Genomic DNA, 57,671 nt, shown 5'->3' with positions numbered 1-57,671 from the left:
CTATTATCGAACAGTCTTCCGCTTGCCCGATGATGCGACATTAAAAGAGTTGCAGGAGTTGGGTACGGGCTTGGGCATGCTGCAAGGACTTGGAACCGGACTCGCTGTTGGACTGGTAATTGTTCTGATTGTGACCTGGTACGAAATCCGCAAACTTTCATCTGAGCACAAGTTTTCTGATCCGCAGTAGCTTCACTGCGTTGAATCATCAGTCATCCGCGACGTTGCAGTTCTGCTTCCAAGCTCTCGAACGCTCATCCCGTCGCGGCAATGTCAGCTCAAGCACGCGGAGGAATTTCGTGGAAAATTGACATTTGTTTTCGCATTGAGGTATACTGATCGATAGAGGGAAGCGACGGAACTGCTTTCCTTCCCACCTGATTATGCAACGAACTACGTCGTTGTGATTTCTGTCTCTGCGTCATTTCAGCTTCGCTTATGCAGAGTCCGGAAGTCGAAACAATCAACATTCCCACCTCAACCTGGAACCAGAACGATGCTGACCCTCCTCGGTAACCGCACTCCCATGTGCGATGCTCTCTCGAGACGTTCTTTTCTCCGGATCGGAAGTTTAGCCTTGGGCGGGCTGACGCTTCCGCAGATTCTCCAGGCAGAACAAGCCAGCCGCAATCCAGCTTCCAGCAAGGGGATCATCATGATCTTCCTACCGGGAGGACCGCCACATCAGGACATGTGGGACATCAAGGTGGACGCACCAGCAGAAGTGCGAGGTGAGTTCGTCCCGATTCAGACAAAAGTTCCCGGCGTCGACATTTGCGAAATGTTCCCGAAGCTTGCCTCCAACGCCGACAAGCTCACATTCATTCGCTCCATCGTGGGAGCCTCCGGGCACCATTACGCATTTCAGTGTTTGACCGGTCATCACAATGCCAATCAGCCTCCCGGTGGATGGCCAGCGTTCGGCTCGGTTCTGTCCAAAGTTTATGGTCCCAAAGATCCCGCAGTTCCGGCGTACGTCGGACTTTCTCCCAAAACAGGCCACGTCCCTTGGGGTGATAACGGACAGCCAGGATTCCTCGGTGTGGCGCACGCGCCATTCTCTCCGCATGGGGATGGGGCAGCTGACCTCGTTCTGAACGGAATCTCGAACGACCGCCTCGCGAGTCGACAGCAGGTTCTCAAATCGTTTGATCGCTTCCGAAGGCAAGTTGATCAGAACGGAATGATGGAAGGTCTCGACGCGTTCAACCAACAGGCTTTCGGGATCTTGACATCAAGCAAGCTCGCAGACGCTCTCGATCTGGAGCAAGAACCGGAGTCAGTCCGGGAGCGCTATGGATACGGAGAAGACAAACTTCAGTTTGACGGAAGCACTCGATTGCTGACGAACTTCTTGAAAGCCAGACGACTGATCGAAGCAGGAGTTCGCTGTGTTTCGCTGTCATTCAGTCGCTGGGACTGGCACGGCGGTAACTTCACCCGAGCAAGACAAGACATGCCCATGCTTGATCAGGCGGTCAGCGCTCTGATCGAAGATCTCGACGGACGCGGAATGCTGGACGACATTTCCGTTGTCGTCTGGGGGGAATTCGGACGAACACCGAAGATCAACCCGCAGGGTGGCCGCGACCACTGGCCGCGTGTCTCTTGTGCAATGCTGGCCGGCGGAGGCATGAAACATGGGCAGGTGATTGGAGAAACGAATCGTCTCGGCGAAGAGCCTTCAGAACGACCAGTCCACTTCCAGGAAGTCTTCGCGACACTCTACAGATCACTTGGAATCGACGTCGACCAACTGACACTCGACGACTTCCAGGGACGTCCGAGGTTTCTGATCGACCAGAACAACTATCGCCCGATGCCTGAGTTGATCAGCTAAAATCTCAGTCTCTGTTTCGAGCTGTTATCGAACTCGTCCGTTTTCTCGGGCGAACGATGAGAGAGCATGCTGCCGAAAATCGTGCAGCCCAATTTTCGTGAGAATTCAGCTTAGGGAACGGTGTCGATCAGATCGTCGATCAGCCGGAGCAACAATTCCGTCGTGACTTGGATAGAGACCTGATCACGTCCCGGTTGACCTTTGACTGATTTGAATCTCTTGAGAGTGAACGTTCCCGCTCCGACCGTCGACAACATGATCTCGAAGAATTCGGTTCCCGTCGGGAGTTGAGAAGGGGGAGTTGATCGGATTAAGACTTGTCCCGCTGCTGGATCGAACTCGAGCGGTCCGATGTTCTCCATCAGGTAAGTAATTCTACTGCTGAGGTCGCTGGCCCATTGCTTCAAGACATCGAAGGCGGCCGACTGAAGTTGAGGGACGAACAAGGTCAACTCGGAGAATTCGACACTCATCGAATCGATGGCTGAAACGTCGACGGTGAGAACGAGCCCCGTGGAATCCGTCGCACGGACCTGCTTCGGAAGGGTTGCGCCAGCTTGTCGAAGATTGTTCAACTCTCTCTCGACATCATCACGTACTGCCATCGTGAATTGATCCCTTTTCTTTTGATCTCTGCAAGCAAGCGATTCGCAGTCACTCACTTACATGGTCTTCGTTGTCTCCACGAGAGCAAATTGCTCTTTCCTGTGGACTCGCTTGCGTTTTCTCACTCATTCGAAAGCTGAATTTGCTCCTGTGAGTCGGTGCAAACCAAAACTAAAAACGTTCCAGTGCAAACTTCGGATGCAGGATAACTTCACCGTCCCTCGCGGACAGCGTCTTGATCAATATGCTACCAAAGCCCGTCGAGGAATCACTCCGGCAAGAGCGAAACATTCAGAATTCACAGTCAGTGCTGTCAGTTTGCCTTGGATGACTTGCTTGAGTTCACGGCACAGGAAGTGCTTCTACACGATGAAACCGCTGAAATCAGCGTTCAACTTGCTTCACAGCTTTGGCGTTGGTCGATCAGCGAACAATTCATTCAACCAGAAAGCAACGATGGAGAATTCAAGATGAAACTCGATTCCCTGATGAAGCTATATGTTCATGAACTCAAAGATCTCTTCAGTGCTGAAAATCAGCTTGTCGATGCTCTGCCGAAGATGGTCAAGGCAGCGAATGATGAAGATCTGAAAACAGCGTTCAAGGAACATCTCACCGAGACGGAAAAGCAAATTCAGCGGTTAGAGAAAATCTTCGCACAACTCGAATTTGAACCGGGTGGACATAAGTGTGCAGGGATGGAAGGCCTGATCACCGAAGGGGAACATCTCATGAAGAGTGAGATCTCTCCGAATGTTCTTGATGCAGCCCTCATCGCTGCTGCTCAACGGGTCGAACATTACGAAATGGCAGGCTACGGCACCGCACGCACGTACGCAGAAAAGCTCGGCCGCCACGAAGATGCTGACCTGTTGCAGGAGACCTTGAACGAAGAGGGGCATGCCGACCAGCTTCTGAGTCGGCTCGCCGAGCGAAGGATCAATTTCCTCGCGATGAACAAATGATCCTGAGACGCAATTCACTGCAGTCTGAGTCAAACTCCTGTGGATTGTTCTCACGTTCTACATGTCCGAATGAGCAAGCGGAAGAATTAGCAGGAACAAAAAAACGCTCCCGACATCAGTCGGGAGCGTTTGCATTGATTGGGAACTTTGATGATTAGCTGCGTTTTTCTTTGAGAGTCTGCAGGTAATCAACCAGGTCCACAAGTTCTTCGACAGTCATCAGCTTCTGAAGGTCTCCAGGCATTAGAGAAATGTCCTGCTTCTTCTTCGCTTCAATCGAGATGACAGGGATCGACCGAATGATTCCCTTTTCGTCTTTCAACTTCAGTTCTGTATCGGATTCACTGACCAGCAACCCGGAATAAACCTGGCCTTCAAGCGTGAGGACCATCCAGTTCTCATAGTTGTGGCTGATGCCGGCTGAGGGATACAAGATGGACTCGAACATCGCCGGGCGGCTGAGTTTCTTGCCGATTTCCGAGAGGTCCGGGCCGACTTCCTGTCCGATGCCGTTTACTTGATGACACTTGTTACAAGTGCCGGTGGTGTGGAACACGACACGTCCGTTGGCGAGATCTCCACTCATCTCGACGAGTTCGCTCATCGATGGCAGCGGGGTTGTGTCTTTGCCTGGAGGAGGTGGAAACACATCCGCTGCCGGTTCGCGGATCGATCGCCACTGTGCGGAGTTCAAAGTCGCTGCCAGAACGTCTTTGATCTGAGGCGAGAACTCTCCGCTTTTCGCGATCTCGAGAAGTTCCTTAGCACCGGGAAGCGATGCACCGAGTGCTTTGACTGCGCCACGGCGAGCAAACAACGGTTTTGAGTCGTCGCGAAGAATCGCGAGCAGCGGCCCATTGCTTCGGCCGTCGGCAGTTGTTTCCAAAGCAGAGAGCGTCTTGTCAACGACCTCACGGTCATCACTCGTCAATGCCTGCGAAATCAGTTTGAACTGCTTGTGATTGTAGAGTGCCTGAATCGCTTCGACTGCCAATTGGCTCACCGGTTCGTTTTGAGCCAACATGAGCAGGTCCGCGAATCGATCTTCCACCCCGAACTTGTCGACGAGTTTCACGAACTGAGTTGTGCCGTGATTGGCATCGAGTGACTGGCGAAGTGCTTCGGCGTATTTCGGGTTTGAACCGATATCAAAACCTTGCATCCGGTTCAGTGCCTCCGCCCGAATCAAGGCAGACTGGGATGGATCAAGTCCGTCCAACTCATCGAAAGCCAGTGAGAGAAGCACAGGTTTTCGGGAGTCGGTATCCTGAAAATCCATCGCCCGGAAATAACGAGTGATGTTGGCGGTTGAAGATTCCGAATCACGAATGAGCTTCGCCAATAGTTCGGGAGTATGCGTTCCACGCGACCGCCAGATGATTTCGCGACCGGCTGCGGAACTGAGATCACCTCCCTGTTCGACGAATGCGTCAAGACATTCATCCCACTGCCCGTCAGCGGCAATTCCGAGGGCTTCGAGATACCAACGATCTTTGCCGTCGTAACGTTTGGCGAGGCGTCCCCACAACTCGACTTCGTGTGGAACGTCGATTTCTCGGATCGTGATCAACAGTTCGCGAGCGAGAGCCTCGTCCATGTTGTCGAGTGAAACCTTCCCTGCGTACTTCTCTTGCGGGATCACGTCGAGAATTTGACGGGCGAGTCGGATCGCAGTGATTTGGAGGTCGACATCTTCGTTGTGCATTCCAGCGAGAACGTATTCCAACCGTTGATCAGCAGGGATTTCTAATTTGCCGATCGCCCACAAAGCTCGTGCGCGCAGGTATGGCTTGTCTGAGTTCCAGAGTTTTCGAAGCTCAGGAAGTGCATCCTCTCCCATACCCATCAATGCTGTGAAGCCGAGGTATCGACGAGACATGTTCGGGCTGCTGAGGGCAGCGACTGCTCCTGCTGGAGTTGAAACGTCGAGCGAACTGACGGTGTATTTGTCTTCGAGTCCTTCGCCTTTCGGAACGACACGAAACAATCGGCCTCGCTCGATATCCTGCATGCGATGGCCTCCAACGCCCGGATCGTACCAGTCGGCGACAATCAGTGATCCATCCGGAGCAACGCAGACATCGGACGGACGAAACCATTTGTTGGCCGTTCCGTCGAGGATGTCGACGACTTCAGCGGTGTAACCGGCGCCTGATCTCTTTGCGATATATGCCCGACAGATATTCGGTCCCGCATCGCAGTGGATTGGCTGACCATGGAACGCTTCCGGCAGCAGGTCTCCCTCATACAGGCAGATGCCGGTCGGAGCACCCTGACCGGTTTGCAGCAAGTTGGGAATGACGCCGGGGTCGTTGAGGTGCCAGTGCCGTAGCGGAATTTCGTCGCTCCAGCCGGTTCGGTACTCCCTCCAACCTGCTCCGGTCATTTCATCTTTGTAGCCATAGTTTCCGTACGGCATCACGTAGTTGATTCGCACTCCACGATTTCCGTCATCGTCGTTGTCCGACTGCCACATCGTTCCGAACGAGTCGACACAGACTTCCCAGTTGTTGCGAAAGTTCCAACCGAGTGTCTCCATCTCAGATCCATCAAGGTTGCAGCGGAAGACCATTCCTTCCTGATACGGATTCCGAGAGTTGTTGATGACGTTGCCAGCTTGATCGACGATCGGTTCTCCGTTTTTGTCGTGAATCTGTTTGCCTTCGTTTCCGAAGTTGAAGTAAAGCTTCCCGTCAGGACCGAAATGAAAAGCATGGATTCCGTGATCGTGCTGCGCCCCGCCGATCCGACTGAAGAGAACTTCCTTGCGATCTGCTTTGAGATCTCCGTCTTCGTCAATCAGGAAGAATACGGAGTCGTTGGCTGAGACGAGTGCTCTCAATCCGACACCATCGGGTGTCGGGAGGATGAGGATTCCGTGAGCGGAATCAACGTCGTGCCCTTCGAAGAAAACGCTGTACTGATCCGCTTTCCCGTCAGAGTTAGTGTCTTCAAGGACGAGGATTCGGTCTCCCTGTTTCCGATCTCCGATCACATCGGCATTTCGAAAAGCACGATAGTTGACCGCTTCGCACACCCAGACACGTCCGAGGTGATCGACATCGATGGAAGCCGGATTGGTCATCATCGGTTCCGAGGCGAAGAGGGTCGCCGCGAGGTCATCATGGACTTTTAGTTGTTCAACAGCCTGATCGGATTCGTGACTCTCAGTGAGAGCAGCTCCTTCACTGGAGGTCACCTTGGCCAGAAATTCCTGCGACGGTCGAGCGTCTGTAAAGACGAAGAACTGCACACTGGTCGCGTTTCCGTCCCCTTGTTCGGTTCCGCCGTTGTCGAGTCCAGCCCGGACAGTGAACTTCTTGAACGAGTGACCTTCAGGAAGGTCATACTCGATGATCGAGTTGGCGTGAGTCCCAATTCCGTCGGTCACTCGCTTGCCGTTGATTTTCAGTTCTCCGCCACCAGCGTTTTGGCCGACGCGAACCTGACCCCAGTCAGATGTCGCAGACTTCCATTTGATGTCCGTGAGTTTCTTGGATGTGCCATCTCCGACGAGTTTTGGCTCAGCCCAGTCTGCCCAATCGCACGAGAAATTGTTCCCCCCATCAGTCACGACGAGGAAAAGTTTCGAAGCACCAGAAATGTCTGCTTCCAGAGATTCAGCATGGCCGGGAGTTTGCGATGTCAAGATCTTTGAAGCTGCAGCGGGTTGATCGCTAACTTTCGCTGAAGGTTCTTTTTGATTCGCAGCGACCGGTTGACGGTTCTTGCGTGGCTTGGCTTTTGTGTTTCTGTCATCAGGCTTGGGGTAATCCTGGTTGGCTTCGAGTTCTTCTTGGGTTGGCGTGGGGGAGTTGATGCCTTCGGCAGGGACCTCGGCATTGGCTGTCCAAAGGATGGCGTTCAAGACAATCTTGCGGAAATTGTCATCCTGCCAGTTCTTGTGGAAGTGTCCACCGGTAAAGCCAAAGCCTCGTCCCTTGCCATCTTCCCGCTCGTAAGCCCATGCGACGTGTTGAGGTTCTTTGCGTTCCAGAACTGCTTCACGAACGTATGGGTTGCCGGAGTGATGTCCGTCAGGTCGATTCAGTGATTCACGTGGCGGCAAGTCTGAAAGGATTGGTGTGACGCCCGCCATGTCAGGCTGAAATCGCATGTGGTAGTACCACTCGTCGTTGATTTCGAACGGTTCAACACCATTGGCAATGGGATGGTCGGGGAACTCGTCGAATTTGCCGTCCCAATGCGGATTGACGGACCAGTCGACCTCAAAGTATCCACCAATCCAGTCGAGAAAGTGCTCACCCGGATCTCCTGTGACTGTTTCGACAGCGTAGTGCAAGCAGACGAGACCGACTCCGCGTTCTTGGACGAGACGGTCGAAGTCTTCGAGTCGATCGTTCAGGTAATGACGTCCGCCGCCATCGCAATAGGAGACAACAGTATCAGCGTTGTCGAAGGCAGTTGGATCTTTCGGCCATCCGTTCGTGTAGACGGCAGAGACAACATTCGCATTCGACTCGGTCAGCTTCTTCGCGAGCAGTTTGCAACCAGCGTTGTGCTCGTGCGAGAAGTAACCATGGCTCGGAGTCCCAGCGACGAAGACAACTTTCTTGAACCCAACCTGAAGCGGCAATCGCTTCAGTTGGATGTCTTTGAATTCAATCTTCATCGGTGGTCCACTGTGCAGCTGCAAAGCCAGCACTCCGGATCGATCGAGGCCATTGGGGTCGTTGTCTGTGACGTCAGCTGTGACATGACCATTGATCTTGAGGATCAATCGATTTCCTTGAGCAGTGATCGAGTACTCATTCCAATCTTCGAGATCAATCTTTTCGAAAAGCTCAGCCGGGTCAGCGACTTGTTCCGTAACGACTTTCCCTTCTTCGGTGATTGTCGATTTGTGTCCCCGTTTAGCGAGGGGGCCGCGTTTGGTCGCTTCGTCATAGAGAGAGCCGATCCACTCACCAGCCCGGTCGATGTCGGCCTGATATCCAACGACATGACCGTCATCCCGAAGCGATCCTCGGAATTGAATTCCGCTGTTCGCCTTTTCAGTGCCGGAAATTCGAAACTTCAAGCGAAGTTCGAAGTCATCAACTTCGCCCTGATCCCAGACGAGAAAAGTGTTGTGATTGAGCGGCTTATCGGAGGTTGATTCGCCGACGATGGCCCCGTCGACGACCTTCCACCAGCCATCCTCACCTTTCCAACCGTCCAACGTCTTTCCATCGAAGATCGGACGAAAACCGTCATCTGCACTACTTGCTCTGTCCGTCCAACAGAATGCAAACGAACACACCAGCAGACTTAACGTCATCAACTGCTTCATCGACAACCTCACACTGTCATTTCTTTGATCGAACTCACGGCGCAGTCACCGCTTCGAAATATGTTCAAGAATTGATTCGTTTCGAGATTGTAGAGAACGACATTGGTTGGCGCCTACCAGACAGAAGATTGAGTTTCTGCCGGCAACCAAACACTCTCAGTGGACTTGAAGAATTGCGTCGCTGCCACTGTTCGAAGAATTCGCAGCGTTTCGAAGTGCCATCGCTGCTGCGTAGAACACATTTCGATTCTCGCCAGAAAATGGAAGAAGCCGCGCGAAACAACTCCATCTCGCGCGACTTCCAGTACAGAGCACCATCTCTGTGTTTCGTTTCTCACCTTGTCGTCGTGGTGGCTGAACAGACGACGAAACGGTGAGTGGTGAAAAGAGATCCGTGCTTAGCTCTTTTTCAGTGCGTCACGAATTGCGGAGACAACTTCCGCGTCGTCTGGCTGAGTTGACGTTCCGAATCGGGCAATCACTACGCCATCTCGATTGATCAGGAATTTTTCGAAGTTCCAACCAATTGGACCGGCGCCTTTCGGTTTTGTGTCCGACTTCACAAGTTTTTTGTAGATCGGAGAAGCTGATTCCCCATTGACCTCGATCTTCTCCATCAATGGAAAAGTCACGCTGTATTTTGAGGTACAAAACTCGCGAATCTGGGCAGCGCTTCCCGGCTCCTGACTGCCGAACTGGTTGCAGGGAAATCCGATCACGACCAACCCGTCATCTTTGAATGTCTCATACAGATCCTGCAGTGCTTCGTATTGTGGAGTCGCACCGCACTTGCTGGCCACGTTGACGACCATGACCACTTTGCCGTCGTATGTCGACAGGTCGACAGTTTCACCGTCCAGTGATTTCATTTTCCCTTGAAGCACATTTGCCTCCTCAGCGACACCCGGAGTTGCCAGCACAAAAACGAACGTAGAAAGAACCGCAGCAGTGAGTAGCTGTTTCATATCGATCTCGCTTATCTCGATTCCGAAGAAGATTGAAGCTGCTCGCGAGGGCAGCTTGTTTCTGAGTCAATTCTAGACGTCTCTGTTCGGTGTCAACAACCATCTCGGAAAGCATCATCGCTGCCGGTTGTTCAAGATCGACGGGCTCTGAATGCAATCTGAGCCATCGACTCACATGGTCTTCATACTTCGTCGTCCTCGAATAGCGGTGAACGACGGAATTGATGCTGACACGAATAGCCGGCTTTAGGGAGCGTCACGGGTTTGAAGAAAGAGCGCTTTCTTTTCGCCGGGGAGTGTGAAGTCGAAGCCGCAGTTCAGGAAGAACTGATCGGTGGAGGTAATCGCCATGACCTCAAAGACGTTGCGTTCTCTCGCGAGATCGATGCATGCGTTGATGAGTCTCTTCCCGATTCCTTGACCCTGCATGATCGGCCGAACACACAATGACCGGACTTCTGCGAGCTTCTTTGAGTAGATCTCCAGGGTAACAAACCCCACGATCTGGTCATTCACTTCGGCGACGAACCCAGTCGGGATCAGCTGTTCCATTTCGTCGATGGTTCTCGGCAGAATGCGCTCAGCCGCTACGAAATCGGCGAGAAAGAGATCGATCCGTTCAATGTCTTCAGGTTGGGCGCGACGAACGACCAGGTTGTGTTCACATGCAGTCTGCTGGGAGTTCGTGTCGTCAGATGTCACTGAATTGAACTTCTACTCGCTGAAGAAAAAGAAATCGGTCGACCACTGGTATGAGTCGGTTTTTAAGCCGGAAAGGATACTGCAATCGCCCAGATGGTTCGCGCAAATTCTAAAGAAACGAAAGTGCGACTTCTACGCTGTCAGCGTTTGGCCCACAGAATGTTCTCCGTAATTCTGGATCGATGGCCATTCTCGGGCTGTTCTAAAACTTGTCTGTGCAAATGCCCGACGCTCATTTGCAAATTGAACGCCGGGCATGCACGTGTGAGTTGATCAGTCTAAAGCGACGAATCTCTACAATTCTTCGTTGTCGTCCAGTTCCGAGAGATCGCTGATGTCGTCATCGAGTTCGTTCTCGAAATCAGCTTCTTCGATCGGACGATTTGATTGACGTCGAAAGACTGCGACAACGTCGTCAATCGGAACCACAAACAGCACGTTGTTCGGTTCCAGATCGACGGGAATGGCATTCTTCGGATGGAACAGAACCTTGTCGTATTTCGCAACCGGAAAGTCTTCGTCGTTCTCGACTTCCGTGCTGATTTCGACAACACGTCCGGTGATTGTGGGAATCTCAGCCTGATCGGGCAGAACAATTCCGCCCCGCGTCTGGTGGCGGCTTTCGTCTTTTCGAATCAGAATTCTGGGACCAAGCGGTTCGACAAATTCATCCATTTTCATTCCCCATCACGAAGGGGCAACAAGTAAACAACCTTTCAGATAGCTAAGTATACGCAGTTGTTCCCGCGTTGACGACTCCGAACTTTCGCCGATCAGTCAAACGAAAACGGGACTCAAGAATTCTCGCGCAATGCGAAGACAGACTTCGTCAGAGTGAGCTTTTCCGAGGATGGCTGAGAATTTACAGAATCGGTTCAGAAACGAGGTTGAAAGTCGCCCGGCTTCGAATTCACTGGGGTCAATTCCGGTAAGGACGAATTCAGCGGCGACGGAGCTCTGCCTCGGGCTGGTTCATAAGAGGGGACAGGGGTTGGAATCGGCATCAGGCCGTCGTTCGGGCTCGCAGCAGGCAGATCTCCGATCTGAACTCGATGAGCAGTGAAGTCAACAGTCAATTCGGTGGCTTGCATTTTCGAGTCTTGACTCTGGATGTTGGCATTCCGAAAGACGAATTTCCCATCCTTTAACGACGCAGAATCTGCGTGAATGGTGAACGTCGAATTTTTGAAGATGAGCTCGCCATCGATTTCAAGTTCGACGACTTGTTCGCCATCGTCATTCGACCGAACATCCGAACGGAAACTCTCGCAACGGATCATCGCAGCCCCATCTACAATCTTTTCGACGGGTTTCTGCACCATTTCGATCACGTGTCGTTTGACGGTCCGAGCAACTCCTCCCTCCATATACGTCTCTTCCACCGAGCGTTTGCGAGGAGAGGAGACCATTTCGGACTTTACAGTTTCGCGGGGAGAGAGTCCGGCAGGAGCATTGAGAATGATACAGATCGGCAGCTGAGATTGTTCGGTTGAGTCTTCACTTGGACTCGGTTCGGGAGTCGTTGTGGCTGGAAGTGAGTCGTCCGCTGGTTTGTTCTGCGGCAGCGGGTCGAATTGCAACGATGGGGCATCGAAGTTTGGTTCTGGGACAGCCTGAGAGAATTCGGAAGCATCTTCGGAATTCGGTTCAAACAGGTCCCCAGAGAAGACCTGCCCGATCAGCCGTTCCTGCGGTGGCTCGACATCGCTCAATTGTCTGAATACGGCATCTTGATCACTCTCGGAGTCGGCAGTCTCCGGAATCGGTTGAACTTCAGAATGGTTGTCCATCCGTGCCACAGCGAAAGAGGCACATCCGAGGAGCAGCAAAACCAGTGTCGTTCGAAGCATCGTGAACCCCCGTGAGAATAATCCTGACTTCTCATCCAACGTGATTCTGCATCTGCCCGATGAGACCGTCAAGGTCAGTCCCGATTCGATCGCGCAGCGACCTGGAGTTACGAGAGCGAAATGTCGAGTTGTTAGGTCACTTTGCCAGTCGGAGCGTCGCCAAGACCGGGAGATGATCGCTGCTGATGTTGTTGCAATTTGAGAAGCTTGTCACGGAGAATTCCGGGCTAACCAGAATGTGATCGATCGGCAGCCGGACGAATGGATTCCCCGCGGGCCAGGTCCCGGAGATCTCAAAGCCGATTCGTGAATCTCGCAATTTTCCGGTGCGACAGACGTCTCGAAAGTATGGCGACCAGGGAGTGCAATTCATGTCGCCGAGAACGATCATCGGATGGGGCGATTCTTCCGCAATTTGAGCGATCGCAACGAGGTCTTCGTTCCGCGACATTGCTCCTTCCGTACGGGTTGGAGGCAACACATGAAAGCCAAGAATTTCGATACGCTCACTATCCAGTTGTACTTGTCCGCGAAACATCGGCAGTGATGCTCGGCCAATCTGTTGAAAGCCAGACTCGATGAACGGAATGCGACTGAAAACTGCCATTCCGAAGTTGTCTTCACGTGGCGAATGCAACGAATGCGGGTAGTCGGCGTTTAGTTGCTGAAGAGCTCGGCTCCATCGGTCGTTGACCTCGAGAATGAGCACGATGTCAGGCTGGTGCTTGCGAATAACTTCGATCAATCGGTCGTGATTTCGGTTACGAGTAAAGACATTGACACTCATGACTCTCAGTTTATTGGACGTGAGATCAGACTCATCGACTTGGACAGAAGTCTCGTCAACCTGACGGTGAGGAATGAGATACTCACCGAACCATGTCACGTTCCAGATCAACGCAACAACTGGAATGATCGCAATTTTGAAGCGACCGATCAGGAGCAGGATTGCGGCGACGGCCAATTGGATCGCTGCAATCTGAATTCGAAAATGAGTCAACAAATCCAGCGGCCAAAACCACCGGGCCATCAGTGACAAGACCGTGGGGATGACAACTGCAACAGCGACCAATGCCGAGATTACGGTCAGCCAATTGACAGTCTTCAATTTCTCCACGGTCAACCATGCAGAAATAGTCCGCGCGGATTGCTGCTGAGGATCACGTTCGGGCATGTTCAATCTCAAGGAACGAACGGCGTTTGGTTCACCGTTCCTCCGGGGAAGTTAAAGGTCGACACACCTGTGATCGTGGAAAACTGCACGCCGACACCGATTCGAACATACCTCCGATCTGCAGAAATGACGGCTCCGGTCTGTAAAGCTGCGCCATCGAGATAGGTTTGAACAACAGGTGCAAATCCGATCGCTCCGGCCCGTCGAACAGATGGATCTCTCGCGACATTGAAGTCTTCGACAGCGTTCATGCGTGCATCTGTCATGGGCAGCCGTCTCGGTCGACCAACCTGTCGGGGAATATTCCGTTGAGGCATTTGTCCGGTTCGAGAATCCAGGAGCAAGGAGAGTTTTCGAGGTTGTTTTCGACGTCCAGCATCGAGATCGATATCGAGACTCGCGACATCGCCATCGAGGTTCAACGTCTTTCGCTCGACTGATTGCTGAGGCGAATTCGCATGTCGGGTGATCGTGACAACTGCCCGATTTCCCACGACACGACCGAGTGTGTTCTTCACCTGAATCCGGTATCGACCAGCGACTCCAATCGGACAGATGTACTCTTCGAAGGAGCGGTCCGGACCAATCCCGTCGTTCAAATGAATTCCTCCTGCATAGGTCAGGGGCGTCTCGAAAGAACAGATCGAACCGGGTGGCTCTTCGACAATCAAGTCGAGATCAGCGTCCCCGCTCCAGTCGAGCCGGATTTGAAGATCCTGAACTTTGGCTTGTTGCAGGGCTTCGGTGAGGCGGGCGAGGGTTTCCGAATCTCCGCTGCGTCGAAGGTTGCGCATTCGATTCAAGATGGCATCTTCAGCAAGCTGATGTTTTTCCTGAAAGTTGCTGGACCAGTAGTGCGTCAGGATACCTGTCGCTGCCCATTCAACGTCTTCGTCTGTTCCAACTTCCTCTGCCAGACTGAGTCCCAGCACATACGGTTCATGACGCTCGGGAGCTATTCTGGATGATTGACGATAGAGCTTCAGAGCTGCCTGCTTCCGATCGAACTTGTTCAAGTAGGCTGCTGAGTACATCAAGTTCTCAAAGTTGACCGCCCCGAAATCTGAGAGCGACATCACCACGCGCTCCACGTCTTCTTTCGGATAGTTCTTGATCTCCATGGAGAGAGCAAGAACCTCGTACATCCACGGTTGCGATTGCCCATTGATCAAGGCTGCCTTCAGGCACGCAATGACTTGATCATGCTGTTTTTGACGATGCATGCGCATGACCCATTGCCGCACTCGCAATGGCTGCGGTCGGTATTCCGAGAAGAATTTCACCCAGCTCTTGAGTGCATCGGACTCACTGAACTTGGGCATTTCCACATCGTCATATTTGAAGACTGACGATGAGTCCTTTGCTCCTGTAGGGGGAACAAGAAAAAGCGGAGCAGCTTCGGCCGTGTTAGGGGCCGCAGGCTGCTCCGCTGGAGCTTCAACTGGTTGAAATAGGGGGGCTGGGTCCCCGGAGACTACTTCAGAATCGGTTTTTTTTTCCCTGGAACAGGTTCCGCTGGCAGACTGAAGAATCCACCACCGCCACCACCGAGGCCACCGCCACCGCCACCGAATCCGCCACCACCGCCGCCGAGGCCACCGCCACCGCCGAGTCCGCCGCCGCCTCCACCGAGACCACCGCCGAGTCCGCCACCGCCACCTGTCAGAGGCAGAGGAATTGGCATGACGAGGTCACCGACCGAGTACACGCGAGTCTGCTGGGTTTCGTCTGCTTTGAAGGCAGTCGTGATCTTCATGACTTCATCTTCGATGACGTAAGTCAGTTCGAGTTTTTCGAGCAGAAGCTTCAGTGCTGATCGCAGAGTAATCCCTGAGATCACGAGTGACACTTCGTCTTCCGTTGAAATTCCCTCGTTGCTCAACTCGACTTCGTCGAAGATGATCGGAATTCCGTGCTGAAGTCGGATGTAGTCGATCACGTCGCTCAGCGGGTTACCTGGGAATTCAAAGCTTGTGACAGCTTCGAGGGCGTCGTAGATCTTCTGTTCGTTCGGGCTGTTGTGACGTAGGTCAACAGACTTCCACTTGTCTCGCATTTCTGTGAGTGCCCACCAAACTTCTGCTGGTGGATAACGAATTGGTGGTTCGTCTGGGAACGGAACACTCGACTTTTCAACTTCGTAAAGTGTTGCGAGGAATCGGTCCGAGCGAAGAGCACGCAAGCGAGCAACTTTGTCGAGCTGACCAGCAGCTTCTGAGACGAACACGACAGCCACGCCGAGTGAGCTGCCTGGGTAAGCACTCAGGACTTCACGTCCGACTGCTTCAGCTTGTTCGAATGCGTCCGGATCTCCGTGGTATCCTTCGAGAATCAAAGCACGCACACGGTCAACCATCTGTTCCAGCTGGCGATCACGTTCTGCGGCGAACTCGATCAGTCGTCGCTGTGCTTCCAGTTCGGACTCACGACGATTTCGTTCTGAGATCTCGAGGATGATGCGTTCACGCTGAGCGATTGTGTTCTGAAGTTCGTCAGCAACAAGGCGAAGAAGTTGGTTGCGAACTTCAGCGTCCACGTTCAGTTCTGATTTAATCGCTCCACGAGCCTGATTGAGAATGCTTTCTGCAACGTCAGGATCTTCGTTGAGGATGGAACGAGCTTGTTCAACCTGCAATTCCACTTCCCGGCGAAGTCGCTGAGTTGCAGCATCTCGCAGTTGCTCGAACTGAGTGATCGAGTCTTCGCTGCGTGGTTGTGTTCGATCGTCGAGTGGATCAGATGATTCGGTGGCTGGAGCTGTTCCCAGTGTTGGGGCTGCACCAGAATCGTCGACTTGAACGGTCAGAGTGTTTTGCAGTTCGCCAGCACGTTGAATCAGTTCTCGAGCTGTCACGTTTCCAGGATCGACGTTCTGAATGTCGAAACCGATCTTCTCGGCAGCTTCGTAGTTTTGACCGTTGAGAGCTGCGATGCCTTCGGCTTCCATGCGAGCGATCTGGTTCTCGAATGACTCGTGAGCCAGGTTCACCATCCAGTCGCCAGCGAGGCCGAGTGTCAGGCCGTCGTCGTTCTGTCCGACTCGCCACAGTTCGCTGATGAAGGTGTTACCGTCGGTGCGATCAGTTGCGAGCGTCCATGACTCGTTTCCGAGTTGGAAGGACGTTGAAGCATTCAGGTCACCGTGCAGGAGATAAACTGTTTCGCGGTCTGATCGAACTGGAAGTGGACGAGATGGGATGAATTCAACATCCGATCCGGTCACTGTTGCGATCTGAGGGTATTCCACAACTTGTGTGGCAGCGTTGGCGAGCAACTGTCCGGCTTTTTCACCGGTCATTGATTTTGCATTGCCTTCATCTCGCATGATGAAGCCACCGGTCTCTTGACCGAGAATTCCGAGCAACTGCAAGTCGGTGTTCGATCCGACAGCGAACGCGTGAACCGGAATCTGTTGCGAAACGAGCTGCGATGTCAGAGCTTGAACTTCGCGGGGTTGCAGCAAGTGTGCGGCGCTCATGCCGTCCCCGATGAAGACAATCGATCCGGACTTGCTGTCATCAAGTGCCTCGATTGCTGCTTCGATCCCGGCTTCGAGGTTGGTCGCTCCAGCTGGGAAGCGAGATTCCAGAGCAGTCAAAGCTGCGCTGGCGACGGATGCTGGTTCGCCGAAGCCATTCACAACCGGTTGAGCGGTCACGTCGACAGCAATGACGGTGGCGCGATGGCCTTCGGGAAGATTGGTCAGGAAGTTCTCAAGAACTTCGAATCCCATCTCCCGATGTTCACCGACCTGGCTCGCTGATGTATCAATCAGGACGACATGGTCGACGTTCTTCCGGAGCGCGGCATCCGATGAACCTCGAACCGAAACGGTGGCATAATCCTCGCCATACGGCGAGTCATACGTTCTGACGATCGCTTCGTCCGCCGAGCAGATGCTCGCGGCGAAGAAGCTCGCCAATAGTGCTGAAGATTTCCAAGCGTTCATCATACTTTCGTTCTCCGGGAATGCGCCGCAACCGAATGGTGTTGGTTGAGAACCGTTGACATGCTGCACCAACTCCATAAACGGAGAGGAACTAAATTGTATAAGGAGTCTCGGAATGTTTTGAAAGAAATTCCCAACATTCTCCCCGAATCGCTTCCAAGTTTTCGTCTTACGGTGAAATCGATGGAATGATCGGAATAGCCGGATCCAAAACTTCAGAATGACGTTTCCGTCAATTTGATGCGATTCGCTCGAACGCGTTGCAAGCGAGACTTGGAATACATTCGAACGACTTCATCGTTGTAAGTGACACGTCCCTGATCATCGACACCAAGCAGCGCCTGAATTTCCGGCACAGCCTGGCCAGAATAGAGGCCTGCGAAGGTTTCTGGATCGACGCCGAGGCCTGATTCCAGATCTTCACGGGCGTTACCGCCGCCGGAGAGAATCAGATATGCGTTCGGGCCTTCCGTGATTGACTCATACAATCCGTCCGACCGGAGAGAGTCCATCGCCTCGATCAGGCTTCGGTTCGCTTCTCGAATTTTGTTTGCTGTGTCGTCAGGAACGCCAACTTGTCCCTCTTGAGCGGTGAGGCTTTTGACATCGAGATGAGCCTGTCCGCAACAATATCCGACAGCCAACAATGCGGCCGCCATCGAAACCCTTCGCAGCGTGGTCATTTTTGATTCCTTCTGAATCAATTGAGTCTTAGAGAGTAATCAACACGATGACAGCTTAACGCCCCAGATTCCCATAAGACAACATCCGCCATGTCTTTGCGAGGAATTTATGATTCGACGGGAAGTGGTCAATCCGGCTGAGCGGACCATCTTCGATCGTCGATTCAGAGGAATCGCACGGGGAACGAGGAGGAAGTCGATGCAAGGCTGAGCAGCTTCCTGAAGGAGGCGTCAGGCCGCACGACGTCGCTGAGGTTGTTGTTCCTTGTTCACCACTTCCAGCTTCTTCGAAGCGGAGAGGCTCTTTGCCTGTTGTCGATTTTGTGGATTCGAGTGGAAGCTGATCATGAGCGTTAGAGTCGCTCCCATGATCGCTCCCACACATCCAACGACAGCTGTCTGGTCGTCTGTAAGCTGTTGAATGAATTCCAGCACGGTCGCGTCTCCGTTGTCCAATGAACTGAATGGAACAACGTTCGGACCAAGTCGAAATCTAACTGGAAACGTTATCCCGTCTGTTCACTTTCGGGCGGTTGTGCCAGACGACTCGATGAAGAGTCGGCGAAACGCATTCCCCGCGAACAACAGACGTGGGCGAATCCACTCACGAAATCGATGACGACTGTGACGGTTGTGCGGTTCCTGCCGGATAGGGCATTTTTCGTCACAGACTTCGCGAATCCACGAGCGCAATCAGAACTCGAACTGCTTCAGACAGTCAAGCTGACAACAAAGAAGCTATTGAGCTGGCTAGTTGCATTCCGCTTCAAGTGGGCCAGCCAGTTCTGTGAGATAGAAGAGTCGACCGGGCTGAGTTGGCATATAGGTCGATGGAATCCACGGCGTGGGCTCATGGCGAAGCGTCATCCAAAGGCTTAATCCCTGCCATTGCATTCCACGCGCCAGTGTTCCGTCTGCTCCTCCAATAATATGGTCAGCATTCAGGAACAGTCCTGGACCGATGGTGTTGGCGAAAGCGGGAACCTTCGTTGTGCGGCTTTTGAAGCTTGTGATCGCATTCTGTTCGATCGTCAATGGATGCAGCTTGGCTCCAATTCGATGAGTCGCTGCCTTCCAATCGTCTTCAGAATCATACTCGCCTGCGAATTGCGGTTCCCAGAACGCGATGTGGCAGACTCTTCCGATTCCGAACACGACGGCGAGATCTCCGCCACCTGAGCGAATCTTTTCTATCTTCTCCGCATAAGTCGGCAGGTTCTCAGTCGTTGCAAAGTTCCGCTGGTTTTTCGGAACGGTTAAATCTCCGAGCGGTCCGTAGAACGCCTGTTCCATCGCGTATTGAAACGCTCCTGTTGAGGAACTGTCTAGCGTGTTGCCTTCAGCGTCGCTCCACTCATCCATGTTGAAGCCATGTACGTGATCGCAGTTCACTCCCCATTCTTTCAGGAAGAAGACAGCCCAGCGATACATTCCCATCGGCCCGACGGGAAGGATCATCGCGAGTTGTTTGCCAGCTTCCCTCGCTCGACGAATGGTCATCGCGATTTCGTGTCCCATGAAGGTGTCGAAATCGCTCAATGTTTCGCACGGAATCAATTCAAACTTTTCGTTCCACCACTCCTGACGATTGGAAATTGTGTTTGGATCATCATCAACGCAGCCGTCAATCCTCGCAAGATCCCAGCCAGCGGGGAAGAATCCTTGCATCATCGAACCATCAAGCGTTGTCAACAGGTCCATCGCAGTCCTCAATTCGTTTCGTCGTGATTGGCGGATGGGGCGAAGTCAAGCATCTCTTCGCATCGAACGTTGGGCGCGCGTCAAAAAGCACCATCCATTGTCATGTCTGTCTGACGTTAGCCCGTCGACAATTTTGCTTCAACTCAACTCGAAATCATTCTCCAAGTTGGTTCATCGTTGTCGTCGACGAACTCTGTCAGGATCTCCGAAGGGGGGAATCGATTCTTGTAGGCCATCGATGGGCATTCTTCGATCCAATAGCCCAGGTAGACGTATTCAACCCCAATATGCTTCGCCAAAGCGATTTCACAAAGCAGCGAAAACGTTCCTGGCGCAAGCGGCCGCCATTCGGGATCGTGGTAGAAATACGCGCTCGATAGCGAATTCGGAAGGACATCAATCAACCCGACTCCGACAAGTTGAGAACCGTCGAAGTACCGGAGCTCATGCAAGCAGTCAAAATGTCCAGAGAGAAACCCGGACGCGTATTCTTCAGCAGTCGAATTAGATTCCGCCCAGCCGCGACGATCCGTCATGTCTTCGTGCCAGCGATGGTAGAGGTCGAGGTGTTCTCGACTCACAGTTGGTGAAGCTCTTGCAACGGTGATATGCGAGTTCTTCCGCTTGACTCGACGTTGACTCTTGCTGGGTTGAAAGTCGGCGACCTTGATCCGAATCGGAACGCACTTCGTACAGTTTGAGCATGTGGGACGAAAGAAATTGATCCCGAAGCGTCGCCAACCTCTACTCAAAAGGAACTCGACCTGACTCCCACGAAGTTGCCGAAACAGTCTGTATTCAAGGCAGGCTGTTTCATTGCTTAAGTAAGAACAGGTTCTCGGCGTTTCCCGTGTTCGCAGCAATTCTTCTGGAAGCGGTGAAGTCATCATCCACTCTCGGTCTCAGCCCAACCCGTGCGTCTGCAATGACAAGATGAGAAGCTGTATTCAACCATTTCGAAATGTACGGCAACAGAGTCAAACAGTCGATCACTCACGACCGACTCAGTGACTCATCGATCCACGCAGTGTATGCGTCCCATTGATGATGACAAAGCATGCGCGAAACAAACTTCGATGATGCATTGCCGTTGGCTTCTGCCTGAGAGGAAGGAAGTTGTGACAAATCTTTCTGAATCAGATCGTGGGAGTTGTGCAATCAACATTTCTCTCCGACAATTCTGACCGTGACTTCACGGACATCAACATTGATGGGCAACCGGATGACCTACAAACTTAAAGAGTCGACTCCTGATCCGAAACGTCCCGATAAGACTGTGCGACCGCAAGGGAAAGCGGTTGCCGAAAAAACCTCGACAGAAGCCGCCGGTCGCTCGCTTGCTCGACTGACTTCACTGGATGCGTTTCGCGGTTTCATCATGATCATGCTGGCTGCCAATGGCTTCGGCATTTACGCACTCTCGCGAACCGAAGAACCGAGTCAGTTGTGGACGATCATCGATCACGAAACGCTCGAGAAGATTGCTTTTCATTTTGAGCATCCCCCGTGGCAGAGCAATTTCGTTCCGGGATCGATGGACGCAGGCGAAGGGAATGCCTGGGCGAAATGGAAAGTTTCATTCTGGGATCTGATTCAGCCCGCGTTCATGTTTATGGTCGGCATGGCGATGCCGTTCTCGTATTCTCGTCGATCTCGAGAGGGACAATCTCGCTGGAAGATGATTCTGCACGCGTTGATTCGAGCGATCGTGCTCGTGCTGCTGGGCGTGTTTCTGTATTCCCGAAATGAATCATCGACACATTGGATCTTTACGAACGTTCTGGCGCAGATTGGCCTCGGGTATTTCGTCTTGTTTCTCATCTTCCAGTTGTCGCGTCGTTGGCAATGGGCGTCATTGGCAGCCATTCTCATCGTGACGACATGCGTCATGCAGTTCGCTCCTCCAACCGGTCAGTACGTTCCGGAAATGGTCAACGCGAGCTATGAGCGGGGCGAAATCCTTGCTGCTCCGTACGAACGGTATTCGAAAAACTGGAACGCGTTCTCTGACTTTGATGTCTGGTTTCTGAATCAGTTTCCGCGACCCGAACAAGATGATCCCGATGAGGTTCCCTTCCGATTCAATAGCGGCGGATACACGACTCTGAACTTCTTACCATCGATCGTCACAATGTTGTTGGGCGCGATGATCGGCCAGTTTGTCATGACTGCCCCACGCAGCGCGAAAACATTCTGGATGCTCGTTGGGGCCGCGTTGCTTTGTACGTTCCTCGGTGTTATCGCCGGAGCGACCTGCTGTCCCATCATCAAGCGAATCTGGACTCCTGCCTGGGCACTGTTCAGCGGCGGCTACGTCATTGGGATGCTGGCGATTTTCTATCTCGTCTTTGACGTCTGGTCACTCAAACGGCTGGCATTTCCCCTCGTCGTGATTGGAATGAACTCGATTGCCGTTTACATGATCGGTCAGATGTTGAAGGGCTGGATCTACCGCGAAATTGTGACCCGTCATTTCGGATGGTTGATCGATTCAGGATTGGACCAGGTTGCTCGAATGACTGATTCCAGATTCACTGGCGCTGAACTGTTCAACATGTTCGAGCCCGTGATTCAGGCGACTTCCGTGGCGCTCGTGATTTGGCTGATTTGTTACTGGATGTTCCGTCAAAGAATTTTCATCCGAATTTGATTCGGTGAAACAACTTCTTTTTCGGAGCACCGCAGAACACTTCACTGAAATCAAACACCTGTGATGATACCACTCGATTTTTCAAAGAGACCCAGTTGCCCACCATGAAGAACCACAAGCAAATTGAAGTACGATTTCTGCACGTAAAGGAAGCTTTTCTGGCCTTGGCTGTGATCGTCTGTTTGACGGTCTCAAGCTCATTCGTTGCTGCTGAAGAAGTGATTCGGGTGGGGATCATTGGCCTCGACACATCACATGCTCCGGCGTTCACAAAAGTCATGAACGATGCGGACAACCCAGCTCATGTCCCGGGTTGTCGCGTTGTTGCTGCTTATCCCAAAGGCAGCCCGGATATCGAATCGAGCACGAAACGCGTTCCCCAATACACCCAACAGCTTCAGGAAATGGGAGTTGAGATCGTCGACTCAATCGATGAGTTGCTAACACGTGTTGATGCTGTGTTGTTGGAAACTAACGACGGTCGTCCGCATCTCGAACAGATTCGTCCCGTCCTCGCTGCGGGAAAACCGGTTTTCATCGACAAGCCAATCGCTGGTTCACTCTCGGATGCTGTCTCCATTTTCAAGGAAGCTCAGCAAGCAGGTGTCCCAATCTTCTCGTCTTCTTCTCTCCGGTATCTCAAGAACGGCCAGGAAGTCAGAAACGGATCGATCGGCGAAGTGACAGGTGCCGACACTTACAGCCCAGCGTCGCTGGAAGCAACGCATCCTGATCTATTCTGGTACGGGATTCACGGTGTCGAAGCTCTCTTCACCGTTATGGGAACCGGATGTGAAGAAGTCGTGCGAATGAAGTCGGACGATTTTGACGTTGTCGTCGGACAGTGGGACGATGGAAGAATTGGGACCTTTCGCGGAATTCGACGAGGCGAACGCGGGTACGGCGGGACAGCCTTCGGTACTAAAGGCACGCAGGTTCTGGGACCGTATCAGGGATATGGGCCCCTCGTTGTCGAGATTGTCGAGTTCTTCGAAACAGGCGTTCCGCCAGTCAGTGCTCGTGAAACCATCGAAATCTACGCATTCATGGAAGCTGCCGACGAAAGCATCCGCCAGAACGGCAAACCGGTTCGAATTGATGATGTGTTGCAGCTCGCGGGATGGAAGGACGAAGACTTTCCTGAAGAGTCCGCCGGAACCGGCGATTCCTCACTCGACAAGTGATGGTGTTTCCGTAAGAATCGGGACGTTGGCGGATTTACATCAATCCTCGTGTATTTGGAACGTCCCGGATTCTCGACATGTCTGAACAGGTTACTTCTGAACAGGTCACTCACACATCGGAAGATGTGGAATCTCCTTTTGGTCCAGAAGAGATTCGGCAGTTCGACGCAGACGACGCGGAAGCGGGTCGTGCGATCGGGAAAATGCTGACCCTGTTCTTCTTCTACACCGTTGTCGTGATGATCGTTTCTGCTGTGACAACATGGGTTTGGGTTTCGACGACAACTCCAGCGTTGAACTAATTCGTTCCGCTGTGTGTTCTTGCGGAATCGCAAATTCCGTTGAAGTCTGAGAATCGATGGTTCAACGAGTGTGGCACATCAGCCCACTTGTTTGACTATGTTCGCATCTTACCCGAGACTCTTCGTCGGTTGTCTTAACAGCATTCCTCGTTCCTATCTCTGCGCGATCGCGATTGGTCTGCGCTGACTCTTTTCCTGCCGTAGCGATCTGGGCGACTCGCCAATCAGTCTCTCAGTTTGCTGTTCCGACGCAGTGAAAACTATCGCCGCGTCGTGGTTGCTTCGATCCTGCGCCTTGAATTCTTGCTGCAATCGAATGCTGAACACAGCTTCAGTCGCTGAGCCACTGCTGGGCTTCAAGATGTGAGTTTAGGAGAGATAGGAGACTGAATCGTGTGGTTCTGATTGCGCCTTCCGTTTCCGGAATTGCGCGTTCCAGCGATTCGTTCGGTTTGACCTGTTCGCGGAATGGTGTCGATACAACCGAAGACTCCTTCCCCACTCGAAGGGGGCGGAGCGATCGGCGATCGAGGAATCAACGTGTTCCTCGCGAAGGACCGATTCGGCCGATACGGACAAGTTGTCGGGCAACAGGAGCGACATCGGATGTCGACACGATTCCAGGAAAAACCTCTTTCGAAGAGCGTGCAGGAACCGTTCAAAGTACGCGGGTTGACATTCGTGGCGGTCATGGCGTGCGCCTGCGGAGCGCTTTGTAATCTGTCGGCGTATGCGCAATCGCCTCACAGCGGAAAGCACATCGATTCCTCACAGATTCGCCAAGTGCAGGCAACCTACGATGCCCGCCGTGCACTCGATCCACGAATCCAGTCAATGCCCCGATCGGAACGCCGACTGGAAGTCATCGAAGGCCGAAGCCAGTTGGTTATTACTGAGCGGAGAATTCGACGCATCGCGTGGTCTGATCCACGCATCATCGACGTCGTCCAGTTCAGCGAGAATGAAATCTCGATCCTCGGATTGGAACTCGGCACGACCGATCTCTGGTTCTGGTTCGAAGAAGCTGATGGCGAAACCAGTTCGCAACCGCTCATGTATACAGTAACCACAATTCGTGATCCGAGTCTCGATGAGAATCGCCGCATTGAATTCGGACGAATCGAAAGAAAGCTGGCACTGCTTTATCCCAACAGCAAGGTCTATCTGATTCCCATGTCTCAGAAGATCATCGTCCGTGGTCAGGCCCGTGACTCGGGTGAAGCAGCGAAGATTCTGAACATCATTCGCGATGAAGTGATTCTTCAGGACGACGGATTTCTGGGTGTCCTCGGTCAGGCAAACGTCGGCACCGTGACAAACAACGGTCTGAATTCAGACGACCTCAACGATTATCTCTCTTCAGTCATTATTGACGAGCTCGAAGTCCCCGGAGACTTTCAGGTTTCCATTCGAGTTCGAATCGCGGAGCTGAGCCGATCGCAATTAAGGCGATTGGGAATCGACTGGCGAGTCATCTTCGACAACGGAGCCCAGCGCATCACGCAAACTCTGTCGAATGGGATTCCCACTCTGACTGGGATTTTCGAAGCGGGGGATATCTCCGTCATCGTTGATGCTCTGGCTTCCAACGGTTCAGCGCGTGTTCTAGAAGATGCACGACTCGTCACAATGAGCGGCGAGCCAGCAGCCTTTCTCTCCGGTGGAGAGTTCGCCGTTCCAACAGTCGTTGGGATTGGTGGAGCCCAGGGTCAGCAGACAAGTTTTCGTGGTTTCGGAACATCGATCATCGCGACGCCAACCATCATCGACAACGATTTGATCCGCATGCAGATCGTTCCCGAACTGAGCAAGATCAACGACAGCAACTCCGTCGGTGGAATTCCCGGATTGGATGTCCGTCGCGTTCAAACGCGAGTTGAATTGCGTGAAGGACAAACGATTGTGCTGGGCGGATTGTTTTCGCGAAGAGAACAAGCTGAGGTGTCACGAATTCCCTTGCTGGGCGAACTCCCGGTCCTCGGGAACTATCTGTTTAATGCCAAGCAGGCAACAGAAGACGAGAACGAAGTGCTCATCATCGTGACACCGGAAATCGTCAGGCCGATGGACCCGGATCAGGTTCCACCGTTGCCAGGTTGGTATGTGACTCATCCCAACGATCACGATCTGTACAAATACAACCGGATCGAAGGAAATCCTGACATGGGGAACTATGAGGTTCTCCCTTACGGGAACGGTCAAGGCTACGGGCAGGACGTGGGATACAACTTCTACCAACCAACGCCGCATTCTCCGTCGCAGCAGTACCGACCAGAACAAGCTCCGACGAATTCGGAACCTGTAGAAATTCCGGTTCCACCCACCAGTGGGCCGACCACTTTCCGCCCGATTGCACCCGGTCCGTCTGGGCACACCTTGCCAGGGATGGCGCCGATCTCGACGGGAGCCAACAGTCAGTATCGATCGAGCACGAATCGATAGCACATTGAAGACAACAGCGGCTTCGGTGCACTTGCATCGACCATGAAATTCACAACGGCCGAAGTTGGCCGAGAGAGTTATTGGAACGATCGATCTTCAAAAACTCATCGAGAATGGTTCTCGGCGGGCAGGGAGTTCGATCACGTTTCCAATTGATATGTGACAGATACGTTTCGACCGGGAACTCTCGATCAGAATTTGATCGGGACATTCCTTTACTTCTTCGACAAGGTCGCAGACATGAGCATTCATGCGCGCACATTCAAATCGTCATCCATCTGGTCGCTGGCAGCTATTGCTTGCGTGATTGCGTTCATCGGCTGCGCACACACGAAAGCGACCAAGAACTGTGACTCATTCGAGTGCAACGTCGCCGGTTGCGACGGAACGGCCTGCGGCGATTCAGCTTGTCACGGAGCGAATGCCAGCCTCGACGGAAATGGCGGTCTCTCCTGCCAGGGCAATTCCGGTCTCGCAGGGGAGTGTAACTCCGACGGAAAAGGCGGCCAACACAAGAAGTCGGTGAACAGCATCGCGAAGGATGCCTGTGGAGGGTGTTGCAATAAGCTGTGTGGTTGGTGCTATCGCAAGTCGAACGCTGTGCCGCAGACGCTTCCACTGGGGAGTACGGTTCGCGCGTTCGATCAGGTGATGGAAACGAACGCGGAAGCGACCGACTTTATCTTCCATCGAAACGACTTCGTGACACAGACAGCCCGACTGACTCCTGACGGCCGCGACAAGATTATCGAAGTGGCTGCACGGATGCCGAACACGCCCTTTCCGATCCTCGTCGAGCGCAGCGAGAACAATTCGAATCCGGAGCTGGATGCACTGCGTCGGGCTCTCATCGCGAGAATTCTCACGGATCTCGGCAACGAAGATGCTCAAATTCGAACTGTCGTGGCACCTTCCTACGGACCTGGGTATACCGGTCGAGAAGCGGAACGCACTTACTACCAGTCGATCAACAACGGCTACAACTTCGGCGGGAGCGGGTTCAACAACGGCGGGAACTTCGGAACCGGAATTGGTGGCGGCTTCGGAGGCGGATTCTAGGGGCTGAGGCCCGTGGTCGTGCATTAAGTGTGACGACTCCTGGAACGTGAGTGAGACTCATTCTTCATAGTGTTTTGAGCCCGATCCGATCCGACGTTCTTTGTTCTCCAACGCGAACGTAAGTCACAGCGAAACTTGCGTTCTCGAAGTGCTTCGAGGGAAGAACGGTCGGAGAATCGGAACATCTAATTGGGCATTGTCTTTCTCGATTATCAGCTGCATCGTGCACTTGGGCTGACCTATGCGTTTCGCGGAAACTTCTTGGACACGTGCGCGTTGGCGTTATCGGGGATCAGTCGGCTGGGTCGTAACTGTATGTTAACGTGTGGGTTGCAAAGTTCTTCTTGCGACACAGGATCGGGGCGTTCATCAGACAGCGGACTTACGGTGCTTCAAGAAATCGAAACAACTACTATTTTGAGAATGAGTCTCAGTTTCGTTTGACACTGAATCTCAGTCTCAGTTAGTCTCTAGGTGTGCTTGGTGGATCCAGCTTCGGCGAACAGTTGGGCCAGCACGAGCAATGAAGCCCCTTCGGTGATTCGCGCATTCTCAAAGTCCGAGAACAGCCGCGTGTCTTCCCAACATCGAAGGTGACAAAGAAACGCGTCGAATGGCGACCCGCTAGTTGGGTTCGCCGCCCAACAGCGGTTTGGTGCTGTTGGGGCTCCTGTTCGCCATTCGACGCTCCGTCTCCAGCTAAGGATCAGACCCGCGCACAGGCAAATCCGCTTCCTCGCATCTTTGCGGACCTCTCTCCGCGCAATTTCAACTCAATGAGCTGAGCTATTCAGCGTTCTAATTTATTGAAGACACCCGAAGAGGAAAACACAATGAAGACATGTTTTTCATTTGCCTTTGCTTTCGCGACTGTTGTCGCTTTGAACTGTGCTTCGTCTCAAGCCGCATTCGACGTGATCTCACTGCCAGGCACGACTCAACATGATGGCTGGAACGGTCTGACGGCCGCCAACAACCCAGGTTACGGTGGATTCCCAGGTGCAGGTCCTTGGCCGGGGCCAATTGGTTCCAACACCACAGAATCAGGCGATGCCGGCTTGATGAAGACCGCCAACGGAACAGGCGGAGGACCCTATCCCTCCGGCGGTTCCATCTATTTTGGCGGCTTCTCCGCCGACGTGAATAACAACGGAGGTTCATTGGCGGTCACCGACTCAACTCCAGTTGCGGGACTTCAGCACATCGTCTTCCAAATCGAAATCGGCGAAGCATACGGTTTCGATTTCTTCAACGACGCTCTCCCCACACTGAGTTACAACTTTGCTGGTGGGGGAGGAGCATCAGCAGTTGCAGCTGGTCTGTCAGAATTGGTTGATCAAGTTCAAAACGGAACCTTCTTTGATCCAGTGACTGGACAAGACGAGCCAGTTTACGTCAACAGTTACAAGCTGCAGTGGGACCTGAGCGGTGTTGTTGGAACAATCAGTGATTTCTCCATCGATTTCACTGGTGTTCAACACGCTCAGTTGTACGCTCTTCAACTTGATCAGTCCGACACAATCGGATCAAGCCCAAACCCAGTTCCAGAACCATCAAGTCTGGCCATTATGCTGGGATTGGCTGGAAGTGGTTATCCAGTGTTCCGACGAGCTCGTCGTAAAGTGGCTTGCTAATTCTGCTTTCAAGTTCATCAGTTCAAGGTGAAATCACCGCCGGAGTGCAGTGTAAATTGTACTCTGGCGGCTTTCTGCCAATGTATCCCGCTGAAAAAATCGGCTCGCCCATTTTCTCATATCTTTCCATCAATCAAACCGTCGTGATCTATGTGTCACTCCTGTTTTTAGTGGCATCTATCCAGCGATTAATTCGCGTCTTTATATTGTGTTGCTTGCAAATGTTCACTCGATGGAGTGGGTTTTGCAGTTTTGCGTTTCGCTGAATCGTTCAAGTTTCGTGGAGTCAATCTCAAATGGAATTTGAAACACTTATAGAATGCGAATCATGTCTGTCGACGTTGCCAATTACGATGATCCGTGAGACGGACACTCATAACAAGGAATTTCACGAAATGGAGTTAAGTCCCACAGGTCGAATGGTCTTCCGATTGAGAGGTTTTACTCTCATTGAGTTACTGGTTGTCATGGCAGTGGTCGGAACGCTTGTGGCTATGCTCCTTCCAGCGGTGCAGCAGGCACGTGAATCGGCTCGTCGAATGCAGTGCAAGAATAATTTAAAGCAAATTGGTCTGGCCATGCACAACTATGATGAGACATTCGAGCTTCTGCCGCCGACAGCATCTGGAATTTCACGGGCCGATACGGCATTCGTCGCGATCTTGCCTTTTCTTGAACAGGCCAATCTGTTTGCGAAGTTCGAAGAGGGCGGGGCATCGCGGACTGAAGCCCGCAAACAAACCGTTTCGGTCTATATCTGTCCATCGGATTCCATCCCTGGCGCATGTCAGTATTTGCCAGCGAGCAGCTACGCGCTTTCGACAGGTTCAATGTACTACCGTCGAAATGACAACAATGGGGCAATCGTCGATTATTTCAACTATGTTTATGGAGCACTCGGTCGACCGGTGGTTGTTAAACCAACGTCTATCGCTTCGGTTAACAATCGTGATGGGACGTCGAACACATTTCTCGTTGGCGAATTAGCGCACAAATTGACCAACTTTGCAGACACCGGTTCCGGGTCACAAGGGGCCTGGACGACTTGGCATACAAGTTATCCTCAAGCATTTTCCACTGGGTCAACTGCAGGTCAGTTTAATGTCAATACGCTGAGTGATCCTTACGATTTTAATTCGTGGGAGACATTCCGCAGCTATCACCCCGGTGGAGTGAATTTCGTTCTTTGCGACGGTTCAGTGAAATCCATCGCTACAGAAATCGACGCGGCGATCCTCGATCGGCTGGCCAATCGGAAAGATGGAGAAGTTGTCGGCGAATTCTAAAGCCAGGTTTTGTTGATACAAAGCTTTTGGACGAGAGATTTGCTCATCGTCATGCCGGATGCAGTGAAGAGCAACATTTCGTCAACTTCTTATCGAAGACTGCGCCTGCGAAGAAGTGAGGGATGCTCGAGAGGCCCGTTGCCTTCGCAGAGAAAAGATTCAAGAGGAAATAGCGGTTCCGAACGAACACGGAAATCGCACTCAGGAGCTAGCTCAAAGTAATGTTTTTGAAACGAACAGATTCAACTTGGATAACCCTTTTGGGGTTTCTCGCGATTGTTGGAATGGGTTGCAGTGAGCCGGAACCGGTTCCAGGCGTTTCGGTATCCGGAAGTATTCGGGTTGATAGTGAGCCATTGAAGTTCGGGCGCATCACCTTCCGCCCCGCAAGTGGAACATCGGGACCTGTCGCGACGTCATTGGTCGAAGATGGTCAATACGCGATTGAGGCGGAGAAGGGTCCCTGGCCGGGGACCTTCAGAGTGATCGTCGAAACGATTCCGCAACACATTATCGATCTCGCACATGGAAAGTTCGAAGAGGATCGAACTCAGGAAAAGGCTCCTGAGCCGATGATTTCCAGAGAGTTCAATACCGACACTCGCTTGAATGCGACTGTTCAAGCGGAAGGAGAAAACATCTTCGACTTCGAAGTGAAGTGGGCACCGGCAGGCCGTTAGAGCACTTGGCTTTTTCCGGTGTACTCGCCTGCGCGTTCTCACTCAATTAAGAGCTGAGTTCGCTTGTGCGAGGCAGTACAAACGACATTTGAATGAGTTCCAGACGATAGCCAGTGCTTATGTGTTCCTTCTCAGACAGTTTCGAACAGAGATGGCTCGCCTCAGTGATTATTGACTGGATGTCTTTGGTTGGAGATTGTGGTTTCGTAGCCGAGTCACGCCGCAGCTTTGCGGGCTCGTTTTCGTTCGCGGGGCACTGATTTCCATCGTCGGTGCACCCAGAAATATTGCTCGGGGTGTCTTCGAATCGCTTGTTCTAGAGCTTTCGTGAATCGTTCGGTGATGGCTCGAACTTCGTCGTCACCTTCGATTTCGCGAACATCAAAGACATCTTCGCAGCCCGCTTCAAAACGGACCCAGCGAGATTCATCTTCGTCATCAGGGAGTCTGACCCCGTAGCCGGTTACGACGAGGGCATCGTGTTCGATGGCCATCAGTGCCAGTGAGCGAAAGGTCGAAGCGGGACGGTTGAAGAACTCAACGAAGATCCCGCGCTTGCCAGCGTCTTGATCGCACAGCAATCCGAGGTTTCCGCCAGACTGCAGGATTTCGACCATTCCATCCCAGCCGCCCTGTTTCAGCAGAAGTCTGTGACCGGTGACTTCCCGAGTGCGGACAAACCATTGGTGGAGATAGGGGTTGTCGAGTTCTCGAGCCACGATTCCCATCGGATAACCAAAAATCCCGAACGTCGCTGTGAGTGCTTCCCAGTTTCCGAAATGTCCGCCGAGCATCAGAATCGTCCGACCAGAATTCAGCGCTTCGGCACACATTTTCCGATTTCGAAATCGGATCACGTCGCGAAAGTTGTCCTTGTGCAGCCGTCTCGGAAACTGAATGATTTCGGCCACCAGGCGAAACAGATGAACCCACATCCCCTCGATCAGCCGTTCAACTTCTTTGTCGGAGAGATCTGGCCCGAATGCGTGTTGCAAATTCTCGGCAGCGACGTGGTAACGCGTCAGCTTTTTCGGGAGGACATTCACAAACGCCCAGCCCACAAATTCCGCGATTCGAATCGTCTGCCGCACGGAAAGAATTTCGACGACGCAGGTGATGAGCCGGAATGCGGCGTATTCGGCAAGCCAGCGGGATTTTTGTTTCGTCATTGAAAGTTCTTCCTTGAACGTCGCAACTGTCGTGAAGTCAGTAAGTTTCCGCGTTCGGAAGTCTCACACCGAAATACTGTCAGCGAGAAAATCTCGATGAGCTCCTCACTCGCTTCGCAGCGATTTCCGACTCCCACTCCCGGTTGAATTCTCCAGTCGAAACAAAGTTTCGCATAAAAACAGTTGCCCGGTCAATCGATGTTCTGACTGCCAGAATCTGGCAGTGAATGAGGACCAAAATTGGCGGAGAATGGTTTTCGCTTTTTGAGGCTGGATTGGTCCTCTTCGATATGAGGTGCGTGCAGTCGCTCACCGAGGACGTCTTTCGCTACAATCTCAGATTGTTGATTTGCCGGCAGCTGAGAATTGTCGAAGAACTTCCGAGTTCGGTGACATGAAAGCGGGCTCGCGGAGTCACAGACTGTTTGCGACATGTTTGGTGAATTTTTCTCCGAGGAATTGAGTTCTCGAGAGAAGATGCCAGACACGACTTGAAGATAGATTGAAGCCAGAGAGACCAATGACAACGTCCGTTGAAAAGCTCGACCAACCCCTGAAGATCGGCACCCATCAACTCGGGTCGAGGTTGATCGTGGGAACTGGGAAGTACGAGACATTCGAGTTGATGCAGCAGTGTCTGGCTGCGAGTGAAGCGGACGTCATCACGGTCGCGGTTCGGCGAGAACGTCTCGTTGATGCTGACGGTCGCAATATTCTCGATTTCATTGATCTCAATCGCTACACGATTCTCCCGAACACCGCCGGTTGTTTTCAGGCTGACGACGCGATTCGTGTTGCTCGCCTGGGCCGAGAGATTCTGGAAGGGCTGGAGAATCCCGGCGCGGACTGGGTCAAACTTGAAGTTCTAGGAGACAAAAAGACCCTGCTTCCGGACCCGGTTGCAACTCTGGAGGCGACCGAGAAACTCGTCGCAGACGGATTTCAGGTGTTGTGTTACACGACTGACGATCCAATCACAGCGAAGCGACTCAAAGACGCTGGAGCAACTTCTGTGATGCCTGCCGGCAGCCCGATTGGAAGTGGGCAGGGGATCTTGAATCCTAACAACCTGAAGATCTGCCTAGAGTACCTTAAGGAGAACGACCCGGACTATCCTGTGATCATCGACGCGGGAGTCGGGACAGCGAGTGATGTCGCTGTGGCGATGGAACTCGGATGCGATGGCGTACTCTTGAATACCGGCATTGCCAGCGCTCGCAATCCGCTATTAATGGCTGATGCGATGCGGCACGCCTGCCTAGCAGGACGAATGGCCTACCACGCAGGGCGAATTCCGAAAAAACTTTACGCAACCGCTTCCAGTCCCGAAACAGGAACGATCGTCGACTAGGCCGGATTGGAGTTGATCACTCGTCCATCGCACTATTGAGCGGACCGCCATTGATACTGCAAGCGCGGTGATGGTGCGACTGAGGATGGGGCCGAGACTGGCTTCCGCTGGACTTCCTGGCCTTTCTCAACTTCGTTGCTCGGTGCTGCACTGACAGGCTGAGCGACAGTGGCTGTCTGAGTGATTGGTTGAGCGGGAGTTTGCGAGAGGGGAGCTGGTGGAACCGCGACTGGTTGAACAGCCCGCGGTGCGGTCTCCTGGGTGGATGTGTTTGTGCTTCGAGCCGCTTGTGAAGTCGGTTCTGCTTTCGAGACTTCGACGACCTCAAACGATTCGAGATCAAGGATCTGTGCAGCTTCGATCGTCAGGTCCTCTTGATCTGTCATTTCGATTTCCATCGAGATCGGACTGACGGACATGGAGGTCTCTGACTCCGGAATTGGCAGCGGAATTTCGCTGTCCGGAATTTCGGTCGGCTTCAGTTCCAGCGGTTCAGGTGGTGAAGGGACAGCTTCTGGAAGCGTCGATTTCAATTCGTCTTCCAATTCCCGTTCAAACTCCCGCGGAAGATCTTCGATCGGCGGGCTGGGCGGAATGATATCGCTGTTGGTGGGGCCTGTTTGAGGCCGGGTCGCCGACGGAATGTACCGATCCGGATAGACAGCCACGGGTGGGCAATAGTGCTTCCCACACATTTTGTGATTGCAGCGAATCCGCGTCAGGTCCAGCTTTTCGATATAGAATCGATCGAAATAGCACTGAGTGTCGGCAATCCGATCGATGCAGTCACCGTATCGTTCCGAAATCTGAAAGCACTGGCAGCCACTGACGAACAGTGTGACCAGGAGAATGGGAATGCGATGAACTGTCATGAGGCCATATCTCAATGTACGGAGAAATTCCTGTCGTAGCAGTTACATCGGTTCTATCAGGGAATCAACTTTCCCAATTGATGATTGATGTGGGGTGAGAGCGCCGATTTTTTCAAGCTAATCTGTAGAGTTAACCACCTTTAACGCTTTGAATGGCAATTTTTGCCGATTCGGGCGTCATTCTGGAGATTGCCGATTGTTGCGTTCAGAATCGAGCTACAGTTACGCGAGCACTTTTGATTCTGCTTTCGTCTGTCTGTCATTTCGAATCAGGCTCAAAACATTGGAGCGGAGTGCTCAAGCAGGGGCACAGGAACGGGCACCTTGCTCTGAAAGCTCGGATCGCATCAATGGAATTCGTACCATGACTCCCTCAACTCATGACATCATGAAATTTGAGATTACTTTCGATGTGGATGAAATTCCGCGAATCGTCGAAAGGATCAAGGAATGTCACGGTCTCGCTTTCTCCGCGTTCAGCGGCTGTCCAATTTCGCTGACGAAAAGCCTCGAACGGCGTGGAGAATCGCGTGTCAAATTTGATGAGCCGATTTATCTCTATCCCGTTGAGTTGAACGGCAATCAAGCCATTTCAGTGACGCAACAACCTATCGTCGGCATCACGCGAGATATCTCGCCCCACGGGGTTGGTTTTGCGTTCGATGAGGCCATCGAGACCGATTACGTGATCGCCGAGTTCGATCTGTACGGGGCTGGTCAGGTCGCGCTACTGCTCGATGTTCGCTGGCAGCGCCAGACGGACAAATACGCGTTCATCGGCGGTGCGTTGATCATCGGACGCGGAAAACAGCACGCCTAAGCCATTGGCGTGGCTTCACTATACTCGCTGAAACTGTTCTCCAATCTCGTCCCATCACCGCTTCGTTAGAATCCCGGCTGAGGTCGCCCAGTACTGGTGTGCGATTGAAGCAAGGATCTTCAACTCAGCTTCGGCGTCCAATTTGTGACGGTTAGGGGAGTCCGTTGAGTTTTCGCATCACCCATTCGGTGGTGGCGACGATTGAAAAGATGAGCAGAATCGACCAGTGGCCCCAGAGCGGGATTTCCTCGCGAATCGAGACGGTCTTGTTGATGTTTCGAAACAGCTCGGGAATCCGGTCGACTTCGTGCAGGTGAAAGAACTGCCCGCCTGTCTGAGCAGCGAGTCTCTCGAGAAGTTCCTGATTTGTGCTGATGTCGGCAAGTTCCTGCGAAATGACTTCATTAACGATCAGGGCTGTTTCGATTTTCTCCTGTTCATCGCTGAATCCCGGAACGTCGAGGCTAACTCGGTATTCGCCTGGTTCCAGATCCCCGATCGTTCCTTCGTCGATGGGCGGCTTGGAATGTTGTCGTCGAAGCGGGACGCGTCTGAGGAAATCGGGATCGGTTGGTGACTCAATGAATGCGAAGGCGGCAACGTCCGGGTGCTGCTGAACAAATTGTTCGACCCAGCGAGCTTGGAAGACAGTCGTTTCACCCTCTGAGATGACCGAAGGAGTCAATGAAATCCGGGCAAGATCGTTGCTTCCGGAAGCTTTAAAGTTGATGGCCCATCGAATCAGCTGGCCCCAGAAGCGGTGATGGTACTCATCGCCGACGCGGAATCGCCATCGCCAGGTGCTGTCGATTCCGATCCACAAAACTTGTCCGGAGCCAATGTGCTGCTGCACGATCAGGCCGGAATCGCGTTCATCTTCGAGTGTGCGGTTTGCTCCGGGAATCGCGGCCGTCGCCATCACCGTCGCAGCTCCTTTTGCTCGACCCGTGATGCCCCAACTGTGTCCCGGCAAGGTTGCCCAGATTTGTCGCGACAGATTCCAGTCGTCACCTAACTGAAACATTCCCAGACGCTGTCCATCAGGTGTGATGGAAAGTCGAAACCCACGCAGCTCGGGCGGTTGAAGTTGGTCAGCACCTTGCAGATCAATGACTCGCAGTCGTTCAATCGGCAACAAACTGTCGACGATTGTTCCTCGATAGCTGTTAGGAAACTCCTTCTTGCCAGCTGTCAGAACCAGCGTTCCGCCTTCTTCGCGGACGTACTTTTCGAGTTGCTTCCACTCTTCGACTGGCATGTGATGCGGTGAAACGTCTCCCACGATGACGCAATCGAAGTTGGAATAACGAGTCGTCGTCGGATTCTTCAAAACCCCGTCTTCAGTTCGAACACCTTCGATGTCGTTGAGGAAGAACGGTTTCGGAAGGACTCCCAGAAACGGTTGCTCGAACAGAATCTTTTGAAGCGTGACTCGTTTGTCGCGTTCGAGAGCTGTCGAGAGAAATCGAAACTCCCATCTGCCGGAGTTGTCAATCAACAAGACCTGTGCACTGTCATCAATAACGTCGATCGCAAACTCGCGTGCGTTATTGTCTTCGCGTAGTTCATCGGCAGCCGGACTTGTCCGCAATCGAAAACGATGCCTTCCCACGGGGAGTTCATCCAAAGTGAAGTCGACTTCCGTCGTCTGGCTGTTGACATTCACAATCTGTTGGAGGGGATCTCGTTGCGGATCGTCGATCCAGTCGATGAAAACGGTCACATCTTCATTGTCGAAGCCGAACGATTGCAAGATTCCCTTTACGGTTGGGGTGTCATCTTTGAAGACTGTTTCACTGGCTTCGATATGAGTGACGGAGAGATCTCTCGGTCGAATCTCCGATCCGAGGACAACCGTATGGACCGGCACGTTGAGATCGGCGATGCGTTGGACCAGTTGGTCGGACGAAAGGTCGGACGTGTCGCGCCCATCCGAAAACAGGACGAGGCCTTGAAGAGGTGTCTCTGCGTCGGGACTGGCCAGCGCTGCCCGCATTGCTTCCATGAGAAATGAAGAATTACGCGGAACTTCGATCTTCGGAGCCGCGATGAGTTTCTTGAGAGCTGCTCGATCTGTCGAGTTATAATCGACCGCGAACATCGCCACTTCCGCTTCGACGAGTTCGGAGAGTTGATCGAGAAACGAGTCCTGCGGGCCAGCAAGAGAACGAAGAGCGAGTTCGAGCCGTGAATATTCTGTAACGTTTTCGAGAGTCTGGTCGATATCGGCTTTGCGAAGTTTTGCCAGCTGCTCCCGTTTCACAGGATCGGGTTCTTCTTCGACAGTGACCCAAGTCGGCGAGTTGCCGGATTCCAGTTCATCCATCCAGCGATCGACCCGCTGTTGGGCTTCCTCGTTCCCAAAAACTCCCATCGACCGTGCCCAGCTGAGTTTCTCCCTCAGGCTGGCATGACTGTCGTGGGTGTCCATGCTTTCGGACACATCGAGTGCCACCAAGACTCGCCCCGAACGCTCGTCGTCATAACTCCAAGTCCACATCGGTTCGAGAAGCGTGAGGAACAGAATCAGAACGAGCAACAAGCGAAGCACGAGCAAAGTTCTCCCGAGCCAGGAAGAGATGAGCTGTCGTTCGTACTGATGCAGGATGGCAATCAAAGCGACAGCGGTTCCGCATCCCAAGCTCAGGAGCAAGGTTTCCGAGATGGAATCTTTTCTGAGAAAGACGAGCTGCCATTTGTCGAACATGGAGTCGGCAACCGCCGAGATCACTGTCGCTGCGAACAACGCAACCACAACGAAACCGATGCCGAGCAGCACGAATTTCAACCACCGCATCTATGGATTCTTCCTGCTTCGGTGAATTCGCATCTGTGACCTCGCAACGGTGGCTTTTCTTTGCCCAACGGCTCGAACAAGACATTCATTCTCGTCCGATCACTCGATCGTTTCCACTCATCAGCCAGTGAATGGGTTCTTTCAAGTGAGAAACAGGTCTGAAAAATCGACAGCCCGACTCAGTCCTGTTCTTCTACTGCTTTCTTGTACTCCATTAAGCGACGATTGTAGGAGGCAATGACTTCTTTGTGTCGCAGTGTTCCCAATAGCTTCCCGCGATCAACGGCATCGACGACGGGAAGTTCATCGATGGCAACGGCGGTGAAACATCTCAGGGCAGTATTCAAATCGTCTTCAGGGGTGACACAAACGACTCGGGAAGTCATCACGTCTCGCGCGTTGGCGAGTTTCCATAGTGTTTCATCGTACAGGTAAGACCGAACGTCGTCACCTGAAAAGATCCCCACCATGTTTCCGTGCGAGTCGACAACAGGAAAGTAGTGCTGTCTCGTCTCGGCGATCTTGTGAACGATGTCCGCCAGCGGCATACCTTCGGGAATCAGCACTAAACGTTTTCGCTGATGGAAAACGTCTTTGACGGAAATCCCTTCGAGAACATCGACCAGGAAGTCACCGCGATGGGCAGGGGACTCAAGTCGAGTCGGAACCTGTTTGGAATAAAGTTTCCAAGGTCGCCCCATCACGAACGTCAACGTGGAGACCCACATTGTTGGGAGCAGCAGCCCGTACCCTCCGGTCATTTCGGAGACCATGATGATCGTCGAGAATGGGGCATGAGCGCACCCGGCGAAGAATCCCGCCATTCCGACGATTGCAAACGATTCCGGATTGGGAACAAGTTCCGGCCAGAAGTCATGAAAGACCAGACCGACCGCCGCACCAACGCATCCGCCAATCACCATCGACGGTCCGAATACACCCCCCGAACCTCCGGAAGAGATTGTGAGAGACGTCGTCAATATCTTGACTCCGGCAATGGCCAGCAGCAGCGGAATTCCGACATCCGATGCCGAAGTCAGTGCGGTCTGAAGTGTTCCGTAGCCAGTTGCCAGTACAGCCAGAGTATGTTCTTCGCTGTCCCAGAAGTAGAAGAGAAGAATTCCAATCGTTCCTGCCAATCCTGCTCCAAGAGCCGGTCGCAAGACGCGGGGAATTGGAAGTTTGGCAAAGAGTGAATGGATGCCGTAGAACGTCTTGATGTACGCCACTCCGAAAGCGACGAGGAAAACCGCGAGGACGGCATACAGGAACAGTTCCATCGGATGACCGGCAGTGTAGGTCAAATCATTGCCGAACAGCGGCGTGTGATGGGTTCCCTCTGGTAGCCAAAGTCCATAGACGCTGTATCCAATGATCGACGCAGTCGCTGCCGGGATAATGACCTCCGCTTCGAAATCGCTTTCGCTGTAGAGAATCTCAGCTGCGAACAGAGCGCCTGCAAGTGGAGCACGGAAGACTGCTCCGACCCCAGCACCCATGCCAGCTGCGAGAAGGATTCGCCGGTCACGAGAGGGAAGTTTGAGAACCTTTCCGAGATACGATCCGAATGAAGCTCCGATCTGCGCGATCGGACCTTCTCGTCCTCCCGATCCACCTGTTCCAAGCGTAATCGCTGACGAAAGTGTTTTGACGAATGGAATTCGTCCTCGAATGCGACCACGTTTATTGTGAAAGGCATCGATGGCAGCGTCGGTCCCGTGTCCTTCTGCTTCGGGAGCGAACGTGTAGACGAGCCACCCGGAAACAAGTCCGCCGACGGACATGACCGCCACGATCAACCACGGTGAGAACCCAGAGTGCTCGTGATGGAAGAGCGAATTCTCACCCATCGCTTCGGGCGGAGAGTACCCGGCAATTTGATAAAGGGTGTAGTGGATGACCAACTGGCCGAGGATCTGAAAGATGATTCCCCCGACTCCCGCAACGATGCCGACCACGATCGAAAGAAAGGTCCATTTTCCGGAAACCTTCCAGTCCAGGGCGGTCACAAGTTTCGCAAGCATCATTCCGTCAGTACTTTCGGGGAGTTTCAGTCGACAATTTCAAAGATCTTAACGCGGTCAGTCGCGCACATGCGCGAATTGTTTGGAGATTTGCATACTTCTTCAAGCGTGACACGCACAATCTCTCAAACATCTCAGTTTCTGGACTGAGATTGATCGCGAGCGGTTTGCCGCCGTTTATTGGCTGATGAAGATCGACAAGAACTGATGCGGTGCTTTCTCGTACGCTGCTGCCAGCTTTTTGAGAGTCTGCCAGCGCGTGATGTGTGTTTCCCGTTCGAGTTTCGGAGTTTCTTCCGGAAGCGAAGTGAGGAGTGACTTTTTGATCATCAGCACGCGAACCTTTCGCATTCGAATCCCCCCATCGGCTTCGCTTGTCAGGCAGATCAGGTACTCATCAGAAACGACCGACATTCCCAGGTCTTCACGGATCACACCAGCCGCGAACTGTTCTGATATCTCGTTCAATACAGCGTTCAGAAAATACCAGTAGTCTTCTTTCGGAAGATCGAGGATCGGATTCTCTGGCGTCGTCTTCTTTGCAGCGTCGATGACCGCCTGAGCTGCCTGTGAGTTCGGGAAGACGGACTTGCACAGTGTCTCATTCAAGGTGCGCAGCTTGAGTTTTCCGTCCTGAAGAAGATTGAGAGAGATATTCAGCCGGTCGTAGAACTCTCTCTTCTGCCAGTCCTGTGCGGCTTTTCGCTTCCCGAGGACCCAACCGATCAGAGCAAACAGGGCTGCGGAAACGATCTTCGACCAGTGTTCGGAAAGCTGTTCAAAGATCGCTTCGATCAATTCCGCCATGTGGCCATCCTCGTCTTCAATTCTTTGATCCCGGCACTCAACAATTCACGCTGCTTGCCTCGAACGATTTCAATTGCAGATATCGTTCTCTGCAATTTGGAACGCATCCGCAGCTGTTTGGTTCACTTCGGTTTGCAAAGTTGTCTTCGCAGCGAATCGACTGCTTGAGAAGATTCTGGACTTGTCAGTGTCGATGTCTCTGCCTCAAGATAGTATCTGCAGAGATGTCGAGCTACAGTGATGGAGATCCATTTCGGGTCATGCGACCTTCACAATGCCGACCGAGACCTGAGAGAATTCCATCTTTGGCAGTCGGGGATTTACACGAGCTGGCTTAGCTTCGATTCAAGGATGGAAGAACGCAGGTATCTCATGGAAATGGATCATTCATAACGACACTATTCAAATTAGACTTGCGGCTACGGTCTCAAGTGCTGTCTCCTCAAATAGAATCTGAGTCATCGCAGTCGCTGACTGCAACGCCTCATTATCGTTGGGAAAGTGAATCGATGCTTCGTCGAACAACAGTCATGCTCGCCCTGACCGCATTGGCGGTTCAGCTGTTCCATTCGAATTCAGGATTTGCGCAAGACAAGGAAAAGCTACCAGGCACGGTGGCTGTCTTTGATTTGACTCTTCCGCTGACTGACAAGCCGACTCCAGATGATCCGATCTTCGGCGAAGTTGGAGGAGAATCACTTCGCAGCTTCACTGTCCGGATCAACGAAGCAGCGAAAGATGACGATGTCGCTGCGATTGTCCTGCTGTACGGTAGCTCAAGTTTCGGCATGGCTCAGGTCACCGAACTGGGAAGCGTGATCAAGAAAGCTGCTGAAGACAAACCGGTTTACGCCCACGCAGATTCAACTCGTATGGGAGCATACGCAGTTGTCAGCGGTGCTGAGCGAATCAGTCTGTCTCCGACAGGTGATGCCTGGATCAATGGCATCTACGGCGAGCAAATGTATCTTCGCGGATTGTTGGATCTCGTCGGCGTCGAGCCAGAGTTCCTCACTTGCGGAGCCTACAAAAGTGCTGCTGAACAGTTCATGCGAAAAGGGCCAAGTGAACAAAACGAAGAGATGACAAAGTGGCTTTACGACGGCCTCTACGAAGGTCTCAAACAAACCATCGCCAATGGTCGCGGAGTGGATGTGGCGAAGGTCGAAGAATGGGTCAATCAAGGTCTGTACTCCGCCGAGACAGCCAAAGAAGCTGGGTTGACTGATGCTGTTGAAACTCGCGACGGATTGACTGCCTTCGTGAAAGAGAAGCACGGCGTGACCGTCAAATTTGACAAGAACTACAAGAAGAAAACCGGACCGGAAATTGACCTCAACAACCCATTCGCTGCTCTTCAGTTGTGGGCAGAGATTCTCTCCGGGCCAAAGACTCAGCGTTCCACAAAAGACGCCATCGCCGTCGTGCACATCGACGGAGCGATCATGCTCGGAAAGAAAAGTGTCTCTCCATTCGGATCAGTGAGTGGTGCCTTTAGCGAGGAAATTCGCAAAGCCCTAGATTCACTTGTCTATGAACCTCGCGTTCGTGGAGTCGTCGTCCGCGTGAATTCTCCGGGAGGATCGGCAACTGCCAGTGAAGTGATGCTGCAGTCGATCATGCGTCTGCAGGAGAAGAAACCGGTTGTTGTCTCGATGGGCGACTACGCTGCCAGCGGCGGGTATTACGTTTCGTGTCGTGCGAGCAAGATTTATGCAAGCGAAAACACGATTACCGGATCGATTGGTGTCGTCGCTGGGAAACTGGCGACTGCGAACATGTGGGGACGGATTGGAATCAACTTTGAACCGGTTCAACGAGGTGCTCGTGCGGGCATCCTGAGTTCGTCACAGCCGTTTCAGGATGGCGAACGGGAAGAACTTCAGTCATGGATGGACACGATTTACGGAGTCTTCAAGGATCACGTGACAACAGGTCGCGAAGGCAAACTGGCCAAACCAATCGACGACATCGCCGGCGGACGTGTTTACACCGGTCAGCAGGCGCTGGAACTTGGTCTCGTGGATGAACTCGGCTCGCTGGAAGATGCGATTTCTGATCTGGCCGAGGAACTGGAACTCGATGACTACGAAGTTCGAACGATTCCTCGAGTGAAGAACTTCGTCGAAGAACTCGTCGATGAACTGAATCCGCAACGGCAAGACAACAACAAACGCCTTTCGCTTGGCATCTGGTCGGCGATCGAACCAACCGTTTCGAACATCGATCCAGAACGTGTTCGCATGCTCCAACAGGTTTTGCTGCAGCTTGATTTTCTCGCTCAAGAACGAGTCATGCTCACTGCCCCCATCTTTTGGATTCAATAGTCGCCACAACAAACAAGTTTTGGGGACCCGAGGTTACGAAAATGGAAGAAGGACTCCCGACAGTCGAATTGCTCGAATCGATTCACAATTTCCCATGTGAATATCGGTTCAAAGTGATTGGTCATGCAGATGACCACTTCGTCGGACGCGTGCTTGCCGCCGTTCGTCTGGAGCTGGAAGAGGACAGCGAACCCCGTTTTTCGACGCGAACATCAAGCGGGGGACGCCATGTCAGTGTCACTGTTGAACCGACGATGGAGACAGCTTCGCACGTGATTGCTGTCTATTCACGACTCCGTGATCTCGAAGGTCTGGTGATGCTTATGTGATTGATAGAATTTCGTTGTCAGCTCTATAGCAGGCTGTTGAACTCTGTTTCTGTAGACGTTTGTCGCTTCAATTTCGGTCGAATCATGATCGATTGAAGCGGACAGAAGATTCCCGCTCGATAAGGTCGACACAGATATGTTGCATCCGCGCTCGCTCAGCTGCTTCATGGCAATCTTCATTTCACTGGCAGGTCATTGGGTATCTGCCGCTGATCAGAAGACTCCCAACGTGCTTGTGATTCTTTGCGATGATCTGGGCTATGGGGACTTGAGTTGTTTTGGCCATCCGACCATCCAAACGCCTCATCTCGACCAACTGGCTGATGAGGGCATGCGACTCACGTCTTGCTACTCCGCTTCGCCACTCTGCTCCCCAGCACGTGCCGGCCTGATGACGGGGCGGATTCCGACTCGATCAGGAATCTACTCGTGGATTGCTCCAAAGAATCCGATGTACCTCAAACGGGATGAAACCACGATCGCGACGTTGTTGAAGCAATCTGGATACGAAACCTGTCACGTTGGGAAGTGGCATTTGAACGGTCTGTTTAACGATCCAGCGCATACTCAACCGAACGATCACGGCTTCGATCACTGGTTCTCAACTCACAACAACGCGGGGCCCTCGCATGAGAACCCCAAGAATTTTGTTCGCAACGGCGAACCAGTTGGCGAACAGACCGGGTTTTCATGCCAACTTGTTGCGGACGAAGCAATTCGCTGGCTGAACGATCGAGACGATGCAGCCACCCCGTTTTTCATGTTTGTCTGTTTTCACGAACCGCATGAACCGATCGCTTCACCCGAGGATCTGGTGCAAGAATATCCCGATGCAAAGAAGCGTGGAGAGGCCCTCTATTACGCCAATGTCTCGAACATGGACAAAGCAGTCGGGCGCATTGTGGAAGCTGTCGACAATCAAAATTTGGGCGAAGAGACTCTCATTGTCTTCACATCTGACAATGGTCCAGAAACTCTGAACCGGTATCAAAATGCCTGGCGTTCACACGGTTCACCCGGTCCGCTACGTGGGATGAAGTTGCACGTTTACGAAGGAGGAATTCGTGTTCCGGGGATTGTTCGCTGGACAGGGACCATTTCTCCGGGTCAGGTGAGTGATGTTCCAGTTGGCAGCGTCGATCTGCTTCCAACAGTATGTGAACTCGTCGATATCGAGTTGCCGACCTCCAAGATTCTAGACGGCACAAGCCTAGTCAAACTTTGGAACGGGGCCGAAATTGAACGAGAAGAGCCGCTGTTCTGGCATTACTACGGCGGGACCGGAAATCGTCAGTTCGCTCTTCGCGATGGTGACTGGAAAATCGTGGCCCAATGGAGCGGAGGATCGGATATGCCGTCAGGGGGCTCCCTGCAGCGAGGCGTCGTTCCTAAGCTGAAATCTTCATCATTGGAACAGTTTGAACTCTATCATATTTCTGAAGACATCGCCGAAGAGCACGAAGTCTCAGCAAGTCATCCCGAAGTCTTTGACCGGCTCACCAAACTCGCGAAAGAGAAATACAGCGAGATCATCGAAGAAGGCCCGTACTGGTTCGAGGATGGTGCAGAGTCGAACAACTGACCTCTGCCATCGCCTCTTTCGAGTCAGTTGCAAAAGTCATGGTCAGATCTGACGACTCGGCGCTATCCGCCGATCGAATACATCGGTCGTTCGGGCTGTTGGAAGTCGGGATCGTTGATGTGATGTCCGGCCCATTTGCCTGCGATTGATTCGCGAACAGCTGCGATGATCTTTTCTTCCATGCCGCCTGCGCGGAGAAGGTCTCGGATGTCGGTCTCTTCCAGGCTGAAGAGGCAGTTGCGAAGCTTCCCGTCGGCGGTCAGGCGAAAGCGATTGCAGTGATCGCAGAATGGTTTGCTGACTGACGGAATGAAACCAATACGCCCGATTCCGTCTTCAAAGACGAAATCCGTAGATGGTTGCTCTGCTTCGACTTCTCTAATCGGAATCAAAGGCTGAATCTCGCGGGAGAGAGTTTCAACGATCTCGTCGGCGAAAAGAACTTTCTCACGCTCCCAGGCAGCATCCGCGTCGAGCGGCATGTATTCGATAAACCGGACCTCGCACCCCGATTCACGGGCGAATTGTCCAAACGGAACAATTTCTGACTCGGTCACACCTCGGATCGCTACGGCGTTGATTTTGATCGGATGGAAGCCGACTTCCTGAGCTTTCTGAATCCCCTTGAGAACTTCCTCGTAGCCGTCGCGTCGAGTGACTTCACGAAATTTGACGGGGTCCAATGCGTCGAGGCTGACGTTGAGTCTTCTCAGTCCCGCGTCGTAAAGCCTTTGCGCATCACGAGCGAGAAAAATTCCGTTTGTCGTCAGCCCGATGTCTTTGATTCCGTCGATCTCAGCAATCATACGAACGAGTTCATGCAGCTCGTTCCGCACGAGAGGCTCCCCGCCGGTGAGCCGAATTTTGTTGATCCCCAGTGGGACCATGAGCCGTACAAACTCAACAATTTCTTCGAACGTCAGAAGCTTGTCCCGTTTCAGAAACTGCACGTTCTCGGCGGGCATACAGTAAAAGCACCGTATGTTGCACCGGTCGGTGACGCTGATTCGGAGGTTGTTGTGTCGACGACCAAAGCTGTCGACGAGTGGACCTGTTGAGGCCGTCACGTTTTTGCCTCCGTTGATGACGTCACTGCGCTGTACCCGGAAAGTTGGTCAAGGTAATCCCAGGAGTACAGGCCGGTGAAGTGCTCATCGCTCCATCGAATCTTCAGGGCGTAGTTTCCACTCAGTCCGATTTCGACGGGATGAATGTCTTTCGGAACAGTTTCAGGATTGAGGATTCGCTCGCCTGTGAACTCGTTGACGCAGGCCGCACAGGGGCACTGGCAACGAAGAAAATGGAACGGGTAGCGGTCGGTTCGACCTTCGTTCCAGACAAGTTCCAAGACTCCATCATCTCGAATTGCGCGTATATTCTGAGGCGCTGTCGCCATTTCCGTAAGAATCCTCGAACAGGGGCTGAAATCACATTCTTTGATATTGTGACAGATCAGGAAACCTGCATGCGACGCTTTTCTGCCATCGCTCAAGATGCTGATGATTCTGCCGACAATCGAACATTTAGGATGAGCAACCCATCGACAGCTTCCCAAGAGCGCGGGAAACAATCGTCGATTGCCTGCTTCATTCTATGCACATGGAAACCCTGCTATCCAGTCGCAACCGTGGACCTGTCACGAGTTGGTTCGAACAGATCCATTTAGACGTTGTTGGAATTTGGCAGTTCCTTGGACATTCTCTGTGACTTGTTAAGCTTTGCAGAACCCACCTGATCAACCCGAAAAGAAATCGACTCCGACTGGAAGGGGAAACATCGCCGTCGGAGTTCGCTTCCGACCGAATGGATGAGCGGGCCACGTCCATCGGTCATATCAACAGGTCTTGTTGTCTAAGTGATGTATCGTCGCATCGGAGAGTTCGTATCGTCGTACCCAGTCGCCCTGGTGGTCTTCTGGGTCATTGTGGGCATCGCCGCAGTTGCCACCTCGCCTCGTGCTGACCGAGTCTCTTCGGATGGGGAATTCGCATTTCTGTCGGATGAGGCACCGAGCCGCCGGGCGGAAGCGTTGTTTCGTGAAGCTTTTCCCACTTCGGGTGAAAAGACTGAAAGCAACGAAGAAAAAGCGATTGATACACCGGTCGAGCAAGATCCCCTCGGAAGCAACGTCGTGATCGTTCTGTTCCGAGAGAATCGACCGGAAGGCATTTCCGAAAAAGACCGTGACTTTATCGCCTACGTTCTCGTTCCTCAGCTGAGAAAAATTGGCCAATCGTCTTCGTCAGGAGAAGAATCGGCCGCAGTGGACTCGATTCGGATCGTCGACGCTGAAGATCAGGTCATGCGGGGCATTTCCGCACCTGATGACAAGCGGATGGGCGCTCTGCTGACGAGTCGCGATGGACGAGCGACACTCGTCGTGATTGAGCTGAATACCGAATTCCTGAATCGACAAAACAGCCAGATCATCAGTCGAATTGAAGAGCTGATCAACTCATCCGAAATTCGCAGGCAAAAGCCATTCGGCCTCGCACTGGCACTGAGCGGTTCCGCCACTGTGGGACGCGATATTTTAAGGGCGGAGAGGGAGAGCGTTAGTCGTACTGAAGTGATCACGAAGGTGCTGGTCGTCGTGCTGCTCTTGCTCATCTATCGAGCTCCCTTGCTGGCATTGATTCCGATTCTGTCTGTCGGGCTGGCAGTCGAACTAACGCTGTCGATGCTGATGCATCTCGCCAACCTCAACTGGATTGGCTTTTTCAGCGGGCTTGAGATTTACGTGACCGTCGTCGTGTACGGAGCAGGTGTTGACTACTGCCTCTTTCTGATCTCTCGCTACAAAGAAGAACTCGATCAAGGTTCGACGTTCGAGCAGGCGATTACACGTTCGATTTCGTCTGTGGGATCAGCGCTGGCAACGAGTGCAGCGACGAGTATTCTCGGCATCGGAATGATGGGATTCGCAGAGTTTGGCAAGTTTCGCCAAGCGGGCTTTGCGATCTCCTTCGGGCTGTTCGTCGCTTTGTTGTGTTCGTTGACGTTCATGCCGGCGTTGTTGCTTCTCTTCCGAAAATGGGCTTTCTGGCCGGATGTTCGCAGAGAAGAGCTGGATACGTCCGACTCCTGGTTGCCATCCTCGACGCTTTGGAACCGGCTCCGGGATCAACAGCTTCCCGAGGCAGTGTGGAATCGGATAGCAGAGACTCTTCACCGTAAACCGGGGACGATCTTCGCTGTGACTGTGCTGGCGATGATGCCCTTTGCGATCATCGGTTGGGCTCAGGAGAGCAATCTCAGCTACGGTTTGCTGAGTGATCTTCCGAAAGATGAGCCGAGTGTTGAAGGCGCGTTCGCAATTCAGAAACACTTTCCAGCTGGGATCACCGGGCCAGCGACGGTTCTCGTGAAGTTCGATGACGATGTCTTGAAGCGCTCACTGGATGGAGAAAATCTGACAAGCACAGTCGCCTCTGAGAAGCTGAGTCAGCAGATCACCGACAACATCGCGAAGTCGCTCGATCAGATTCGCGAGAAGGATTACGAAATCGTCGACGTTCGAAGCCAAACACATCCGCTCGGGCGGTCGGAAGTGGCTCAAACATATCTGGATGGATTGAGTATTCCGGAGAGGGTTGCCAAACGAAACTATCAGCATCGCACTTACACAAGCACAAAAGGGGCACACGCGGGGCAGGTGATGCGTTTGGAGTTTGTTTTCAGCACCGATCCTTTCGATCGGATTTCGATTCGCAAACTCGCCGAGATCGAGAAGATTGTTTACGAGTCCATTCCCGAATCTCTTCGCGAAGGTGTCACGGTGCTTTCGCTCGGTTCGACAGCTGGAATTCGAGATTTGAAGTCGACCACCGATCGTGATCGCTGGCGGATTGATGTGCTCGTCGTGCTTGTCGTCTACTTTTTGCTGGTTCTGCTGTTGAGAAAGCCAGCGATTTGTGCGTATTTAATTGTAAGTGTTGTTTTCAGCTACTTTGTCACGCTGGGTGTGACTTTCGTGGTGTTTTACCTTCGAGCGCCTTCGGCGTTTACCGGGATCGATTGGAAAGTGCCGATTTATTTGTTCACAATCTTGGTTGCGATGGGCGAGGACTACAACATTTTGTTGATGGCACGCGTTCAGGAAGAACAGGCCAAGCATGGAACGATTCGAGGAATTCTGGTGGCGCTCTCCAAGACGGGGAACATCATTTCGAGTTGCGGGCTGATTATGGCAGGCACGTTTGCGTCGTTAATGTTCGGGAGTTTGCTGGCAATGGTGCAACTTGGTTTCGCACTTGCGTTCGGAGTGCTGCTCGATACGTTTCTTGTGCGCCCGATTCTTGTTCCGACTTATCTGGTGCTGCTGCATCAAGGGCGATTTGGAATGTTCGGCAAGTATCTGGGAATGATTCCACCCGACTCGAACAGCGATACGACATAAGTCGTGTCTCAAATCAATCACTCTCCCCAGTCATTGTTGACTGACAGATTGAGGTCAAACTGTGAATCGAATTGAAATGAGAATTCGAGCAAAACTTCTCGTAGGATTGCTGTCTCTGGCGGTGTTCTTCAGTCTCCCTGCTCCGCAGATCAATGCAGAAACGCGATTGATCGAGTCGAAGAATTTTCAGATCTATACCGACCTTTCGGAGGAGAAGGCAGAAGAACTCTCCGATCGATTGGAAAAGATGCTAACCCTGGTCTCCGGCTATTGGGGCCGACCGAATCGGAAGCCGATCCGAATGTTTGTGATCGACGACTTTTCCAACTGGTCGAGCGATGAGATCTCTCGAATGTCTCCGGAAGGAGTGCAGTTCGTGCGGGATGGCGGAGGAGTCACGATGACTCGTTACAAAGCCATCGTAGGTGGTCCGAAAGTCGATGCGGAAACCATCGTGTACGCGACCGCTGCTCGAGAGAATCCGCAGCATGAAGCTGTCCATGCGTATTGCGGGGGAACCTTCGGCGGGACAGGACCGGTCTGGTATTCCGAAGGGATGGCCGAAGTTGGAAAGTACTGGCGTGAAGGAGAGAAGGGAGTCAACGCGAGCGATTACGTCATCGAATATCTGACTTCTCATCCTCCCAAACCGCTTCGTGACCTTGTCGACAATCCGCTCGAACAGACTGGCGATTCGTGGCAGAATTATTCATGGCGATGGGCTCTCTGTCATCTGCTGGGATTCAACGACAATTACTCGCCCAAGTTCCGACCGCTCGGGTTGGCTTTGCTTGCTGAGAGAAACGTGAGCTTCGCAAAGGTCTACGGTCCGCAGATTCCTGAAATCGACTTCGAGTATCGACAGTTCTTGAAGGATCTGACCAAGAACTATCGTTGCGATTTGTGTAGTTGGGATTGGAAAACGAAGTTCCGACCTCTATCGAGTCGATCGCGAGTGACCTCGAAAGTGCGAGCCGGTCGAGGCTGGCAAGCGACGGGTGTGTCGGTCAAGAAAGATCAAACTTATTCATTCGTTGCCAAAGGAGAATGGAGCCTCAGCAGCGACGGTCCGCTGCTCGGAGCGGGCGGAGGTCAAACCGGTTCAGGTGTTCTCGTCGGGGCCATCTTTTCGGACTACGAACTCTCAGAAGAATTCGAGATCGGAGCGGTGAGCACATGGACAGCGCCGAATGATGGAGACCTGTTCGTGCGCTGCCGAGATGACTGGGGTTCACTGGACGATAACGATGGTTCGGTGGAACTTCGAATTCAATTCGATTCTAGCAACGAAGGCAACTAGGAACATTACCGGGGATTACAGAGCTTCATCCAGTGCCCAGTCGGGATCTGAACCGACGGCTCAGCCAAGTTCACCCATTGAACTTTGGCTGAGCGATCGTGCTTGAACTGGTGATGAGTGTCGCCTTCCTGACGTCGGCTCAGTCTTTCGGAAAGTAGAGATGCTTTCCTTTTTTTGCTGCCTGATGGGCTTCTTTCGTGTCTTGAGCAATTCCCGGGTCACCTTGCTCGTTCATCCAGCGTTCGAGTTCGGTTTCGAGTCGATTCTGTATCGCTGAATACTCCGGAAGGTCTGCCAGGTTGGTCAGTTCGTATGGGTCATCGGAAGTCTTGTAGAGTTCCTTGGCTGGGCGGGAAGTGTAACGCTTCACAAGGTTGTAAGTTTCCGGGCTCTCTGCACTGTCCCAGACCCAGGTTGCCCAGTACGGGTTATTGAGCGAACCATCTCCCCGTGATCCCATCAGGTGTTTTTCGATGTAGATGGCATCGGGCGTGAGATTTTCGATGAGGCGAAAAGTCCCGTCGCTGATGGTCCGAGTGGGATAAGCGGGGCCCTCTGGAATGTTGTTGTGAACTCCGTACACGAACTGGCGATGTTCATCGCTTTCACCGGTCAGAACACCAGCGAAGCTGGTTCCATCGTATTGGTGATCTTTCGGATTTCCGCCAGCCAACTCGACCAAAGTGGGGGCCACGTCAGCGTATTGAACGAGAGCGTCGGTCCTAATTCCGGGTGAGACTTTTCCGGGCCAGCGAGCAACCAGGGCGGTGTGCAACCCGGTGTCCCAGTTGGTCCATTTGCATCCCGGGAACTGTGCTCCTTGTTCGGACGTGAACAGAACGAGCGTGTCGTCAGCTTTGCCGGATGCTTCCAGAACTTGCAACAAATCGCCGATTTGTGAGTCCATGTAAGTGATCTCGGCAAGGTAGCGGGAATAGTCATCTCGCGTGCGTTCAGTATCAGCGAGGTTCGGCGGAAGCTTGAGTTTCGCAGGAGGGTATTGAGATGGATCTCCCATCACCCACGGAACGTGAGGTTCGACGAGCGCCACCACGAGGCAAAACGGTTCCTGTTTTTCCCGGCTGATGAATTCGCTGACGCCTGAAAGGTCGTGGGCGGTCGTTGGATTGCGAACACAGTTCTTGTCGAACCCAGCTACTGATTCGAAAGGAAAGGCTTTTGGAGGAAGAACATGAACTTTGCCTGCCAGCCCGACTCGATATCCAAGCGGCTCCAAGTGTTGCGGGAGGCTAGTCGTTGTTGGACGACTTGATGAATGGTTCCACGCACATCCATTTCGCATCGGATACTGTCCCGAATACAACTCAGCTCGGCAGGGCTGACACATCGCTTCACTCAGGTAAGCTCGATTGAAGACAAGGCTTTGGGCGGCGAGCCGATCGAGATTCGGAGTCTTCGCGTTCTCGCCTCCGTACATCGGCAAATCGCTGTAAGTGCAGTCATCCGCCATGATGATCAGAATGTTCGGAGGTTCATTCGCGGCCAGCCGTTCACTTCCGTCAAATACAAAAGCGGCGACCAGCAGCGCGAAGAAACTGAGTCCTCGATGAAAATTGCCTAACATTTGAACTGCGAACATTGTCAATCCTCGTCAGGAGAGTGCGAGTGTGCGATTCGGTATTGATGAATCAATAAGCTAGCACGCATGCATTCATGGCGGGAGTGACCGGTGTCGGCGATTGAGATTCCCACTCATCGAATTGAACTCAGTTCCACAAACAAGGTTGTTGCATCCGAAAACTGATGCTCTGACGCTGAGAATTGTCGGGCGACTGAGATGAGGTTGAGGCTGACTCGCTCTAAATCTCTGCTCGTCGGGCGTTTCCTTTCGTGGACAAAGGCGAAGTGACAAAGCTGGTAATGTCAGGAGAAATAGGGGTTTACACTTGCCAACCAGTCAGCGGTTCCGAGAATGAGAAGACAGAATTGTTTTGAGTGAAAATCGATCGTCGACCGTCAGCGTCGAATCGACGCGTTCATCGGGAAGGGTTGCATGTACTGGAAGGTTGTGGCTGTCGCGACGATGGCATTCGCACTGAATTCGATTGCTCAGGTTTCGCTGGCTGACGAATCCGTCGTTGAGGATGCCGATCTTGAGTCTGTGATCAGAAATCTGACCAGCGAGTCTTTCGTTGTGCGCGAAGGAGCTCGTCGCCGACTGACAGCGCTTTCGGAAGCGCAGATTCCGAAACTCGGACAAGCGGTTCGAGACGCTGATTCTGAACAAGCTGGTCGAATCGTCGATATTCTGGAAGTGATCTTTCTGGGCGATGAAGGCTGGCGAGGTGAAATCGCAGAACGAGTTCTCGAAGATCTACGAAATGCAGGCGGAGTTGCCTCAATCGATGCCGGTGAGGTCCTACGCGCGAATGCTCGCCTTCGCGAATCGCGAGCGCGGCAGGCGATCGAAAAGCTGGGAGGCGAATTCGTTTATTATGCTCCCGATGCGAACATTCAAGGCCTCTGGCTTTTTGAATCGAGCGTCGCAGTTCTGCCCGGAATCGGCGTGGGGTTCGGACCTCCGTCTGTCCTGAAATCCGTTTACCTTCACGAAGACTGGTCCGGGACCAAGGAAGATCTTTGGCATCTGCAGCGACTCTCTAATCACCGCGATTTAACGGTCTATCTCATCGAAGGGGCCAGTGTCAGCGTTAATGATTTGTTCGTTCTGGCAGCATCTTTGCCGGGGTTGTCGATTCAGGAACGCGGGGCGTGTCTTGGAATTCAGGGAGACAACACGGGCGGGCTGTGCGCTGTGGGAGAAGTCGTTGAAGGAAGTGCTGCTGCCGATGCGGGACTTCAGCCGAACGATTTAATCATTGGACTCAACAAGACTCCGATTCGAAACTTTCCGCATCTCGTTGAGGAACTGAAAGCGTTCGACGTCGGAGATCAGGTCATTTTCGCAGTCATTCGAGGCAGAGACCGACTGGTCATTCCGGTGACCCTAGGATCGTGGCGATCAGTTTCTCAGCGAAGTCAATATGTTGCGAGTCCACCGGAGCCTTTCGGCGGCCCTCTCAAGTCTGAGGAATCTAACGTCGAAGAAGTCGCTGTACCTGGCAGACCACCCAGCCCGGAATTGCCATCTAAGGCTCCCGGCGATGGCGAAGCGGAAAATGTAGAGCCGGTTCCGACGCCGGATACAAAAGAAAAAGACGACTCTGCCGAGGGGTCAACAGAGCCGTCTGGGGTCGAATCAGAAGATCGCTCGAACGAGGAGGAATGAGCGATCTCTATATTCAATTCGATTTCGAGTTAAGCAGCTTTCGCGATTTGTCCTTTGCCGCGTGAACCGACCAGGCGTTCGCAGTATCCGTTTTCCTGCTGTTCACGAAGTCGAATCAGGCCTTCGGAAAGGAGTGGCATCGCGACGCACAACGCTTTGCGAATGCGTTTCGTCTGCAGCGATGTTTCTCCCGCAGCAAACTCACGCGGAGGAGCCATGAGAGTGGTTTCTTTGCGGACAGAGAGCCACGGAAGGCCGAATTGGTCAGCGAGACGTTGAGCGAATTTCAGCGGGCTCACGCGTTCTGCTCCCGCGATATGAAAGACACCGGAGAGGTTTTCCGCACACGCTCGCTCGATGATCGCGGCGAAGTCCGTCGCCAGAATCGGAGTCGCATGGCGTGTCGCATCCTGTTCGACCACACGATGTGTACGAACGGTTTGAATCAGATTCTCGACCCAGCATGTTTCGTTGGGATCTGCTGACCAGCCGAAGACGTTGCTGCGAATGAGGAGCGCGTCTTGAGCGTGTTCCAGAACGGCTTGCTCGGAAGCTCGAATCGTCATGGCTTGCAGAGTCTGGCACTCTCCAATGCTCTCTTCATCGTGGAACATCCACGGTCCACTAAAGACTGCATCCGAAGAGACCATCGCGAATCGAGCATTGCTCTGCTTGGCAGCTGAAGCCCACTCGGCAGCTTGGGCGACGATGGACTCGTCGATTCGATCAACGGTGTTTGCTTCCCAGGCGGATCGTGATTCCGATCCGCAGTAGATAATCCAGTCGGGCTGCGATTGTTCGATGACGCTTGCTGGTTCAGCGTCTGGATCCATGGCGTCGCAACCTGCGATGTCAAACTTGTCAGTAGGATGCCAGGTGGCGACCTGATATTTATCGGACAAGCAAAGCGCGAGATTGGCTCCGACGACTGTGTCGACTCCGACGACGAGAAACTTATTCACGCTATGCCTCCATGCCTTGCGCTGAAACGTCGAGTTTGGAATGTCGCTCGATTCCGTGAGCGTGCAGGGAGTATATCCCGGTAGAGATTTTCCGACCAAGATCAATCGGCAAGAATTGCCAGCGGTTCCGGGGCGGTTGTAGATCTTGCAACAGAGCAGGGTGTGTGCTGCTTGTGTCGAAGCGAGGGAACACCTATTCTTCGGTAGTGAACATGTGACAAGTTGTAGGGCGAAAATGGATGCTGAAAAGAGGGTTCGTAGAGCGGTATTAGACTGGTCCCGGCCAGCTCTTCACTCTGCGGCACGTGAGGTCATCGATCGTTTTGCCGCGGGACCGGATCGAGATTTGTCCGGTGTGATGTGTGTGTTTCCCGGAAAACAGGCGGGCCGACGGTTTCTTGAGATCCTCACCGACTTGACCGATGGACGCTTTATTCCTCCCGAAATTCTGACCGTCGGACAGCTTCCGGAACGGCTCTATACACCGAAAAAGCCCTTCGCAACTCTTCTCACGCAGCAGGCTGCCTGGGCTCAGGCGTTGAAAAAACTCGATCCCTCCGATCTCCGTGAGGTCGTCCCCAGCCCGCCGGAAGAAGAAGACGTCGACGGTTGGCTTCGACTGGGAGACGTACTCAGGCGGCAGCATCGAGAACTCACCGCTGACCGGCTCGATTTTGATGACGTGGCGAAACGAGGCGAAAGTCTCGAAGGGTTTGACGAGACTCGACGTTGGGAGGTGTTGTCTCAGGTTCAGAAATTGTATCTGGAGATTCTGGATGGCTTGAACCTCTGGGATCAGCAGACCGCCCGGATTTCTGCCATCGAATTCAAAGAGTTCGCGACTGATGACGAGATCGTACTCGTCGGGATGGTTGATCTGAACCAGACGCAGCGAGGCATGCTGGCGGCAGTCGCGGATCGACTCACGGTGATGGTCCATGCATCGCCGGAGTGGGTTAATGAGCGATTCGATACATTCGGTTGCGTGAAACCGGGAGCGTGGAAATCAGTTTCCATTCCAATCGACGATTCACAGGTGCAGATTGTCGACGGGATGAAAGAGCAATCCGATGCTGTGGCATGGTCGCTGTCGGAGCTTTCTTCCGAGTTCGCGATGAACGAAATCACGCTAGGAGTACCGGACGATCGCATCGTTGCCCATTTGAGACGAACCCTCGCTGCCGTCGAAATCCCGGTTCATTGGGGAATTGAGAGAACTCTTCCCGATTCCGCTCCTTATCAACTGCTCGAAGCGATCGCAGATTACCTTCAAGGGGAATCCGTCGACGATTTCTCCCGGCTGATCCGCCATCCGGATATTGCTCACTGGTTGTCACAACATGATTTGCCATTCGACTGGCTGACGAGGTGGGACATCTACGTCTCCCAACACCTCCAACGCACAACCCGCATTCTTCCGGGGAAAAAACGGGCCGTCGATTTCGCTTCAAAGCTTGTTCGGAGCATTTCCGATCTCATCAAACCGCTCAACCGAGCTCCAAAGCCTTTGACGGATTGGATCGAGCCGATCGGAAAGTTGTTCGAAGCTGTCTACGCAGAGCGTGAAATTCACATCGAAGACAGCGAAGACCAACTTCTCCGTCAGGCAATCGAAACTATTTTCAACGCCTGGACCGAACACGAAAAACTTCCGGAATCGCTCGTTCCCGTTCTGAGTGCTGCGGACGCGATTCGGCTCACGCTTACTCAAGTTCAACAGGAATTCCTTGCGAGCAGTTCAGACGAGCCCTCAATTCAGTTGTATGGTTGGCTCGATCTTGCACTCGATGACGCTCCTGCGGTGATCATCACTTCAGTGAATGAAGGCTACATTCCCTCGTCCGTTAATCACGATCTGTTCTTGCCAAATCGGTTGCGAGTGCATCTGGGGCTCGAAGACAACGACCGTCGATACGCGCGTGATGCGTATTCGTTGAGTTCGATTCTCTCATCGCGAAAGCAGGTCAAGCTGATCTCCTCAAAGCACGACATTCGGCAAGAACCTCTGGCTCCCAGTCGACTTCTGTTCGCGACGGAACCTCACGAAATCGCTCGCCGTGTTGTGCGATATTTCGATGAGCAGGATCAAACGCTGAATCGGGCTCCGATCGGATTGACGACTGACAGAAACGAGTCGGACTTTCATATTCCCCGTCCAGTAGCCGGAGCTGCCGAAAAGACGTCTTTCTCGGTGACAGAATTCCGGCATTACCTCGCATCACCGTATCGCTATTACCTCAATCAGATTCTCCGGCTCGAAGAGGTCACCGACGACCCGGTCGAACTTGATCCGGCGGGGTTCGGAAGCCTGATTCATGCTGTTCTCGAAGACTTCGGTCGAAGCGATGCAGCCCTTCAGACAGATCCAGCGAGGATTTCCGAGTTCCTCAACGAGTGTCTGAATGAGAAAGTCAAAGCAGAATACGGAAGCGATCCGCTGTTCCCTATCGCCGTTCAGGTCGAACAGATTCGGCACCGCCTCGATGGTTTTGCGAGATGGCAGGCCGAATGGATTCGCATGGGTTGGAAAATACGTCACACCGAATACGGGAATCAGAAACACGTCTCATTTCCGTTGGACGATGGAAGAAAAATCAAACTGAGAGGCCGCATCGACCGCATTGATTTCAATGAGAAAACCGGTGAATGGGCAATTCTTGACTACAAGACTGGCGATTCCGGCATGGCACCGGAAAAGACTCATCGCTGGAAAGAAG

The 57,671-nt window shown here is 52.8% G+C and carries 41 protein-coding genes and 1 pseudogene (2 of these 42 only partly in view); 20 read left to right on the top strand and 22 right to left on the bottom strand.

All coding sequences use genetic code 11. The features are described 5' to 3' along the window. A protein-coding gene (locus tag AB1L42_RS14880; protein ID WP_367057156.1) for a hypothetical protein crosses the window boundary here: on the top strand, nucleotides 1–190 show its 3' portion. Its footprint begins 101 nt before the window's first position; only the last 190 of its 291 coding nucleotides appear in the window; the start codon falls outside the window, past its left edge; it ends in the stop codon at nucleotides 188–190. Nucleotides 191–496: 306 nt separating this feature from the next. After that, entirely contained in the window at nucleotides 497–1,840 is a 1,344-nt protein-coding gene (locus AB1L42_RS14875; protein ID WP_367057153.1) for a DUF1501 domain-containing protein, read from the top strand. Between the two features lie 110 nt (nucleotides 1,841–1,950). Here the strand turns inward: AB1L42_RS14875 and AB1L42_RS14870 are convergent, their stop codons facing one another. Continuing rightward, on the bottom strand, nucleotides 1,951–2,445 hold the full coding sequence (locus AB1L42_RS14870) for a hypothetical protein (RefSeq protein ID WP_367057150.1): 495 nt from the start codon (nucleotides 2,443–2,445) through the stop codon (nucleotides 1,951–1,953). A gap of 471 nt (nucleotides 2,446–2,916) precedes the next feature. On the opposite strand from AB1L42_RS14870, the gene AB1L42_RS14865 reads away from it, so the two are divergent. Further along, the gene (locus AB1L42_RS14865) at nucleotides 2,917–3,411 is read left to right on the top strand and encodes a ferritin-like domain-containing protein (protein WP_367057147.1); all 495 of its coding nucleotides are present in this window, start codon (nucleotides 2,917–2,919) and stop codon (nucleotides 3,409–3,411) included. Between the two features lie 154 nt (nucleotides 3,412–3,565). Here the strand turns inward: AB1L42_RS14865 and AB1L42_RS14860 are convergent, their stop codons facing one another. The 12 genes from AB1L42_RS14860 to AB1L42_RS14805 all read right to left on the bottom strand — a co-directional run bounded on the left by AB1L42_RS14860 (nucleotide 3,566) and on the right by AB1L42_RS14805 (nucleotide 20,615). Beyond that, complete coding sequence (locus tag AB1L42_RS14860; RefSeq protein ID WP_367057144.1) at nucleotides 3,566–8,704, bottom strand: PVC-type heme-binding CxxCH protein; 5,139 nt, start codon at nucleotides 8,702–8,704, stop codon at nucleotides 3,566–3,568. A 398-nt stretch (nucleotides 8,705–9,102) separates the two neighbouring features. Then, nucleotides 9,103–9,669 carry a glutathione peroxidase gene (locus tag AB1L42_RS14855; protein ID WP_367057141.1) on the bottom strand — a complete coding sequence of 189 codons (567 nt, stop codon included), beginning with the start codon at nucleotides 9,667–9,669 and terminating at the stop codon, nucleotides 9,103–9,105. A 246-nt stretch (nucleotides 9,670–9,915) separates the two neighbouring features. Then, complete coding sequence (locus AB1L42_RS14850; RefSeq protein ID WP_367057138.1) at nucleotides 9,916–10,371, bottom strand: GNAT family N-acetyltransferase; 456 nt, start codon at nucleotides 10,369–10,371, stop codon at nucleotides 9,916–9,918. Nucleotides 10,372–10,665: 294 nt separating this feature from the next. Continuing rightward, nucleotides 10,666–11,046 (bottom strand): co-chaperone GroES, encoded by a 381-nt coding sequence (locus AB1L42_RS14845; protein WP_367057135.1) that lies wholly within the window; start codon nucleotides 11,044–11,046, stop codon nucleotides 10,666–10,668. Between the two features lie 200 nt (nucleotides 11,047–11,246). Further along, nucleotides 11,247–12,221 (bottom strand): hypothetical protein, encoded by a 975-nt coding sequence (locus tag AB1L42_RS14840; RefSeq protein WP_367057132.1) that lies wholly within the window; start codon nucleotides 12,219–12,221, stop codon nucleotides 11,247–11,249. 136 nt (nucleotides 12,222–12,357) lie between these two features. After that, entirely contained in the window at nucleotides 12,358–13,395 is a 1,038-nt protein-coding gene (locus AB1L42_RS14835) for an endonuclease/exonuclease/phosphatase family protein (protein ID WP_367057129.1), read from the bottom strand. An 8-nt stretch (nucleotides 13,396–13,403) separates the two neighbouring features. Further along, complete coding sequence (locus AB1L42_RS14830) at nucleotides 13,404–14,717, bottom strand: hypothetical protein (protein ID WP_367057126.1); 1,314 nt, start codon at nucleotides 14,715–14,717, stop codon at nucleotides 13,404–13,406. Between the two features lie 152 nt (nucleotides 14,718–14,869). Further along, nucleotides 14,870–17,347, bottom strand: a complete 2,478-nt coding sequence (locus tag AB1L42_RS14825) for a VWA domain-containing protein (protein WP_367057123.1) — start codon at nucleotides 17,345–17,347, stop codon at nucleotides 14,870–14,872. Between the two features lie 212 nt (nucleotides 17,348–17,559). Beyond that, nucleotides 17,560–18,027 carry a hypothetical protein gene (locus AB1L42_RS14820; protein WP_146506742.1) on the bottom strand — a complete coding sequence of 156 codons (468 nt, stop codon included), beginning with the start codon at nucleotides 18,025–18,027 and terminating at the stop codon, nucleotides 17,560–17,562. A 231-nt stretch (nucleotides 18,028–18,258) separates the two neighbouring features. Next, nucleotides 18,259–18,462: a hypothetical protein gene (locus AB1L42_RS14815; protein WP_367057119.1), complete on the bottom strand. Its 204-nt coding sequence runs from the start codon at nucleotides 18,460–18,462 to the stop codon at nucleotides 18,259–18,261. Between the two features lie 315 nt (nucleotides 18,463–18,777). Then, the gene (locus AB1L42_RS14810) at nucleotides 18,778–19,728 is read right to left on the bottom strand and encodes a glucosamine-6-phosphate isomerase (protein WP_367057116.1); all 951 of its coding nucleotides are present in this window, start codon (nucleotides 19,726–19,728) and stop codon (nucleotides 18,778–18,780) included. A 143-nt stretch (nucleotides 19,729–19,871) separates the two neighbouring features. After that, nucleotides 19,872–20,615, bottom strand: coding sequence for an arginyltransferase (locus tag AB1L42_RS14805; protein ID WP_367057916.1), 744 nt, complete (start codon nucleotides 20,613–20,615; stop codon nucleotides 19,872–19,874). Between the two features lie 299 nt (nucleotides 20,616–20,914). Between AB1L42_RS14805 and AB1L42_RS14800 the strand changes: the two genes are divergently transcribed. From AB1L42_RS14800 to AB1L42_RS14765, 8 genes are all read left to right on the top strand, one after another. Next, nucleotides 20,915–22,378, top strand: a complete 1,464-nt coding sequence (locus AB1L42_RS14800; protein WP_367057113.1) for a DUF5009 domain-containing protein — start codon at nucleotides 20,915–20,917, stop codon at nucleotides 22,376–22,378. 104 nt (nucleotides 22,379–22,482) lie between these two features. Further along, complete coding sequence (locus AB1L42_RS14795; RefSeq protein WP_367057110.1) at nucleotides 22,483–23,562, top strand: Gfo/Idh/MocA family oxidoreductase; 1,080 nt, start codon at nucleotides 22,483–22,485, stop codon at nucleotides 23,560–23,562. A gap of 77 nt (nucleotides 23,563–23,639) precedes the next feature. Continuing rightward, nucleotides 23,640–23,864, top strand: a complete 225-nt coding sequence (locus tag AB1L42_RS14790) for a hypothetical protein (RefSeq protein ID WP_367057107.1) — start codon at nucleotides 23,640–23,642, stop codon at nucleotides 23,862–23,864. A 468-nt stretch (nucleotides 23,865–24,332) separates the two neighbouring features. After that, complete coding sequence (locus AB1L42_RS14785) at nucleotides 24,333–26,306, top strand: pilus assembly protein N-terminal domain-containing protein (RefSeq protein WP_367057104.1); 1,974 nt, start codon at nucleotides 24,333–24,335, stop codon at nucleotides 26,304–26,306. A 159-nt stretch (nucleotides 26,307–26,465) separates the two neighbouring features. Next, entirely contained in the window at nucleotides 26,466–27,365 is a 900-nt protein-coding gene (locus AB1L42_RS14780) for a hypothetical protein (RefSeq protein WP_367057101.1), read from the top strand. Between the two features lie 833 nt (nucleotides 27,366–28,198). Next, entirely contained in the window at nucleotides 28,199–28,999 is an 801-nt protein-coding gene (locus tag AB1L42_RS14775; protein WP_367057098.1) for a hypothetical protein, read from the top strand. Between the two features lie 395 nt (nucleotides 29,000–29,394). Next, nucleotides 29,395–30,285: a DUF1559 domain-containing protein gene (locus AB1L42_RS14770; RefSeq protein WP_367057095.1), complete on the top strand. Its 891-nt coding sequence runs from the start codon at nucleotides 29,395–29,397 to the stop codon at nucleotides 30,283–30,285. Between the two features lie 284 nt (nucleotides 30,286–30,569). Continuing rightward, complete coding sequence (locus tag AB1L42_RS14765) at nucleotides 30,570–30,965, top strand: hypothetical protein (protein WP_367057092.1); 396 nt, start codon at nucleotides 30,570–30,572, stop codon at nucleotides 30,963–30,965. A 215-nt stretch (nucleotides 30,966–31,180) separates the two neighbouring features. On the opposite strand, the pseudogene AB1L42_RS14760 reads toward AB1L42_RS14765, so the two are convergent. Then, nucleotides 31,181–32,140 (bottom strand): annotated as a pseudogene (locus AB1L42_RS14760) (lysophospholipid acyltransferase family protein); the annotation flags it as partial. A 514-nt stretch (nucleotides 32,141–32,654) separates the two neighbouring features. Here AB1L42_RS14760 and AB1L42_RS14755 point away from each other — a divergent pair. Continuing rightward, nucleotides 32,655–33,485, top strand: coding sequence for a thiazole synthase (locus tag AB1L42_RS14755; RefSeq protein WP_367057089.1), 831 nt, complete (start codon nucleotides 32,655–32,657; stop codon nucleotides 33,483–33,485). Nucleotides 33,486–33,517: 32 nt separating this feature from the next. Here AB1L42_RS14755 and AB1L42_RS14750 read toward each other — a convergent pair whose 3' ends face one another. Then, entirely contained in the window at nucleotides 33,518–34,357 is an 840-nt protein-coding gene (locus AB1L42_RS14750; protein WP_367057086.1) for a hypothetical protein, read from the bottom strand. 364 nt (nucleotides 34,358–34,721) lie between these two features. On the opposite strand from AB1L42_RS14750, the gene AB1L42_RS14745 reads away from it, so the two are divergent. Beyond that, nucleotides 34,722–35,177, top strand: coding sequence for a hypothetical protein (locus AB1L42_RS14745; RefSeq protein ID WP_367057083.1), 456 nt, complete (start codon nucleotides 34,722–34,724; stop codon nucleotides 35,175–35,177). A 151-nt stretch (nucleotides 35,178–35,328) separates the two neighbouring features. On the opposite strand, the gene AB1L42_RS14740 is transcribed toward AB1L42_RS14745, so the two are convergent. The 3 genes from AB1L42_RS14740 to AB1L42_RS14730 all read right to left on the bottom strand — a co-directional run bounded on the left by AB1L42_RS14740 (nucleotide 35,329) and on the right by AB1L42_RS14730 (nucleotide 40,805). Then, nucleotides 35,329–37,974 (bottom strand): hypothetical protein, encoded by a 2,646-nt coding sequence (locus AB1L42_RS14740; RefSeq protein WP_367057080.1) that lies wholly within the window; start codon nucleotides 37,972–37,974, stop codon nucleotides 35,329–35,331. A 179-nt stretch (nucleotides 37,975–38,153) separates the two neighbouring features. Beyond that, nucleotides 38,154–40,001: a chloride channel protein gene (locus AB1L42_RS14735; protein ID WP_367057077.1), complete on the bottom strand. Its 1,848-nt coding sequence runs from the start codon at nucleotides 39,999–40,001 to the stop codon at nucleotides 38,154–38,156. A 174-nt stretch (nucleotides 40,002–40,175) separates the two neighbouring features. Further along, nucleotides 40,176–40,805, bottom strand: coding sequence for a hypothetical protein (locus AB1L42_RS14730; RefSeq protein ID WP_367057074.1), 630 nt, complete (start codon nucleotides 40,803–40,805; stop codon nucleotides 40,176–40,178). A 509-nt stretch (nucleotides 40,806–41,314) separates the two neighbouring features. Here AB1L42_RS14730 and sppA point away from each other — a divergent pair. The 3 genes from sppA to AB1L42_RS14715 all read left to right on the top strand — a co-directional run bounded on the left by sppA (nucleotide 41,315) and on the right by AB1L42_RS14715 (nucleotide 45,043). Continuing rightward, nucleotides 41,315–43,132, top strand: a complete 1,818-nt coding sequence (gene sppA, locus AB1L42_RS14725) for a signal peptide peptidase SppA (protein WP_367057071.1) — start codon at nucleotides 41,315–41,317, stop codon at nucleotides 43,130–43,132. 41 nt (nucleotides 43,133–43,173) lie between these two features. Continuing rightward, nucleotides 43,174–43,461 carry a DUF493 domain-containing protein gene (locus AB1L42_RS14720; protein WP_367057068.1) on the top strand — a complete coding sequence of 96 codons (288 nt, stop codon included), beginning with the start codon at nucleotides 43,174–43,176 and terminating at the stop codon, nucleotides 43,459–43,461. Between the two features lie 166 nt (nucleotides 43,462–43,627). Next, nucleotides 43,628–45,043, top strand: coding sequence for a sulfatase-like hydrolase/transferase (locus AB1L42_RS14715; protein WP_367057065.1), 1,416 nt, complete (start codon nucleotides 43,628–43,630; stop codon nucleotides 45,041–45,043). 62 nt (nucleotides 45,044–45,105) lie between these two features. Here the strand turns inward: AB1L42_RS14715 and moaA are convergent, their stop codons facing one another. Next, entirely contained in the window at nucleotides 45,106–46,110 is a 1,005-nt protein-coding gene (gene moaA / locus AB1L42_RS14710) for a GTP 3',8-cyclase MoaA (RefSeq protein WP_367057062.1), read from the bottom strand. After that, the gene (locus tag AB1L42_RS14705) at nucleotides 46,107–46,439 is read right to left on the bottom strand and encodes a DUF971 domain-containing protein (RefSeq protein ID WP_367057059.1); all 333 of its coding nucleotides are present in this window, start codon (nucleotides 46,437–46,439) and stop codon (nucleotides 46,107–46,109) included. The genes moaA and AB1L42_RS14705 overlap by 4 nt, the downstream gene beginning before the upstream one ends. 462 nt (nucleotides 46,440–46,901) lie before the next feature. Between AB1L42_RS14705 and AB1L42_RS14700 the strand changes: the two genes are divergently transcribed. Together AB1L42_RS14700 and AB1L42_RS14695 are read left to right on the top strand one after the other, a co-directional pair. Then, nucleotides 46,902–49,442 (top strand): MMPL family transporter, encoded by a 2,541-nt coding sequence (locus AB1L42_RS14700; protein ID WP_367057056.1) that lies wholly within the window; start codon nucleotides 46,902–46,904, stop codon nucleotides 49,440–49,442. A 61-nt stretch (nucleotides 49,443–49,503) separates the two neighbouring features. Beyond that, the gene (locus tag AB1L42_RS14695) at nucleotides 49,504–50,742 is read left to right on the top strand and encodes a hypothetical protein (protein WP_367057053.1); all 1,239 of its coding nucleotides are present in this window, start codon (nucleotides 49,504–49,506) and stop codon (nucleotides 50,740–50,742) included. Nucleotides 50,743–50,881: 139 nt separating this feature from the next. On the opposite strand, the gene AB1L42_RS14690 is transcribed toward AB1L42_RS14695, so the two are convergent. Further along, nucleotides 50,882–52,342, bottom strand: a complete 1,461-nt coding sequence (locus AB1L42_RS14690; protein WP_367057050.1) for a sulfatase — start codon at nucleotides 52,340–52,342, stop codon at nucleotides 50,882–50,884. Nucleotides 52,343–52,756: 414 nt separating this feature from the next. Here AB1L42_RS14690 and AB1L42_RS14685 point away from each other — a divergent pair, with 414 nt between their 5' ends. Continuing rightward, nucleotides 52,757–53,992 carry a PDZ domain-containing protein gene (locus AB1L42_RS14685; RefSeq protein ID WP_367057047.1) on the top strand — a complete coding sequence of 412 codons (1,236 nt, stop codon included), beginning with the start codon at nucleotides 52,757–52,759 and terminating at the stop codon, nucleotides 53,990–53,992. Nucleotides 53,993–54,021: 29 nt separating this feature from the next. On the opposite strand, the gene AB1L42_RS14680 is transcribed toward AB1L42_RS14685, so the two are convergent. Then, nucleotides 54,022–54,954, bottom strand: a complete 933-nt coding sequence (locus AB1L42_RS14680) for a sugar nucleotide-binding protein (protein ID WP_367057044.1) — start codon at nucleotides 54,952–54,954, stop codon at nucleotides 54,022–54,024. A 235-nt stretch (nucleotides 54,955–55,189) separates the two neighbouring features. Between AB1L42_RS14680 and AB1L42_RS14675 the strand changes: the two genes are divergently transcribed. Then, nucleotides 55,190–57,671, top strand: partial view of a PD-(D/E)XK nuclease family protein gene (locus AB1L42_RS14675; protein ID WP_367057040.1) — the 5' portion only. It continues 293 nt past the right edge of the window; 2,482 of the gene's 2,775 nt are visible here — the first part of the coding sequence; it begins with the start codon at nucleotides 55,190–55,192; the stop codon falls past the right edge of the window.

Source organism: Thalassoglobus sp. JC818, from assembly GCF_040717535.1.
In the GTDB taxonomy this organism is placed as follows: Bacteria; Planctomycetota; Planctomycetia; order Planctomycetales; family Planctomycetaceae; genus Thalassoglobus.
This window is presented reverse-complemented; position numbering and strand designations above follow the sequence as displayed.

Bases quoted from the DNA above. Each gene is read 5' to 3' on its own strand.
- AB1L42_RS14785 (WP_367057104.1), top strand. From the start codon at position 24,333: ATGGTGTCGATACAACCGAAGACTCCTTCCCCACTCGAAGGGGGCGGA.
- AB1L42_RS14775 (WP_367057098.1), top strand. From the start codon at position 28,199: ATGAAGACATGTTTTTCATTTGCCTTTGCTTTCGCGACTGTTGTCGCT.
- AB1L42_RS14820 (WP_146506742.1), bottom strand. From the start codon at position 18,027: ATGACCACGCTGCGAAGGGTTTCGATGGCGGCCGCATTGTTGGCTGTC.
- AB1L42_RS14685 (WP_367057047.1), top strand. From the start codon at position 52,757: ATGTACTGGAAGGTTGTGGCTGTCGCGACGATGGCATTCGCACTGAAT.
- AB1L42_RS14770 (WP_367057095.1), top strand. From the start codon at position 29,395: ATGGAGTTAAGTCCCACAGGTCGAATGGTCTTCCGATTGAGAGGTTTT.
- AB1L42_RS14730 (WP_367057074.1), bottom strand. From the start codon at position 40,805: ATGGCGGAATTGATCGAAGCGATCTTTGAACAGCTTTCCGAACACTGG.
- AB1L42_RS14835 (WP_367057129.1), bottom strand. From the start codon at position 13,395: ATGCCCGAACGTGATCCTCAGCAGCAATCCGCGCGGACTATTTCTGCA.
- AB1L42_RS14720 (WP_367057068.1), top strand. From the start codon at position 43,174: ATGGAAGAAGGACTCCCGACAGTCGAATTGCTCGAATCGATTCACAAT.
- AB1L42_RS14715 (WP_367057065.1), top strand. From the start codon at position 43,628: ATGGCAATCTTCATTTCACTGGCAGGTCATTGGGTATCTGCCGCTGAT.
- AB1L42_RS14745 (WP_367057083.1), top strand. From the start codon at position 34,722: ATGACTCCCTCAACTCATGACATCATGAAATTTGAGATTACTTTCGAT.
- AB1L42_RS14750 (WP_367057086.1), bottom strand. From the start codon at position 34,357: ATGACAGTTCATCGCATTCCCATTCTCCTGGTCACACTGTTCGTCAGT.
- AB1L42_RS14840 (WP_367057132.1), bottom strand. From the start codon at position 12,221: ATGCTTCGAACGACACTGGTTTTGCTGCTCCTCGGATGTGCCTCTTTC.
- AB1L42_RS14845 (WP_367057135.1), bottom strand. From the start codon at position 11,046: ATGGATGAATTTGTCGAACCGCTTGGTCCCAGAATTCTGATTCGAAAA.
- AB1L42_RS14735 (WP_367057077.1), bottom strand. From the start codon at position 40,001: ATGATGCTTGCGAAACTTGTGACCGCCCTGGACTGGAAGGTTTCCGGA.
- AB1L42_RS14870 (WP_367057150.1), bottom strand. From the start codon at position 2,445: ATGGCAGTACGTGATGATGTCGAGAGAGAGTTGAACAATCTTCGACAA.
- AB1L42_RS14860 (WP_367057144.1), bottom strand. From the start codon at position 8,704: ATGAAGCAGTTGATGACGTTAAGTCTGCTGGTGTGTTCGTTTGCATTC.
- AB1L42_RS14690 (WP_367057050.1), bottom strand. From the start codon at position 52,342: ATGTTCGCAGTTCAAATGTTAGGCAATTTTCATCGAGGACTCAGTTTC.
- AB1L42_RS14865 (WP_367057147.1), top strand. From the start codon at position 2,917: ATGAAACTCGATTCCCTGATGAAGCTATATGTTCATGAACTCAAAGAT.
- AB1L42_RS14875 (WP_367057153.1), top strand. From the start codon at position 497: ATGCTGACCCTCCTCGGTAACCGCACTCCCATGTGCGATGCTCTCTCG.
- AB1L42_RS14755 (WP_367057089.1), top strand. From the start codon at position 32,655: ATGACAACGTCCGTTGAAAAGCTCGACCAACCCCTGAAGATCGGCACC.
- sppA (WP_367057071.1), top strand. From the start codon at position 41,315: ATGCTTCGTCGAACAACAGTCATGCTCGCCCTGACCGCATTGGCGGTT.
- AB1L42_RS14830 (WP_367057126.1), bottom strand. From the start codon at position 14,717: ATGCCCAAGTTCAGTGAGTCCGATGCACTCAAGAGCTGGGTGAAATTC.
- AB1L42_RS14855 (WP_367057141.1), bottom strand. From the start codon at position 9,669: ATGAAACAGCTACTCACTGCTGCGGTTCTTTCTACGTTCGTTTTTGTG.
- AB1L42_RS14805 (WP_367057916.1), bottom strand. From the start codon at position 20,615: ATGACTTCACCGCTTCCAGAAGAATTGCTGCGAACACGGGAAACGCCG.
- AB1L42_RS14795 (WP_367057110.1), top strand. From the start codon at position 22,483: ATGAAGAACCACAAGCAAATTGAAGTACGATTTCTGCACGTAAAGGAA.
- AB1L42_RS14705 (WP_367057059.1), bottom strand. From the start codon at position 46,439: ATGGCGACAGCGCCTCAGAATATACGCGCAATTCGAGATGATGGAGTC.
- AB1L42_RS14810 (WP_367057116.1), bottom strand. From the start codon at position 19,728: ATGGACCTGTTGACAACGCTTGATGGTTCGATGATGCAAGGATTCTTC.
- AB1L42_RS14790 (WP_367057107.1), top strand. From the start codon at position 23,640: ATGTCTGAACAGGTTACTTCTGAACAGGTCACTCACACATCGGAAGAT.
- AB1L42_RS14765 (WP_367057092.1), top strand. From the start codon at position 30,570: ATGGGTTGCAGTGAGCCGGAACCGGTTCCAGGCGTTTCGGTATCCGGA.
- AB1L42_RS14825 (WP_367057123.1), bottom strand. From the start codon at position 17,347: ATGATGAACGCTTGGAAATCTTCAGCACTATTGGCGAGCTTCTTCGCC.
- AB1L42_RS14700 (WP_367057056.1), top strand. From the start codon at position 46,902: ATGTATCGTCGCATCGGAGAGTTCGTATCGTCGTACCCAGTCGCCCTG.
- AB1L42_RS14740 (WP_367057080.1), bottom strand. From the start codon at position 37,974: ATGCGGTGGTTGAAATTCGTGCTGCTCGGCATCGGTTTCGTTGTGGTT.